The sequence below is a fragment of the Nonomuraea sp. NPDC052265 genome (assembly GCF_044547985.1).
GTDB lineage: Bacteria > Actinomycetota > Actinomycetes > Streptosporangiales > Streptosporangiaceae > Nonomuraea.
In genome coordinates, this window is record NZ_JBIUBJ010000023.1 from 1 (window position 1) to 53,883 (window position 53,883).

The 53,883-nt window shown below is 69.9% G+C and carries 57 protein-coding genes and 5 pseudogenes; 28 read left to right on the forward strand and 34 right to left on the reverse strand.

What is annotated here, in order from left to right:
* Positions 1 to 182: 182 nt before the first annotated feature.
* Positions 183 to 362, reverse strand: a complete 180-nt coding sequence (locus tag ACIHAD_RS40665) for a hypothetical protein (protein ID WP_397360132.1) — start codon at positions 360 to 362, stop codon at positions 183 to 185.
* Between the two features lie 244 nt (positions 363 to 606).
* Here ACIHAD_RS40665 and ACIHAD_RS40670 point away from each other — a divergent pair, with 244 nt between their 5' ends.
* Positions 607 to 798: a hypothetical protein gene (locus ACIHAD_RS40670; RefSeq protein ID WP_397360133.1), complete on the forward strand. Its 192-nt coding sequence runs from the start codon at positions 607 to 609 to the stop codon at positions 796 to 798.
* A gap of 8 nt (positions 799 to 806) precedes the next feature.
* Positions 807 to 2,033, forward strand: a complete 1,227-nt coding sequence (locus ACIHAD_RS40675; RefSeq protein WP_397360134.1) for a M28 family metallopeptidase — start codon at positions 807 to 809, stop codon at positions 2,031 to 2,033.
* 13 nt (positions 2,034 to 2,046) lie between these two features.
* Here ACIHAD_RS40675 and ACIHAD_RS40680 read toward each other — a convergent pair whose 3' ends face one another.
* The 6 genes and pseudogenes from ACIHAD_RS40680 to ACIHAD_RS40705 form a co-directional block, all read right to left on the reverse strand.
* Positions 2,047 to 2,382 carry a sulfocyanin-like copper-binding protein gene (locus tag ACIHAD_RS40680; protein ID WP_397360135.1) on the reverse strand — a complete coding sequence of 112 codons (336 nt, stop codon included), beginning with the start codon at positions 2,380 to 2,382 and terminating at the stop codon, positions 2,047 to 2,049.
* Between the two features lie 476 nt (positions 2,383 to 2,858).
* Positions 2,859 to 2,948, reverse strand: a pseudogene (locus tag ACIHAD_RS40685) (heat-shock protein HtpX); the annotation flags it as partial.
* Positions 2,941 to 3,120 (reverse strand): annotated as a pseudogene (locus ACIHAD_RS40690) (arsenic resistance protein); the annotation flags it as partial. The pseudogenes ACIHAD_RS40685 and ACIHAD_RS40690, both read right to left, overlap by 8 nt.
* Before the next feature lie 68 nt (positions 3,121 to 3,188).
* Positions 3,189 to 3,489, reverse strand: a pseudogene (locus ACIHAD_RS40695) (ArsR/SmtB family transcription factor).
* A gap of 35 nt (positions 3,490 to 3,524) precedes the next feature.
* Positions 3,525 to 4,463, reverse strand: coding sequence for a GNAT family N-acetyltransferase (locus ACIHAD_RS40700; RefSeq protein ID WP_397360136.1), 939 nt, complete (start codon positions 4,461 to 4,463; stop codon positions 3,525 to 3,527).
* Between the two features lie 11 nt (positions 4,464 to 4,474).
* Complete coding sequence (locus tag ACIHAD_RS40705) at positions 4,475 to 4,801, reverse strand: ArsR/SmtB family transcription factor (RefSeq protein ID WP_397360137.1); 327 nt, start codon at positions 4,799 to 4,801, stop codon at positions 4,475 to 4,477.
* A 542-nt stretch (positions 4,802 to 5,343) separates the two neighbouring features.
* Between ACIHAD_RS40705 and ACIHAD_RS40710 the strand changes: the two genes are divergently transcribed.
* The 5 genes from ACIHAD_RS40710 to ACIHAD_RS40730 all read left to right on the forward strand — a co-directional run bounded on the left by ACIHAD_RS40710 (position 5,344) and on the right by ACIHAD_RS40730 (position 9,017).
* Positions 5,344 to 5,571, forward strand: a complete 228-nt coding sequence (locus ACIHAD_RS40710; protein WP_397360138.1) for an RNA polymerase subunit sigma-70 — start codon at positions 5,344 to 5,346, stop codon at positions 5,569 to 5,571.
* Positions 5,568 to 6,050, forward strand: coding sequence for a Clp protease N-terminal domain-containing protein (locus ACIHAD_RS40715; RefSeq protein WP_397360139.1), 483 nt, complete (start codon positions 5,568 to 5,570; stop codon positions 6,048 to 6,050). The genes ACIHAD_RS40710 and ACIHAD_RS40715 overlap by 4 nt, the downstream gene beginning before the upstream one ends.
* Before the next feature lie 122 nt (positions 6,051 to 6,172).
* The gene (locus tag ACIHAD_RS40720) at positions 6,173 to 7,066 is read left to right on the forward strand and encodes an ABC transporter ATP-binding protein (protein WP_397360141.1); all 894 of its coding nucleotides are present in this window, start codon (positions 6,173 to 6,175) and stop codon (positions 7,064 to 7,066) included.
* Complete coding sequence (locus tag ACIHAD_RS40725) at positions 7,063 to 7,896, forward strand: ABC transporter permease (RefSeq protein WP_397360142.1); 834 nt, start codon at positions 7,063 to 7,065, stop codon at positions 7,894 to 7,896. Before ACIHAD_RS40720 ends, ACIHAD_RS40725 begins: the two co-directional genes overlap by 4 nt.
* Positions 7,897 to 7,901: 5 nt before the next feature.
* Positions 7,902 to 9,017 (forward strand): DUF418 domain-containing protein, encoded by a 1,116-nt coding sequence (locus tag ACIHAD_RS40730; protein WP_397360143.1) that lies wholly within the window; start codon positions 7,902 to 7,904, stop codon positions 9,015 to 9,017.
* A gap of 213 nt (positions 9,018 to 9,230) precedes the next feature.
* Here the strand turns inward: ACIHAD_RS40730 and ACIHAD_RS40735 are convergent, their stop codons facing one another.
* Positions 9,231 to 9,689 carry an SRPBCC family protein gene (locus ACIHAD_RS40735; protein WP_397360144.1) on the reverse strand — a complete coding sequence of 153 codons (459 nt, stop codon included), beginning with the start codon at positions 9,687 to 9,689 and terminating at the stop codon, positions 9,231 to 9,233.
* A gap of 95 nt (positions 9,690 to 9,784) precedes the next feature.
* On the opposite strand from ACIHAD_RS40735, the gene ACIHAD_RS40740 reads away from it, so the two are divergent.
* Positions 9,785 to 9,913: a hypothetical protein gene (locus ACIHAD_RS40740; RefSeq protein ID WP_397360146.1), complete on the forward strand. Its 129-nt coding sequence runs from the start codon at positions 9,785 to 9,787 to the stop codon at positions 9,911 to 9,913.
* A 425-nt stretch (positions 9,914 to 10,338) separates the two neighbouring features.
* On the opposite strand, the gene ACIHAD_RS40745 is transcribed toward ACIHAD_RS40740, so the two are convergent.
* On the reverse strand, positions 10,339 to 11,151 hold the full coding sequence (locus tag ACIHAD_RS40745) for an SDR family NAD(P)-dependent oxidoreductase (RefSeq protein ID WP_397360147.1): 813 nt from the start codon (positions 11,149 to 11,151) through the stop codon (positions 10,339 to 10,341).
* A gap of 170 nt (positions 11,152 to 11,321) precedes the next feature.
* Here ACIHAD_RS40745 and ACIHAD_RS40750 point away from each other — a divergent pair, with 170 nt between their 5' ends.
* Positions 11,322 to 11,825: a winged helix-turn-helix transcriptional regulator gene (locus ACIHAD_RS40750; protein WP_397360148.1), complete on the forward strand. Its 504-nt coding sequence runs from the start codon at positions 11,322 to 11,324 to the stop codon at positions 11,823 to 11,825.
* 346 nt (positions 11,826 to 12,171) lie between these two features.
* Here the strand turns inward: ACIHAD_RS40750 and ACIHAD_RS40755 are convergent, their stop codons facing one another.
* From ACIHAD_RS40755 to ACIHAD_RS40780, 6 genes are all read right to left on the reverse strand, one after another.
* Positions 12,172 to 14,157: a right-handed parallel beta-helix repeat-containing protein gene (locus tag ACIHAD_RS40755; RefSeq protein ID WP_397360149.1), complete on the reverse strand. Its 1,986-nt coding sequence runs from the start codon at positions 14,155 to 14,157 to the stop codon at positions 12,172 to 12,174.
* 25 nt (positions 14,158 to 14,182) lie between these two features.
* Entirely contained in the window at positions 14,183 to 15,040 is an 858-nt protein-coding gene (locus tag ACIHAD_RS40760) for a carbohydrate ABC transporter permease (RefSeq protein ID WP_397360150.1), read from the reverse strand.
* Between the two features lie 9 nt (positions 15,041 to 15,049).
* Positions 15,050 to 16,000: a carbohydrate ABC transporter permease gene (locus ACIHAD_RS40765; RefSeq protein ID WP_397360152.1), complete on the reverse strand. Its 951-nt coding sequence runs from the start codon at positions 15,998 to 16,000 to the stop codon at positions 15,050 to 15,052.
* Complete coding sequence (locus ACIHAD_RS40770) at positions 15,982 to 17,229, reverse strand: ABC transporter substrate-binding protein (protein WP_397360153.1); 1,248 nt, start codon at positions 17,227 to 17,229, stop codon at positions 15,982 to 15,984. Before ACIHAD_RS40770 ends, ACIHAD_RS40765 begins: the two co-directional genes overlap by 19 nt.
* A 343-nt stretch (positions 17,230 to 17,572) precedes the next feature.
* Positions 17,573 to 18,145, reverse strand: coding sequence for a hypothetical protein (locus ACIHAD_RS40775; RefSeq protein ID WP_397360154.1), 573 nt, complete (start codon positions 18,143 to 18,145; stop codon positions 17,573 to 17,575).
* Complete coding sequence (locus ACIHAD_RS40780) at positions 18,135 to 19,397, reverse strand: alpha-L-fucosidase (protein WP_397360155.1); 1,263 nt, start codon at positions 19,395 to 19,397, stop codon at positions 18,135 to 18,137. The genes ACIHAD_RS40775 and ACIHAD_RS40780 overlap by 11 nt, the downstream gene beginning before the upstream one ends.
* A 95-nt stretch (positions 19,398 to 19,492) precedes the next feature.
* Between ACIHAD_RS40780 and ACIHAD_RS40785 the strand changes: the two genes are divergently transcribed.
* Positions 19,493 to 20,296 (forward strand): hypothetical protein, encoded by an 804-nt coding sequence (locus tag ACIHAD_RS40785; protein ID WP_397360156.1) that lies wholly within the window; start codon positions 19,493 to 19,495, stop codon positions 20,294 to 20,296.
* A 40-nt stretch (positions 20,297 to 20,336) separates the two neighbouring features.
* Here the strand turns inward: ACIHAD_RS40785 and ACIHAD_RS40790 are convergent, their stop codons facing one another.
* Positions 20,337 to 21,245 carry an aldo/keto reductase gene (locus ACIHAD_RS40790; RefSeq protein ID WP_397360157.1) on the reverse strand — a complete coding sequence of 303 codons (909 nt, stop codon included), beginning with the start codon at positions 21,243 to 21,245 and terminating at the stop codon, positions 20,337 to 20,339.
* Positions 21,242 to 23,143: a hypothetical protein gene (locus tag ACIHAD_RS40795; protein WP_397360158.1), complete on the reverse strand. Its 1,902-nt coding sequence runs from the start codon at positions 23,141 to 23,143 to the stop codon at positions 21,242 to 21,244. The genes ACIHAD_RS40790 and ACIHAD_RS40795 overlap by 4 nt, the downstream gene beginning before the upstream one ends.
* Before the next feature lie 147 nt (positions 23,144 to 23,290).
* Between ACIHAD_RS40795 and ACIHAD_RS40800 the strand changes: the two genes are divergently transcribed.
* The 4 genes from ACIHAD_RS40800 to ACIHAD_RS40815 all read left to right on the forward strand — a co-directional run bounded on the left by ACIHAD_RS40800 (position 23,291) and on the right by ACIHAD_RS40815 (position 27,113).
* Entirely contained in the window at positions 23,291 to 24,148 is an 858-nt protein-coding gene (locus ACIHAD_RS40800; RefSeq protein ID WP_397360159.1) for an amidohydrolase family protein, read from the forward strand.
* A 25-nt stretch (positions 24,149 to 24,173) separates the two neighbouring features.
* A complete protein-coding gene (locus tag ACIHAD_RS40805; protein ID WP_397360160.1) occupies positions 24,174 to 25,175 on the forward strand; it encodes an acetylxylan esterase in 1,002 nt (333 codons plus the stop codon).
* Positions 25,176 to 25,231: 56 nt separating this feature from the next.
* The gene (locus ACIHAD_RS40810; protein ID WP_397360161.1) at positions 25,232 to 25,960 is read left to right on the forward strand and encodes a GntR family transcriptional regulator; all 729 of its coding nucleotides are present in this window, start codon (positions 25,232 to 25,234) and stop codon (positions 25,958 to 25,960) included.
* 595 nt (positions 25,961 to 26,555) lie between these two features.
* Positions 26,556 to 27,113 (forward strand): carbohydrate binding domain-containing protein, encoded by a 558-nt coding sequence (locus ACIHAD_RS40815; RefSeq protein ID WP_397360162.1) that lies wholly within the window; start codon positions 26,556 to 26,558, stop codon positions 27,111 to 27,113.
* Between the two features lie 304 nt (positions 27,114 to 27,417).
* Here the strand turns inward: ACIHAD_RS40815 and ACIHAD_RS40820 are convergent, their stop codons facing one another.
* The 3 genes and pseudogenes from ACIHAD_RS40820 to ACIHAD_RS40830 all read right to left on the reverse strand — a co-directional run bounded on the left by ACIHAD_RS40820 (position 27,418) and on the right by ACIHAD_RS40830 (position 29,189).
* On the reverse strand, positions 27,418 to 27,867 hold the full coding sequence (locus ACIHAD_RS40820) for a pentapeptide repeat-containing protein (RefSeq protein ID WP_397360164.1): 450 nt from the start codon (positions 27,865 to 27,867) through the stop codon (positions 27,418 to 27,420).
* Positions 27,868 to 28,096: 229 nt separating this feature from the next.
* Entirely contained in the window at positions 28,097 to 28,474 is a 378-nt protein-coding gene (locus ACIHAD_RS40825) for a hypothetical protein (RefSeq protein WP_397360165.1), read from the reverse strand.
* A 17-nt stretch (positions 28,475 to 28,491) separates the two neighbouring features.
* Positions 28,492 to 29,189, reverse strand: a pseudogene (locus ACIHAD_RS40830) (transposase family protein).
* 405 nt (positions 29,190 to 29,594) lie between these two features.
* Here ACIHAD_RS40830 and ACIHAD_RS40835 point away from each other — a divergent pair.
* Genes ACIHAD_RS40835 through ACIHAD_RS40845 form a run of 3 tightly spaced genes read left to right on the forward strand, consistent with a single transcriptional unit; the run spans position 29,595 to position 31,392 of the window.
* Positions 29,595 to 30,194 (forward strand): RNA polymerase sigma factor, encoded by a 600-nt coding sequence (locus tag ACIHAD_RS40835; protein ID WP_397360166.1) that lies wholly within the window; start codon positions 29,595 to 29,597, stop codon positions 30,192 to 30,194.
* Positions 30,187 to 31,146 (forward strand): CU044_5270 family protein, encoded by a 960-nt coding sequence (locus tag ACIHAD_RS40840; RefSeq protein WP_397360167.1) that lies wholly within the window; start codon positions 30,187 to 30,189, stop codon positions 31,144 to 31,146. The genes ACIHAD_RS40835 and ACIHAD_RS40840 overlap by 8 nt, the downstream gene beginning before the upstream one ends.
* A 27-nt stretch (positions 31,147 to 31,173) precedes the next feature.
* The gene (locus tag ACIHAD_RS40845; RefSeq protein WP_397360168.1) at positions 31,174 to 31,392 is read left to right on the forward strand and encodes a hypothetical protein; all 219 of its coding nucleotides are present in this window, start codon (positions 31,174 to 31,176) and stop codon (positions 31,390 to 31,392) included.
* Here the strand turns inward: ACIHAD_RS40845 and ACIHAD_RS40850 are convergent.
* A complete protein-coding gene (locus ACIHAD_RS40850; RefSeq protein ID WP_397360169.1) occupies positions 31,379 to 32,275 on the reverse strand; it encodes a LysR family transcriptional regulator in 897 nt (298 codons plus the stop codon). The two genes, ACIHAD_RS40845 and ACIHAD_RS40850, sit on opposite strands and share 14 nt — an antisense overlap.
* 96 nt (positions 32,276 to 32,371) lie before the next feature.
* Between ACIHAD_RS40850 and ACIHAD_RS40855 the strand changes: the two genes are divergently transcribed.
* From ACIHAD_RS40855 to ACIHAD_RS40865, 3 genes are all read left to right on the forward strand, one after another.
* Positions 32,372 to 33,436 carry a nitrilase family protein gene (locus tag ACIHAD_RS40855; RefSeq protein WP_397360170.1) on the forward strand — a complete coding sequence of 355 codons (1,065 nt, stop codon included), beginning with the start codon at positions 32,372 to 32,374 and terminating at the stop codon, positions 33,434 to 33,436.
* Between the two features lie 375 nt (positions 33,437 to 33,811).
* The gene (locus ACIHAD_RS40860) at positions 33,812 to 34,567 is read left to right on the forward strand and encodes an alpha/beta fold hydrolase (protein ID WP_397360250.1); all 756 of its coding nucleotides are present in this window, start codon (positions 33,812 to 33,814) and stop codon (positions 34,565 to 34,567) included.
* Positions 34,568 to 34,581: 14 nt separating this feature from the next.
* Complete coding sequence (locus ACIHAD_RS40865) at positions 34,582 to 34,773, forward strand: hypothetical protein (protein WP_397360171.1); 192 nt, start codon at positions 34,582 to 34,584, stop codon at positions 34,771 to 34,773.
* A gap of 224 nt (positions 34,774 to 34,997) precedes the next feature.
* Here the strand turns inward: ACIHAD_RS40865 and ACIHAD_RS40870 are convergent, their stop codons facing one another.
* Both ACIHAD_RS40870 and ACIHAD_RS40875 read right to left on the reverse strand, forming a co-directional pair.
* Positions 34,998 to 35,699 carry a 2-phosphosulfolactate phosphatase gene (locus ACIHAD_RS40870; protein WP_397360172.1) on the reverse strand — a complete coding sequence of 234 codons (702 nt, stop codon included), beginning with the start codon at positions 35,697 to 35,699 and terminating at the stop codon, positions 34,998 to 35,000.
* Positions 35,700 to 35,765: 66 nt separating this feature from the next.
* The gene (locus ACIHAD_RS40875; RefSeq protein WP_397360173.1) at positions 35,766 to 36,299 is read right to left on the reverse strand and encodes an adenylyl-sulfate kinase; all 534 of its coding nucleotides are present in this window, start codon (positions 36,297 to 36,299) and stop codon (positions 35,766 to 35,768) included.
* Positions 36,300 to 36,396: 97 nt separating this feature from the next.
* Between ACIHAD_RS40875 and ACIHAD_RS40880 the strand changes: the two genes are divergently transcribed.
* From ACIHAD_RS40880 to ACIHAD_RS40890, 3 genes are all read left to right on the forward strand, one after another.
* Entirely contained in the window at positions 36,397 to 36,600 is a 204-nt protein-coding gene (locus tag ACIHAD_RS40880; protein ID WP_397360174.1) for a hypothetical protein, read from the forward strand.
* 504 nt (positions 36,601 to 37,104) lie between these two features.
* The gene (locus ACIHAD_RS40885) at positions 37,105 to 39,075 is read left to right on the forward strand and encodes a hypothetical protein (RefSeq protein WP_397360175.1); all 1,971 of its coding nucleotides are present in this window, start codon (positions 37,105 to 37,107) and stop codon (positions 39,073 to 39,075) included.
* 624 nt (positions 39,076 to 39,699) lie between these two features.
* Entirely contained in the window at positions 39,700 to 40,584 is an 885-nt protein-coding gene (locus ACIHAD_RS40890) for a LysR family transcriptional regulator (RefSeq protein WP_397360176.1), read from the forward strand.
* A 2-nt stretch (positions 40,585 to 40,586) separates the two neighbouring features.
* Here the strand turns inward: ACIHAD_RS40890 and ACIHAD_RS40895 are convergent, their stop codons facing one another.
* From ACIHAD_RS40895 to ACIHAD_RS40910, 4 genes are all read right to left on the reverse strand, one after another.
* Positions 40,587 to 40,910 (reverse strand): hypothetical protein, encoded by a 324-nt coding sequence (locus tag ACIHAD_RS40895; protein WP_397360177.1) that lies wholly within the window; start codon positions 40,908 to 40,910, stop codon positions 40,587 to 40,589.
* Positions 40,911 to 41,192: 282 nt separating this feature from the next.
* A complete protein-coding gene (locus tag ACIHAD_RS40900) occupies positions 41,193 to 42,185 on the reverse strand; it encodes a hypothetical protein (RefSeq protein ID WP_397360178.1) in 993 nt (330 codons plus the stop codon).
* Positions 42,186 to 42,194: 9 nt separating this feature from the next.
* Positions 42,195 to 43,676 carry an alpha/beta fold hydrolase gene (locus tag ACIHAD_RS40905; RefSeq protein ID WP_397360179.1) on the reverse strand — a complete coding sequence of 494 codons (1,482 nt, stop codon included), beginning with the start codon at positions 43,674 to 43,676 and terminating at the stop codon, positions 42,195 to 42,197.
* Between the two features lie 661 nt (positions 43,677 to 44,337).
* The gene (locus ACIHAD_RS40910; RefSeq protein WP_397360251.1) at positions 44,338 to 45,261 is read right to left on the reverse strand and encodes an NADP-dependent oxidoreductase; all 924 of its coding nucleotides are present in this window, start codon (positions 45,259 to 45,261) and stop codon (positions 44,338 to 44,340) included.
* 105 nt (positions 45,262 to 45,366) lie between these two features.
* Here ACIHAD_RS40910 and ACIHAD_RS40915 point away from each other — a divergent pair, with 105 nt between their 5' ends.
* Complete coding sequence (locus ACIHAD_RS40915) at positions 45,367 to 45,942, forward strand: TetR/AcrR family transcriptional regulator (protein WP_397360181.1); 576 nt, start codon at positions 45,367 to 45,369, stop codon at positions 45,940 to 45,942.
* Positions 45,943 to 46,161: 219 nt separating this feature from the next.
* Here the strand turns inward: ACIHAD_RS40915 and ACIHAD_RS40920 are convergent, their stop codons facing one another.
* The 5 genes and pseudogenes from ACIHAD_RS40920 to ACIHAD_RS40940 form a co-directional block, all read right to left on the reverse strand.
* Positions 46,162 to 46,356 (reverse strand): hypothetical protein, encoded by a 195-nt coding sequence (locus tag ACIHAD_RS40920; protein WP_397360183.1) that lies wholly within the window; start codon positions 46,354 to 46,356, stop codon positions 46,162 to 46,164.
* Between the two features lie 98 nt (positions 46,357 to 46,454).
* Positions 46,455 to 46,610: a hypothetical protein gene (locus tag ACIHAD_RS40925; RefSeq protein ID WP_397360252.1), complete on the reverse strand. Its 156-nt coding sequence runs from the start codon at positions 46,608 to 46,610 to the stop codon at positions 46,455 to 46,457.
* Between the two features lie 37 nt (positions 46,611 to 46,647).
* A pseudogene (locus ACIHAD_RS40930) lies at positions 46,648 to 46,794 on the reverse strand (hypothetical protein); the annotation flags it as partial.
* A gap of 37 nt (positions 46,795 to 46,831) precedes the next feature.
* Complete coding sequence (locus ACIHAD_RS40935) at positions 46,832 to 47,284, reverse strand: hypothetical protein (RefSeq protein ID WP_397360184.1); 453 nt, start codon at positions 47,282 to 47,284, stop codon at positions 46,832 to 46,834.
* Complete coding sequence (locus ACIHAD_RS40940; protein WP_397360185.1) at positions 47,271 to 47,681, reverse strand: hypothetical protein; 411 nt, start codon at positions 47,679 to 47,681, stop codon at positions 47,271 to 47,273. Before ACIHAD_RS40940 ends, ACIHAD_RS40935 begins: the two co-directional genes overlap by 14 nt.
* A 248-nt stretch (positions 47,682 to 47,929) precedes the next feature.
* Here ACIHAD_RS40940 and ACIHAD_RS40945 point away from each other — a divergent pair, with 248 nt between their 5' ends.
* Positions 47,930 to 48,523 carry an integrin alpha gene (locus tag ACIHAD_RS40945; RefSeq protein WP_397360186.1) on the forward strand — a complete coding sequence of 198 codons (594 nt, stop codon included), beginning with the start codon at positions 47,930 to 47,932 and terminating at the stop codon, positions 48,521 to 48,523.
* 202 nt (positions 48,524 to 48,725) lie between these two features.
* Here the strand turns inward: ACIHAD_RS40945 and ACIHAD_RS40950 are convergent, their stop codons facing one another.
* Positions 48,726 to 49,949: a helix-turn-helix domain-containing protein gene (locus ACIHAD_RS40950; RefSeq protein WP_397360187.1), complete on the reverse strand. Its 1,224-nt coding sequence runs from the start codon at positions 49,947 to 49,949 to the stop codon at positions 48,726 to 48,728.
* A 181-nt stretch (positions 49,950 to 50,130) separates the two neighbouring features.
* Here ACIHAD_RS40950 and ACIHAD_RS40955 point away from each other — a divergent pair, with 181 nt between their 5' ends.
* The 3 genes from ACIHAD_RS40955 to ACIHAD_RS40965 all read left to right on the forward strand — a co-directional run bounded on the left by ACIHAD_RS40955 (position 50,131) and on the right by ACIHAD_RS40965 (position 52,700).
* A complete protein-coding gene (locus tag ACIHAD_RS40955; protein WP_397360188.1) occupies positions 50,131 to 50,523 on the forward strand; it encodes a DUF4267 domain-containing protein in 393 nt (130 codons plus the stop codon).
* Between the two features lie 255 nt (positions 50,524 to 50,778).
* Positions 50,779 to 51,405, forward strand: coding sequence for a hypothetical protein (locus tag ACIHAD_RS40960; RefSeq protein ID WP_397360189.1), 627 nt, complete (start codon positions 50,779 to 50,781; stop codon positions 51,403 to 51,405).
* A gap of 365 nt (positions 51,406 to 51,770) precedes the next feature.
* Positions 51,771 to 52,700, forward strand: a complete 930-nt coding sequence (locus ACIHAD_RS40965) for a TIGR04222 domain-containing membrane protein (RefSeq protein ID WP_397360190.1) — start codon at positions 51,771 to 51,773, stop codon at positions 52,698 to 52,700.
* Positions 52,701 to 52,959: 259 nt separating this feature from the next.
* Here ACIHAD_RS40965 and ACIHAD_RS40970 read toward each other — a convergent pair whose 3' ends face one another.
* Positions 52,960 to 53,220, reverse strand: a complete 261-nt coding sequence (locus ACIHAD_RS40970) for a MerR family transcriptional regulator (RefSeq protein ID WP_397360253.1) — start codon at positions 53,218 to 53,220, stop codon at positions 52,960 to 52,962.
* Positions 53,221 to 53,883: the final 663 nt, after the last annotated feature.

The window sequence follows — 53,883 nt, forward strand, 5'->3', positions numbered from 1 at the left end:
CGATGCGATAACTCGATGCGCTCCTTCTCCGAGAGCACCACCTCGACAGCACGTGGACCTCGATGCGACATGAAAACAGCTTACGCATTTACAGCTGAATTTTCCGGCGCATCACACTAGTGTCATCCGCCTGAAATTCGCCGGCTTCGCCGTCCTGGCTCTTCACCTGGTGCCCTGCCGCCTCAAGGACGGTGATGGCCTGCTGCCACGTCCGCACCTCTGGCCTCACGGACCGCGGTCAGCCCTTCCGGAGCGCGGACGAGCACCAGCCAATCGTCCTCGGGCAACCCTTCATGCGGCAGATGCTCGACGGCGAATGCGGGAGACATGATGCGGAGATGCTGGGCGGTGGATGCGTTCATGGGCATGTGTCTAGCAGGCACCCATCTGGTCGCACGCTCCGCCCGCCAGCCGACAAAAACCCCAGAACCGGGGAATCTTTCCGGTCACAGCACCAGGCACCCGCACACCGGCATTGCCGCACCCCTTATTTTGACTACCGTCTATCTTGACGAGCGTCTAAGCAGCGTGAGATCGTCGTGCCTGATTCGACGTATGTCTAAGTCTTGATGGTATCGACCTCACATCGGCAGAAGGGAAACCACCATGACGACGAACCAGACCGGTGGCGGCTTCATCGGCGACCTGGCAGAGGCTTTGGCACCGCCTGCCGCCGGTGACTGCTGCGGCAGCACGGCCGCCGCGCAGCAGGATGCCCAGGCCGGCTGCTGCGGTCAGGCTCCGGCGCCGGCCACCACCCCGGCCGCAGAAGCAGCCTCCACCGGCTGCTGCGGATGACCTCCACCATGCCGGACATCCCTCAGGCACCCGGCCTGGCCGCCGTCGTGGAGCGGGTGTCGGCGGCGCGGATGCCGGCCACGGTGCACGAGCTGGCCCGCGACCACTACGCCGGGCGGCGCGTGGGCACACCCGGAGGCCGCGCCGCCGCCGCATGGCTCGCCGAACGGCTGCGCGAGCTGGGCGCCGAGGTCGAACTCGACTCCTTCCCCGTCGCCGACGTGCGGGAGCTGTATGCCACCCCGGCGCTCGAATGGAGCGCAGGCGGCCAGGCGCTGCGCCTTGAGCACCGCCGGGACTTCGTCGAGCACCTCGCCTCCGCCGAGTTGCCGAGCCCGCACACAGCGCCGCTGGCCGCCGCCTCCGAGGCCGACCTGCGGGGCCGATGGGTACTGGCCGAGGCCGGAGACTGGACCCAGGCGGGCGAACGAGCCGAGGCCCACGGCGCGGCCGGAGTGCTGACCGCGCGCGGCACCGACGCCGAGGGGTGGATGCCCAAGATGATCGCCGGACCGGCTCCCCGCGCCGTCCCGATCATCGCCCTGCGCACCGACCGGCACGTCCGCCTGTCCGACGCCCTGGCCGAGGGCCCGGTGCAGGTGACGGGGTCGATGCCGCTCCGGCAGATCGCCACAGACGGCCACAACGTCCACGCCCGCTTCCCCCACCCCGGAGGCGCGGGGGGCGGGCCGCGGGTGCTGCTGACCGCGCACTACGACGGCGTCGGCGACGACCCCGGCCGGCGCATGCCCGCAGCCGCCGACAACGCCTCCGGCGTGGCCGCCGTCCTGGAGGCCGCCCGCGTCCTGACAGCAGACCCGGCAACCCGGGCCGAACTGTCGGTGGCCTTCCTGGACGCCGAGGAGACCGGGGCATGGGGCTCGGCCCACCACGCGCCCGCCCTGCCGTCCGACACGTTGGTGATCAACCTCGACGGCGCCGCGCAGCTGCACCAGGCCGCCTCCGTCGAGGCCGGCGGACCCGCCCACGCCCTGCTGGCCACCCTCGACCAGGCCGCCCGCCTGATCGGCCTGCCGCTGCGGGCCGGCGCGATGGCCTCCGACAACCGCCGCTACGCCGCCGCCGGACTGGCCGCGATCGGCATCGGCATGGGCATGCCCGGCTACCAGACCCCCGCCGAAACCCCCGACCGCGTCCAGCCGGACACCCTCGTGGCAGCGGCGAGGCTGCTGGTCGCCACCGTGGGACTGTTGGCCGCCCAGACCTCAGTCTGATCAGGCCCATGGCCTAACCGGTGACGTCGAGTTCGGCGCACATGCCGGCCGAGTAGTGGCCCGGGAAGTTGCACAGCAGCTCGTATCGGCCCGGTCGCAGTGTCAACGTGGTCCAGCTCGTGGATCCAGGAGCTATGCCGTTCCCGGCGCCCGCCCCACACGTACGAGACGCCTCGCCGAGGCTGCCCGCCTCGCTGACGCGCCCGTCCGAGCCGGTCACCCGCTTCCCCGGCGCCTGCCCCGCCGGGAGCGGCAGCACGACGACCTCGTGGGCGAGAACCCCCTCGTTGTACGCACGCAGCGAAACCTTGCCGGCCGGAACGCTTGAAGGCGTGGCCGTCAGTCTCATCCGCGTGCCATGCGACCCTGAGCCGTACGGGCCTGGAGTGCCGGGCATCATGCCACCCGGACCACGAGTCCCGTTCGACCCGGGATTATGGGGGCCAGGGCCCATCATGCCTGACCCCATCTCCCCGAGGGACACATCCACCACACGCCCTTGAAGCGGTGGCGCAGTGCACGCAGGCTGCTGATGTGGCGTGATCGTCGCACCCATCGCCGCTCCTCCGAAGCCGAGGCCCGCGCACATGAGGGCGCTCATCGCTGTGTAACTCATCTTGTGCAGCCACATGCTCGGCACCTCCGTCGCTCCGCCTCCGCTTGAGGCCGGCTGTCCTGGGCTCTGGGTGAGGACACCTCACCCAGGTCCCCTGCCCGAACGGAGCTACGGCATGCCCACGCCCACATCCATCTCGTGGCCGCCATCGCCCGCCAGAACGGACGAATCTCAGAGATGCGCGGCAACAGCCACCAGATTCGAGACGTTCCCGCAAGGTGGGTGAGCCAGCCGGCGGCCATCTGGGAGCGTCCGGCGTTGTGCACGCACACGAACAGGACGCTCGGCTTGTCAGGCATGTACGGGCTCCTTGGTGAACAGGCGGCGGCCGGCCAGGCTGACGTGGACCAGGGCGACCAGGACGGGAACCTCGATCAGCGGGCCGACCACCCCGGCCAGGGCCTGGCCGGACGTGACGCCGAAGACGCCCACCGCCACGGCGATGGCCAGCTCGAAGTTGTTTGCTGTGGACAGGCCGGTGATGACGCCCTGCGCGGGCGCGACAGCCGACGACGTGGAGGAGCACATCACGCTGATCCTCAGAGGGTGGCGGGCACGTCGAGCAGGGCCGACAGCTCGCCCAGCGTCTCGGGCACCAGCCGGTAGTACACCCAGGACGCGCGCCGCTCCGAGGTCAGCAGCCCGACCTCCTTGAGCACCTTCAGGTGATGGCCGATGGTCGGCTGGGACAGCTCGAACGCGCCGGTGATGTCGCACGCACACCTCGCCACCGGCGCGGCCGGCCACGATCGACAGGATGCGCAGGCGCACCGGGTCGCCCAGCGCCTTGAACACCCGCGCCACCCCGGCCGCCTGCTCGGCGTCCAGCGGCTCGCGCATCACCCATGTTCCCGGCCGCCGTCCCGAGCGGCGACTCAGGTTCCGGTCAGGGTGCTGCGGCGCTCGATCATCAGCACGTCCCGCCAGAGGCCGTGGTGGCAGCCGACGCGCTCGCGGGTGCCGACCACCCGGAAACCGAGCGTCTGGTGCAGGGCCAGGCTGGCGGCATTCTCGGGGAAGATGCCGGACTGGATCGTCCAGACGCCGGCATCCTCGGCGGCGGCGATGAACGCCGCCAGCAGTGCGCGGCCGATGCCGCGAGCCCGGCAACCGGGGTGGACGTAGATACTGTGCTCGACCACCCCTGCATACACGCACCGCGACGACACCGCCGAGGCGGCCACCCAGCCGAGCACCTGCCCGGTGCCGGTGTCGCAGGCCACGTAACGCAAGCCGGGCAGCCGGGCCGCGGTGAAGTCCTCCCAGCTCGGGGCGAGGGTCTCGAAACTGGCCTGGCCGGTGTCCAGCCCAGCCTGGTAGATGGCCAGCACCTGATCGGCGTCGCCGGTGCGCATCGGCCGGATCTCCACCTGCGGCGGGGCGGCAGGCTTGGCGGCCTGGACGATCGCCGAGTGCACGCCGTCGCCGTGCTCGGCGGTCATTGTGACCTCGGCCGACACCGCACCCTTGTCACCGGACAGGTTGATCGCGCAGTTGGAGATCACGACGTCCACCGACCGGACCGGCAGCGGCACCCGCTCGATGCTGCCGTGCAGGAACTCCACGTCGGCCGCGCCGGCCTGCTCGGCGTTGCGCCGGGCCAGCATGTCGACGCCGGCGTCCAACCCGTACACCCCGCCCTGCGCGCCGACCCGGCGGGCTGAGCGCAGCACGTCGGTGCCGCCGCCGTCGTAGCCGGCGGCACCGAAGTAGCCCTGTTCGAACACGTCCTGCCCGCAGCCGGCGGTGATCCGGCCGGCGTCCGCGGCACGGGCCAGCGCGGAGTAGTGGTCGATGATCTCGTCGTGCGCCATGACCGGCTCCTTCACTCGCAGGTCGGCGCGGGGTTGCCCATGACCACGTCGGCGGCGGTCGGGAAACAGCTCACGCAGTTCTCGTTGATCCGGTAGAGGCTGGAGGTACCCTGTCGCCCGACCAGCACGAACCGCACCTCGGCCAGGATCTTCAGGTGGTGCGAGACGGTGGACTGGCCCACCCCGGACGCGGCCACGATCTCGCCCACGCTCATCGGCGCGCGCCGCCGGGCCAGCAGCGACACGATCTGGATCCGGGTCGCGTCCGCGAGGGCCTTGAACCAGCTCGCGTACTCCTCGGCCTCCGCACGCGGCAGCGGTCCCTTGTTCTCATTCATCGTCAATCGACGATATTCGATGAATCAGAAAAGCGGAAGCCCGGGGCCCACCTTCGCGGGAGGCCCCGTACATGAGCGATCACGGTGGCGCGGCGACCGGGAGAACCCTCCGCCGGGGCGGTGCGCGACTCCAGCACGTATCCGACCTGACCAACCCCTGATGCCCCGAACCATGATCGAGGCCGCCGCCCCCCTGTCGCCGGCCGCTGCCGCGTCGGGTTCGGCCACGACTCGATCTTCAGCGCCGACAACTTCCCGGTGTACGCCCCGCACCGAGAACGGCGGGGCGCTGATCCAATACTCGCTGTCGCGGACGACGACCAAGACGCCGAGAACGGCTACATCCCAGCGCCCGAGCCCGCCCAGCGGGCGATCAGTTGCCGGTGCTGCGGCTCATCGAGACCCATCAGTACGCCACCGCGGTGCCGCCCCCTCCAAGCTGCCGCCCGCCGCCATCATTCCCACGACGGCACTCACCCGGATGTCGGGAATTAAGCAACCACAGTTGACTATCTCGGAAATAGTCAACTAAGGTTGCTCGCATGCCGGCAGAAGACGCACCCCGGGACCCCGCCGACGCGCTCGCGGCGGTCGCGGCTTTGCGGCGCCTGGCCGACCAGCTCGAGGACGCCGCCGTGGAGCAGGCCATGCGCGCCGGATGGGGCTGGCCGGAGGTCGCCGAGGCGCTCGGCGTCACCCGCCAGGCGGTCCACAAGAAGCACGCCAAGCGGCTCATCGCCGCCGGCGTGACGCTGAGGAGACGACAGTGAGCACGATCGACCACTACATCAACGACATCCTCGTTCGAGGAGCGGCCGAGGCGCGGCAGGAAGGCTCTGCCGCCACCGAGGCTCACCACCTCCTGCTGGCCATCGCCGCCGTCGAGGGCACCGCCGCGCATCGCGTGCTGACGGCGGCGGGGCTCGGACGGCAGGCGATCATGGACGCACTGCACCGGGAGTTCGAGCACAGCCTCGACGCGGTCGGGGTGTCCCTCGCCTCCCACGACCTCCCGAAGCCCGTCCGCGACCCCGAGGATCATCCCAGGCCCGGCGCCTCCGCCCGGCTCGCGCTCGAACGCGGCTTCGCCGCCGCCGAGGGCAAGAAGGACCTGCGTCCCGCTCATCTGCTGATCGGCGTCCTGAGCGCCGACGTCGGCACCGTGCCGCGCGCGCTCGCCCTGGCCGGAGTCGACCGGGCCGGCCTGATGGATCGCGTCGAGGAGACGCTCGCGCGCGAAAGCTGGTAACCAGCACCCCTGCCCCCACGCTCCGGCCCGGTTCGGGCCGCGCTGCGTCATGCCCTCGCGCCGGACTTCCGCCGGCAGGCGCTCCGGCACGAGCACATCCGATCACGAAGAGAGGTCATCTCATGACGAAGAGCAACGACATCGTGCTCGACGTCGACGGGCTGCGCATGCGCTACGGCTCGCTCGACGTCCTGCACGACGTCACGTTCCAGGCCCGACACGGCGAGGTTCTGGCCTTACTGGGACCGAACGGCGCGGGCAAGACCACCACGATCGAGATCCTGGAGGGCTTCCGCATCCGGTCGCAGGGCCGGGTCTCGGTGCTCGGCGCCGATCCCACACACGGCGACGAGCAGTGGCGGGCCAGCCTCGGGATCGTGCTGCAATCCTGGCGCGACCACGGCAAATGGCGGGTACGCGAGTTCCTCGCCCACCTCGGCACCTACTACGCCCCCTACGCCGTCCCCGGGATCCCGCGGCCCTGGGACCCCGACGAGCTGATCGAGAGGGTCGGCCTGACCGCGCACGCCGACAAGAAGCTCAAGACACTGTCGGGCGGCCAGCGGCGCAGGCTGGACGTGGCGATCGGCCTCGTGGGACGCCCCGAGATGCTGTTCCTCGACGAGCCGACCACCGGCTTCGACCCGCAGGCCAGGTCCGACTTCCACGATCTCGTCCGTGACCTGGCCGACGCCCGCGAGACCACCGTCCTGCTGACCACCCACGACCTGGACGAGGCCGAGAAGCTGGCCGACCGCATCCTCGTGCTGAACGGCGGCCGGATCGTCGCCGACGGCACCTCCGCCGAGCTGGCACGGCGGATCGCCGGCGAGGACGAGGTGCGCTGGGTGCGCGACGGGCGGCGGTACGCCGACAGGACGCCCGACTCGACCACGTTCGCCCGCGAGTTGTTCGCCCGCCACGGCGACGACGTCCAGGAGCTGGAGGTCCACCGGGCCTCGCTGGAGCAGACGTACCTGGCGCTGGTGCGCGAGGCCGAGGGGGCGGCCCGATGAACGCGACCGTACTGCGCGCGGGCTGGTCCCGGGGCCTGATCGAGCTGCGGCAGTCGTTCACCAACGGCGCCGAGCTGTTCTCCCACTTCCTGTGGCCCGCCTTGATGGTGGTCACGCTGTTCTTCATCCGGGACCTGTCGGTCGGCACTCTTATGCTCGGCGCCCTGGCCCTGCCCGGCATCCTCGGCATGAACGCCGCGACCGGCGTGATCGGCATGAGCCAGCAGCTCACCGCCGACCGCGAGGACGGCACGCTGCTGCGCGCCAAGGCGACCCCGCACGGGATGCCCGCCTACCTGATCGGCAAGGTGATCTCGGTGTCCGGCGGCCTGCTGGCCGACCTGGTGATCTTCCTCGTGCCGGCCGCGCTCCTCGTCGAGGGCCTGCGGATCGGCCCGGGTGCGTGGCCCGGCCTGGCCTGGGTGCTGGCGCTCGGCCTGGTCGCGACCCTGCCCATCGGCGCGGTCCTGGGCTCGGTGTTCACCACCGCACGCGCCCAAGGGCTGGTCCAGCTGCCGTTCCTCGCGCTGATCGGCATCTCCGGCGTCTTCTACCCGATCACCGCACTGCCCGAGTGGCTGCAGTGGATCGCCCAGGTGTTCCCGATCTACTGGATGGGGCTCGGCATGCGGTCGGCCCTGCTGCCGGACTCGGCGGTCGTCGTCGAGATCGGCGAGTCGTGGCGACACCTGGAGACCGCCGGAGTGCTGGGCGCCTGGGCGGTGCTCGGCCTGCTCGTGGCGCCGGTCGTGCTGCGGCGGATGGCACGCGGGGAATCCGGCTCGACGGTCGCGGCACGCCGTGAGCGCGCCCTGCAGCGGGTCGGGTGACCGCCGTGACCGTCACGACGGTGACCGGCCGGTCCCTGGCGCCGGACCTGGCCCGGGGCGTGATGTTGCTGGCTATCGCGGTGGCGCACGCGCCGGTGTTCGCCACCGGCACGGCCTTCGGGGTGCTCGACGGCGTGGCCGCGTTCCTCGATCATCTGCTCGCCCACAACCAGGCCCGGCCGATGTTCGTGTTGATGTTCGGCTACGCGCTGGGCCAGTTCGCCTACCGGCATCAGGCGAAGGGCGGGGACTGGGGCTCGCTCAGGAGGCTCTTGCGGCGCCGGAGCCGATGGCTGATCGTCATCGGCTTCGTGCACGGACTGCTCGTGCCGCTGGACATCATCGCGGTGTACGGGCTGACGCTGCTGATGCTCGTCCCGCTCGTACGGGCCCGGGACTCGGTGTTGTGCTGGACGGCCGCCCTGACCGTCCTCCCGGCGGTGCTCGTGACCTCCGGGCCGATCCTGCTGGCCTTCGCCGGCGCCGTGGACGTCGCGGGGGCCGGGATCATGCCGGCCGACCTCGGCTCCCACCTGCTGTCCGGCCTCCAGCTGTGGCCGCTGAAGACGGTCCTGGGCACGATCGACATCGTGCCGGGCATGATGCTGGGCCTCTGGGCGGCTCGCCGCCGCCTCCTGGACGAGCCCGAGCGGCACCGGACCCTGCTGCGCCGCGTCACCGTGATCTGCCTCGGCGTCGCGCTCGCCGGCCGGCTCCCGGGGGCTCTGCTGCTGTCCGGAGCGTGGACGCCGCCCGCGCCTTGGGCAGCCGTCCTCGCGCACACCCTCACCGGCTATGCCGGCGGCATCGGCCTGGCGGCCCTCATGGGGCTCATCGCGACACGATCCCGCCTCGGCCCCCTCACCACCGCACTCGCCGCACTCGGCCAGCGCTCGCTGACCTTCTACCTGTTCCAGTCAATGGTGTTCCTGGCCCTGTTCTACCCGTTCACTCTGGACCTGTCCGACGACGTGGGCTTCGCCGCCGCCGTCGGCATCGCCCTCGCGGTCGGCGCCGTCTCGATCGTCCTCGCAACCTGGCTGCACCGCACAGGCCACCGAGGCCCTATGGAGGTCCTCCTACGGCGCCTGACCTACGGCCGCCGCAGCACAACGGCCTAGTCGAAGAGCTGTTTCTTGGACCTGCCGGCGTCCGGCGAGGTTGGGACGCGCCGACGCGGCCTCCGGCCGGAGCCGGTGCGCCGGTGAGGGTGTTTGGTGGCGGCGGAGACTGGGAGAACGCGTGCGCCGGCGACGGCCACACCGATGTCGTTCAGGGGCCAGGGTTCGTGAGGCGGCGGCAGGGGTGCGACGTACGCGTGTGTTCGACCGGGTTCAGCGGGAATCCTGGCGTTCTGCCGTTTCGCCCAGACGATGGAGCAGGTGCGCCCAGCCATCGCCGGTCTCCTCTTCGAGTACGGCCGGCAGACCACTGTGGCGCAGGGTCAGCTCGGTGCCGTCACCGTCCGGGGTCAGGGTGACTTCGACTCGGGATGCCTCCGGTGCCATGTCGGGCGCTCCCGGTGTGGCCTCCCAGCCGAAGGTGAAGACGAGACGTTCGTACGGCACGAGCTCCACGAACCGTCCGCGCATCACCGGGCGTGGGCCCTCGTGCATCGCGACCTGCAAGGTGCCGCCGGGGCGGGCGTCCAGCTCGGCCGTTACCCACCATCGCGCCAGGCGTGCCGGGTCGGTGAAGAACCGCGATCGGAGAACCAGCGCCTGAATGCGCTGGTCGGCCGTTGGCGTTCGCAGGGACGCGTAGCGACCGCCGCATCCGACCCGGCGATCCACATCGCCGGGTCGGACACCTACGAGCGGCTGGCAGGCGAGGCGTCGACGACGAGGGCGTCTGGACGTTCGCCGGCGAGACGGAGCGGGCGACGCTGGTGATCGCCGAAGACGGCGACTCCATGACGGCCGAATGGGAGCGCACCGACAACGGCTCAGACTGGCGGCACTGGATGGACATGAGCTTCACGAGGGCTTCCGGCCCCAGCGCCATCCCTGGCCGCTGAATCCCTCGCAGATCAGAAGCCTCACCGTCGAGCCGGCCTCGCCGTTCCTGGTGGAGGCACCGCAACACCCTCATGCTCTGCGCGTCTGTCCGTACGCGCCTTTGCACATGGAGGTGTACGCCGACAAGTGTGGTCAGCCGGCTTGTTCGGCTCGGGCTCGGGTCCGGGGAGTGGAAGACGGTTCGAGAGCCCGGGCATGGTGCCCGCGGAACGAGGCGCACCGCATTGCCCACCGATGAGGGCCTGTGCAGTGGCCTGCCGGCCCGAGCCGGTCATCTCGGGTTCCGCGATGGCCACGTCGAGTCCGACGCAGGAGATCGCCGACCGGCACGGCACCGCACGACGTACCAGGCAGGGCCATGACCGAGCCCCCTCCGAGCCCCCTCCGAGCCCGCCGCCCGGCGGACGTCCTGGCGAGCCTGAGCTCAGTCGACGATCGCGCCGCTGGTCAGGTTGGCGATCGTCCCGGTCATGGCCCCCGCTCGATCCGAAGCCAGGAACGCGGCCGTCTCCGCGATCTCGGAGAGCGTCGGCAGCCTCTTGAGCAGCGTCCCCTGCGCCATCGCCCCGCCTTCGAGCATCTCCTGGACCGACTGCCCGGCCGCTGCCGCGGCCTGCTCGAAGAGCTCCTTGGTGTAGGAACCGGCTGCCGGCGCGTCGACGACGGCGTGGGGACGGATGCCGACGACCCGGACATTGCGGGATGCCAGCTCCGCGGCCAGAACCCGGGAGAACGCCTCCTTGCCGGCCGCGCTCACGGCGTGCCCCAGAATGCCGCCCACGGCCAGTTTGGCACCCGGCTCCGACAGCGCCAGGATCACACCGGGACCCTCGCCCCCCATGTGCCGGGCCACCGCCTTGCTGGTGATGAACAGCGTCCGCAAGAAGCCGTCGATCGGCCGCATGAACTCCTCCAGCGACAGATCCGCCAGCGAAGTCCCCTGGTCGTGCTGGACACTCACGGCGTTGACGGCGATGTCGATGCCGCCGGCCGTCGCCGCGACCGCGTCGGCGTGCTTCTCGACCGCCTGTTGATCGAGCACGTCGACCTGCGCGGTCTCGACCGTTCCGCCCGCGGCGGCGATGTCACGCGCCACGGCGTCGAGCTTCGCCTGCGTCCGCCCGGCGATGAAGACCCTCGCGCCTTCCCGGGCGAAGACCCGTGCGATGGCGCCGCCGATGGCACCGCCGCCTCCGTAGATCACGGCGTTCTTGTCCTTGAGCAGCAATGCGCTCATCGGTGACCTCCACATGATTGTTCTTCCGGATGGACAGGCCGGCTCCGTGATCACGCCGTGGTAGCGGCCCTGGAGCCCTCCGGCACACGAGAGCGCGCTTGCGTGATGCAAGTGAGATTAGAGGGGTAGTCTTGCATGACGCAAGTGCTCCTCTGGGAGGTGGGGTCGCCATGCTGGGCAAGACCTACGACACGCAGGTGTGCTCGGCCGCCAGGGCGCTGGAGGTCATCGGCGAGCGATGGAGCCTGCTGATCGTGCGTGACGTGCTGTTCGCCGGGGCGACCCGGTTCGCCGACTTCCAGCGTCTGGGCATCGCGACCAACATCCTGGCCAAACGCCTGGACAGCCTGGTCGGCGCGGGCGTCCTCGAACGGCGATCGAGCAAGGAACAGCCCGATCGGAGCGTCTATGCGGTGACCCGGAAGGGACTCGACCTGGCACCCGTGATCATCGCGCTGACGCAGTGGGGTGATCGATGGGCGGCGCCGCCTGACGGTCCGCCCATTCTGTATCGGCACACCGATTGTGGCGGGGCGATCGCCGAGCTGACCACCTGCGGCACCTGCGGGGAGGTCACCGACCTCGCGCAGATCCACGTCGTCCACGGCCCCGGCTTCCCCGAGGCCCTCATGGCCTCGCGGAAGAATCGCTCGGATGCCGCCGACCTGCGGTAACACCCCGCCCTGGGTGATGAAGGCTCAGCCCGGCAGGCGGGATGCCGCGCACCGCGACGGCCACACTCCGCCGCATCGTCGTCGGATTCGATGATGCGCGGGTGCTGCATGAAGGCGTACTCGGCGATGGTGCCGGCGAGCATCACGGCCCACCGTTCGGATCCGTGCGACAAGCCCCAAGGCATCGCCACGTAACTCGTCCTGGGTGAAACGCGACCCCTCGCGCAACTGGGCGGGGGTTCGCCGCCCACGGCCGGTGCGGGCAGCCATGCCGGGCGGGAACGGAGGCGCCCGTGGTGGAGGCCACGGACGCCGCGCACCGGCCGGTTCTTTGAGCCCGGTCGTCCTACCGGGTCGCTCCGGCTTCCCACTTGGGGGCGCCGTACTGGTAGGCGCCGAGACTCGGGAGCGGGTCCGTCGAGCCGTCGTTGACGCCGGGCAGCGGGATCGCCTGGTTGCGCGCCGGGGACGCCTCCGACAGGCGGTAGTCGTGCCCCGCCGGGTCGACGAACAGCGGGTCGACGTCGGCCGGCAGGTTGCCGGACAGCACCATCCCGCCGTTCGTGGCGCCGTCCAGGCCGCGGATCGGGCCGATGTTGTTGTAGACCTTGGTGCCGGTCGAGTTGCCGGGCTCCTTGACGTAGAACATCGTCATGCCGCCGGTGTTGTTGTAGACGCCGTTGTTGCGCGAGCCGCCGCCGAGGCCGTTGAGCATGACGGTCCCCTCGGGGTTGCCCCAGCCCACGTTGGCGGCGATGGTGATGTTGCTCTGCCCGTTGTCGGCGTAGACGCCGGTGACCCCGAACTTGGTGGCGCCCCACCTCGGCGCCGGATCGTGCAGCACGTTGTGGTCGATCGAGGTCCCCAGCATGTCCGAGCCGCAGCAGGTGTAGATCGCGGCCACGTCCAGGCTCAGCCGGGCGTACTGGGAGATGTCGTTGTAGGCGATGCGGTCCGGCCGCGGCGTGCCGCCGGCGGCGTTGTCCCACTGCAGGTTCACGCCGCTGCGGCCGGCCCGGTAGATGGTGTTGTGCGTGACCGTCTGGCCGTTGCCCTGCACGGCGACGCCGGCCGCGTAGGTGCCCAGGTAGTCCACGTCGTGGATGACGTTGTTCATCGCGGTGTTCCGCATCCCGCGCAGCGCGATGCCGTTGCCTGCGCTCAGTGACAGGTCGCTGTTGACGACCTTGTTGTCCGTGCCGTTCAGCACGATGCCGGTGTCGGCGACGCCCCGGGTCACGGTGGAGCCGCAGTCGGTGGCGCCGCGCGTGATGTCGGTGTAGTGCGACAGGTACGTGCCGGTGATCCCGTCGATCACGACGTGGCTGCTGCCCGGCCCGGTCTCGACGGTGGAGGCGAACAGGCCGACGCCGGTGATCGTCGTGTGGCTCGTGTTCCGCAGGTCGAAGGCCAGCGTGCGGGCCTTGGCCTCGATCACGTGCCGGTTGGGGTCGTCCTCGCTGTACAGGTAGAGCCGTTTGCCGACCGGGTCGTAGAACCAGGTGCCGGGGTGGGCGAGCTCGCCGATCTTGCCGGAGAGCGCGTACCGGGTGTCCTTCGGCACCACCTTGTGGACGCACGGCGGCGCCACGTCGAGCACGACCGAGCCCACGTCGGAGCTCTTGATCGTGGACGTCGCGGTGATGTACCAGTAGTTCGTCGTCACGCGGGCGCCGTTCCAGTAGCCGGCCGGGCGGGTCAGCGCGTCGTCGGCGACGGTGGCCTCCGCGCTGCCCGGGCCGGCGTACCGCACCGCGGGTTCGAGCAGGTCGAGGCCGGGGTAGGGCCACTGGGCCTCGACGTTCATCCGCTTGTCGGTGAAGGTCTGCACGGTCGTGACGTCGGATCCGAGGTCGGCGCGCGCGCTGTAGACGTGACCGTCGCGCACGGCCTGGGCGAAGGGCGAGCCCGGCGCGTACGGGTCCGACTCCGCGATGCGGGCCACGGCCTGGCCGGTGACCGGGGACCAGCCCCTGATCCGCTCGGCGCCGCTCACCGTCACGCGCGCGCCGGGGGCCGCCCGGTAGGTGATGGGCTGTCCGGCGGTGCCCGACCGGGCCGGCACCACGGTCTCCTCGTACGTGCCCGACAGGATCAGGCAGGTGTCGCCGGGCGTCATGACGTCGGCGCACCGCTGGATGCGGCGGTACGCCGCCGCGGCCGACCGGCCGTCGGCCGAGTCCCTGCCCCACGGCGCGACGTAGTAGGTGGTGCCGGCCGCGCTCCTGCCCTGCTGGGCCGCCGCCGGGACGGCCGGGACGGCCGTGACGGCCGCCGACACCACCGCGAGCACCACGGCCGCGAGCGGTCGCCGGTTGCGTAACAACGTCATGGTCCTTCTTTCCGTGACGGGCCGTTCAGCCCTTGACCGCGCCGACCGTGAGGCCGCCGATGATGTGGCGCTGCATGTAGACGAAGAAGATGACGACCGGTGCCACCGCCAGCAGCAGGTTGGGGAACACTCTCGTCAGGTCGGTCGAGTACTGGCTGATCCCGGCGTAGATGGCGGTCGTCACCGTGTACCGGCCGGAGCCGGGGCTGAGCAGGATCTGCGGGCTGACGAAGTCGTTCCAGATCCCGATCGAGTTGAGGATCAGCACGGTGACCACCGCGGGCCGCATCAGCGGGAAGATGATCGTCCAGAACGTCCGCAGCCGGCCCGCGCCGTCGATCATCGCCGCCTGGTCGATGGAGGCCGGGATGGTACGGATGAAGCCGACGAACAGGAAGATGCTCACCGGAAGGGTCGAGGCCACGTCGTGGGCCACGAGGCCCACCACGGTGTTGGCCAGGCCGACCGAGCGCAGCACGTAGATCACCGGGATCACCAGCGCCGCGCCCGGGATGAACGTCCCCGCGAGGAAGTACAGCAGCAGCAGCTGGGAGCGGCGGCTGAGGCTGCGCGCGATCGCGTACGCCGCCGGGCCGGCCAGCAGGATGCACAGGATGTCCACGACGACGACGAGGAACAGCGTGAAGCCGTAGCTGCGGATCACGTTGTACTGGGGGCTGTCGACGGCGTTGGCGAGGTACTCGAAGGTGAGGTCGCCCAGCGGGAGGGAGAAGGGGTTGCCGAGGATGTCGTCCTGCGACTTGAAGCTGTTGACCACGAGCAGGTAGACCGGGATGGTCATGGCCACCAGGAGCAGCGCCAGCATGACCGGGCGCACGAAGGAGCGGCGCCCGCCGTGGCCGGCTTCCGTTTGTTCGATCATCACCGTCCCCTAACTCGTCGTGGCCCGGCCTTGCCGGTTGCGCGCGGCCGTCACCAGCAGGGCCAGGCCGGCGCACACGACCATGAGGAACACGGCCTGCGCGTTGGCGTAACCGACCTTGGTCCCCTCGAAGGACCTGGCCAGGATGAGGAACGAGTACGTCTGCGTGGCGCCCGCGGGCCCGCCGTTCGTGAGGCTCACGACCAGGTCGTAGGTCTTGATCAGGCCGATGAGGTTCAGCACGGTGGCCACGGTCACCACCGGGGAGATCATCGGGATCACCACGCGCAGGTTGGCCTGGCGCCGGGTCGCGCCGTCGATCGCCGCGGCCTCCAGCAGTTCGGCGGGAACCGTCTGGAGCGCGGCGACGAACAGCACGACGTTGAACCCGAAGCCGGCCCACACGATCACCCCGATGAGCGAGACCAGGGCGAGGTTCTCCTCGAACAGGAAGCCGACGGGCCCGATGCCGAAGTGTTGCAGCGTGCTGTTGACGGCGCCGTTCGTGCCGAGGATCGCGGCCCAGAGGAAGCCGAGGATCAGCGCGCTGATCACGTGCGGGTAGTAGGCGAGCGTGCGGAAGAACGAGTTCGTCCGCGAGCGTTCCTTCAGCAGCAGCGCGTACGCCAGGCCGCCGCCGATCATGAGCAGGGTGCCGGTGACGGCGACGAGGGCGGTCACGTACCAGGCGCTGGTCGAGCTCGGGTCGTCGAACAGGTGCAGGTAGTTCTCGAAGCCGATGAACACCGCGTCGGAGAAGCCGTTCCAGTCCGTCAGGCTGAGGTAGACCGCCACTCCCACCGGGACGACGGTCATCACCGTGTAGACCAGCACGGACGGCGCGACGAGCCCGAAGGTCACCGCCTTGGCCCGGTACCTCGCCGGCAGCCACTCGCGGCGCGGGCGCCGCTGCTCGGACGCCTGCCGCTCCGGCCGCCGGGTCAGCTCTGCGAGTTCCACCACTTGTCCAAACCGGCGGCGACCTGCTCGGCCGTGGCGCCCGTGTACAGCTTCTGCACCTGCGTGTTGAGCTCGGCCGCATATCCCTCGACCGGCTGGCGCTCGCCCGACTTGACCAGGACGGACGGCGCCTCCTCAAGGATCTTCTGGACCTGCGTGCCGAGGCTGGACATCTTGTAGGTGAAGCCCTTGCGCAGGTTGCCGTCGGCGGCGAGCTGGCTCTCGATCGCGGCCGGGTCGGTGACCAGCCACTTCACGAAGTCGATCGCGGCCGCCTTGTTCTTGGAGGCGTTGACGACCACGTACGGGCTGGCGATGTTGCCGTACTGGCCGGTGGGGTGGGAGCCGTCGGTCGGCATGGAGAAGACGCCGATCTCGTCGCTCTTCTTCGCCGCGTCGGCGGCGGGGACGAAGAAGGAACCCATGACGTACATCGCGGACTTGCCGTCGAGGAAGGCCGTCTGCCCGTCGGCGTACGTCAGGCCGAGCGCGCTCTTGTCGAGGTAGCCCTGGTCGATCCAGCTCCGGAAGCGCTGGAGGTACTTCAGGTAGTCGCCGGTGGCGAAGGAGACCTGGTTCTGCTTGCGCTTGACCGTCCAGTCGGGGTCGGCGGTGAGGACGCCGGAGTCGGCGATCAGGGAGAACTGCGCTCCCGGCACCCACTGGCCCGCGCTCTGCAGCGGCGTGTGGCCGGCGCTCTTCAGCTTGGCCATGGCGTCCTGGAACTGGTCGAGCGTCTTGATGGCGGTGGCGTCGAGACCGGCCTTGGCGAAGGCGGCCTTGTTGTAGAAGACGAGCGACTGGATCTGCTGGCCGACGCCGACCAGGTAGCGCTTCCCGCCAACGGCGTACTGGTCGGCCAGCGGGGTCTGGCCGGTCCACGCCTCACCGGAGAGGTCGGCGAACAGGCCGGCGTTCTCCTTCGTCGGGGTGATCTGCTGGGCGATGTCCGGTGGGTCGCCGGCGGCGAGGTCCTGGGTGAGCTTGGCGGTCGCCGAGACGGTCCCGGTGAGCTCCAGGTTGACCTTCACCCCCGGGTGGCTCTGCTCGTACTTCGCGAACAGTCCCTTCCAGTACTGCTCGGTCAGGTTCGGGCTGATGTTGACGATGATGCGCAGAGTCGTGGTGCCGGCCTGCGCCGGGTCCTCGCCACCGCAGGCGGTGGCCGCGGCCACCACGGTTGTGGCGGCGACCGCGGCCGCGCACGCCCGGCGCAACTGTGTTCCCATATCCGCTACACGCTCCAATTGCATAGTCATGACCGGTGGAAGGTCGGGGTGGACTGGCCGTCTTCGGGAGCCGCCCGCCCGGGGGCCACCTGAGTGAGGGGTCGGGCTGCGCGGGCCGGCGTGGCGGACGGCGTGGCGGTTCGACACGATCGACGCGGCGACATCGACACCATCAACGTCCATCGCCTATCGATAGGTGATGTTATGTGGCATACCTAACTTGTTCAAGAGTCATTTCGTGAGTGCCTGCGAAAGCTCACGGCGAACCGGCCCCTGCTCCCCGGGCCGGTGACGGCCGGCGTCAGCCGGGACGGCCGGGAGCCCCGGCTGCGCGCGACGGCGCTCAGGTCGGCCCGCAGGACGGCGTGGCTCTCGTCGAACCGGACGACGACGTCCCGCGCGCCGTGCTCCGCCCCCGGGAGCTGCCCGTGCCCCGGTTAGGGCACGTTGTGCCAGGCGCTCTGGAACGGCCACTCGTCGTAGCGGCGCGGGCCGAAGGTCGCGGCGGTGTAGGTCGGCCGGCCTTGTTCGCCCGGCCGTCGCGTCCGATCCAGTGCCAGTCGCGCACTCGCTCGAACGGGGTGAGCACCCGCTGGTCGGCCTCGCGGCGCAATCTGCGGCGCAGCCCCGGCGCCCTGATGTCCAGATGCGGGCCCAGCGCGTGGTCGGTCCAGGCGAACAGCGCCGCGATCTCGGCCGCGCCCAGGTCGAGGAAGGGGTCGTCACGCTCGCGCAGCCGCCGCGCCTTGTCCTCGTGGACGGTACGCGCCCCGTCCGCGGAACGTCCGACCCCAGTCGCCCAGGGACAGGTGCGGGCCGGCCGGGCCAGCTCCTCCGCGGCGGCGGTCAGGACGGTGTCGCGGGCCTCGGCGGGCACCGCGTCCCACACCGGCCGTGCGGTGACGTCAGGAACCATCGTCGTCGCGCAGCACGAGCTCGACGACCGGGAGCGGCACGTCCGGCGCGGCGATGGGCAGGGTCAGCGTGAGCGTGCCCGGCGGCTGGCCCGGCAGGGCGAGGTTGTTGTGCTCGTGCAGGTCTCCGTCCGCCTGGTGGAAGCGCACCTCGGAGCCGTCGTGGAGGAACTGGGCGTAGCGCACGCGTCCCGCGAGGCCGGCCAGGTGGACGTGCTTGAGCGGCCAGGACAGCAGGTGGAGGTAGAGGCGGTCGCCCCGCTGGGTGTAGAGGGCGTTGGGCGGCGGGCTGAACGTGCTCGGCCCCGCGCCGTGCACGGCCCTGGCGTGCAGGGACATCCACTCCCCGATCGCGGCCAGCGTGTGCCGGGCCCGTGGATCCAGCGCGCCCCGGCCGGTGGGCCCGACGTTGAGCAGCAGGTTGCCGGCGCACGCGACGGACTGGACGAGCATCCGGATCAGCAGCGCCGGGTCCTTGTAGTCGTGGTTGTCGCGGTCGTAGCCCCAGGAGCCGTTGAGCGTGTGGCACGCCTCCCACATGACCTGGACGCCGTCGCGGGTGAGCGGCCGGTCGGGCTGGTACTGCTCGGGCGTCACGTAGTCGCCGGGGATGCCGAGGCGGTCGTTCACGACGATCTGCGGGCTCAGGGCGCGCACGGTCGCCATCAGCTCCTCCGAACCCCAGTCGGCGGGCCCCTTCGCCGGGTAGGTGAAGTCGAAGAAGAGCAGGTCGATCGGGCCGTACCCGGTCAGCAGCTCGCGTACCTGCCCGGTCATGTACGCCCGGTAGCGGGCCATGTCGCGCGTGGCGTTCGCATCCGGGGGCGCGCTGTCGCGCAGCGGGTGGTACTGGTCGATGGTGAAGTCGGGGTGACGCCAGTCGAGCAGCGAGTAGTAAAGCCCCACGCGCAGGCCCTCGGCCCGCATGGCCTCGGCGAACTCGGCGACCAGGTCCCGGCCGGCCGCGCGGGCGCTGGTGTAGCCGGTGAGCTTGGAGTCGAAGAGGCAGAACCCGTCGTGGTGCTTGGCGGTCAGCACCGCGTAGCGCATCCCGGCGGCACGGGCGTTCCTGGCGAGCTCGGCCGCGTCGAACAGGTCGGGATCGAACTGTTCCAGGTAGCGGTCGTAGTCCTCGTCCGGCATCTTCTCCCGGCTGCGCACCCACTCGTGCCGGGCGGCGAGGCTGTAGAGCCCGAAGTGAACGAACATCCCGAACCGCGCTTCCTCGAACCACTCCGTCGGCCCCGCTGGCACCCCGGTCTCCTCTCACGGTTGACAGCTCTCATCGGTCGGCAGTTACATCTACCATCGATAGGCGATAATTGTCGATGTGTTGGGATGAGGCAGAAATGAGTACGAACGGGCATGTCGGGGCACCGGAGACGGGCATCTACGAGACGATGCTGGGACCGGCGCACTCCTCGCCCTTCGTCCGGCCCAGCGCGGGCCTGGTGGACGCCCTCGCGGACGTAAGCGCCGCCACCGCCTGCGCCAAGCTCCACCAGATGGGCATAACCCGGACCTTCATCGACGGCCCCGTCCCCCTGCACAGGGAGCCGGGCGTACGCATCACCGGCGGCGCCGTGACCCTGCAGTTCCTGCCCCAGCGCGAGGACGTCTTCTCCGGCACGGGACAGGAGGACGCCGAACGCAAGACCGCGCTGTGGGCGGTGCTGGAATCCATCCGGCCCGGCGACGTGCTGGTCATCTCCGCGCAGGCCAGCCACTTCACCGGCTGCCTCGGCGACATGCTCGTCCGCTACTTCAAGCTGCGCGGCGGAGCCGGCATCGTCGTGGACGGGCGGGTGCGCGACGCCGCACGGGTGCGCGCCCTCGGCGTGCCGATCTGGTGCACGGGGGTGACGCCGCACTACGCCTCGCAGGCGGAGCTGTTCCCCTCGGCCTTCAACGTCCCGGTCGGCGTGGGCGGCACGCTGGTGACGCCCGGCGACCTCATCGTCGCCGACGAGGACGGAGCGGTCGTCGTCCCGCAGCGCAGCGCCATGGCGGTGGCTGAGGACTCCCTCCTGCACCAGGACCGCGAGCAGTTCGCCCGCCGCCGCCTGGACGAGGGCGGGCGGCTGTCGGACTACTACCCGCTGACCGGAGCCGGCCTCGCCGAGTACCTGGCCGCTCGCGAGAGCGACCGCTGAAGGGGGCGGGGCGGGAGAACCCGCCCCGCCAGGGCCCGCCCTATCCGTCCAGCAGCTCGGGAGGGACGAAGCCCTCCTCGGCGAGCCTGCGCCACAGCTCCGGCGGTACGTCCGTCCGCGACGCGGCCGCGTTCCCCTGCACCTCGGCCGCCGACCGGCAGCCCACCACGACCGACCGCACGGCGGGATGGAGGAAGGGGAACTGGACGGCCGCCGCGGCGAGCGGCACCCCGAACTCCGCGCAGACGGCACGGCAACGCTCGGCCCGGGCGAGCACGCCGCCGGGCACCGGCCGGTAGTCGTACATGGCGCCCGGACGCGGGTCGGCGAGCAGCCCGGTGTTGAAGACGCCGCCCACGACCACCGCCGTACCGGTCTTCAGGCACAGCGGCAGCAGGGTCGTCAGCGCCTCGTGGTCGAGCAGCGAGAAACGTCCGGCGATGAGGACGACGTCCACGTCGAACTCGGCCACGTACGCGGCCAGCGGTTCGCTGTGGTTCATGCCGAAGCCGACGGCGCCGACCAGCCCCTCGTCCCGCAACCCGCGCACGGCCGGGTAGGCGGTACGCCGCACCTCCTCCGGGAAGTCGTCGGGGTCGTGCAGGTACAGGATGTCGACCGAGGGACGCCCGAGCCGTTCCAGGCTGGACTCCAGCGACCGGCGGATGCCACGCTCCGTCCAGTCGGTGACCACCGTCTGCCCCGGCCGCAGCAGCCAGCCCGCCTTGGTGGAGATCACCGGCTCGGCGGGCCCGCCCCGAGCCGCGAGCGCGCGGCCGAGCCGTTCCTCGGCGACCCCGTGGCCGTAGCGGGGGGCGGTGTCGAAGTAGGTGACGCCCTCCTGGACGGCGGCGGCCACCGTGGCGGCCGCGTCCTGCTCGGAGACGTCCTGGAACAGGTTGCCGATGGGGGCGGTGCCGAGGCCCAGCCGCGGCAGCTCGGCCTTCATCGCCCCACCTCCATCGGCGGAGCCTCGTACGTGGGTCTCCCGCCGCGCAGCGTCATCGTGAGGGTCAGCCGTACGTGCGTCGAGCCCGGCAGCCGCACGTGGACATGCGGCCCCTCGACCGTCCTGGGCGGCTCGTCGTCGGCGCGGACCTCGTGGATGACGTGCTCGGCGAACGTGCCCGCCTGCACGACGAGCGAGCGCGGCGCCTCGCCGAGGTTGGCCAGCTCGACCACGGTGTGGCCGGCGTCGATGCTGGTGACCAGCGCGGCGACGTCGGCGGGCAGGCCCGGACGGCGCTCCCCGGCGTCGAAGTAGCGCAGGTGCATCTGCGCCAGCGCGCCGTTGTAGAGCACCTGCGGGGATCCGGTGGTCAGCTGCAGCAGCGCCTCCGTGACGACCGGGTTGCGGTCCTGCCAGTCGTGGATGCCGAACGCGTCGGGGCCGACGGCGGGGTCCACCGGGTCGCCGGCGATGGACTCCAGCCGCTGAGCGCAGGTGTCGATGGCGCTGCGCAGCATCCGCTCGGGGAAGCCGGGGTTGCGGCCGGCGAGGTACTCGTACCAGGGCTCCTCGTGCCCGGACTCCTCCTTGGTGCGCTGGGTGTGCACCGCCGTCCAGTCCCAGCTCGCCCCCTCGCGGAGCCGGTCGACGCGCTCCCGGTCGGCGGCGGCCCGGCTGAACTGCCACAGGGCCACGGGCAGCTGGGTCGGCATGATGTTGTGGTCGAACCATCCGGAATCGTCGCGGCGCATGGGTGCCACGAGGGTCGGCTCGTGCTCCAGCCCGCGCAGGTGGGGCCGCCAGCGTCTGGTGATGGTGGAGACGTCGGCGGGGCGGCGTCGTTCGGCCCGGCCGAGCACGACGTCCAGCGGGTTCCGGGCCAGGTCCAGGTAGGACGGGTCGCCCGTCAGCAACATCGCGTTGGACGCACCGACGATCGCCGCCGTCCCGACAGGTGGCAGGCCGTGGGGCCAGGACCAGCCGTAGTGCCCGCCGTACCAGCGGCCGTCCAGGTGCTCGCCGACCACGCCGTGCAGGCCCGCGTTGTCGGGGACGACGTCGCGGCCGTCCAGCCGCTGCCGCCAGGCGTCGACGTACTCGACCACCCAGTCGGCGTGCCGGGACTCACCGCCGAGCAGATAGGCGTTGGTGACGAGGCTGGTCGCGCAGAGGTTGACGATCGTGTCGCCGCGCCCCATGCGCTCCCACATCACGCGACCGTACGCACGGGCCCGCGCCGGATCGGCGGCCAGGTCGTCGAAGGAGGCGGCCTCGTCGATCCAGTCGAGGGGCAGCCCGTAGGGGCGCAGGGCCAGGCTCCACGGGAAGTACACGTCGTGGTCGCTGAAGCCCCAGCGGGGACCGGCGGCGCCGTTGTGCGGCGCGCGGATGATCCGGTGCTCGGGGTCGTAGTTGGGGCCGCCGGGAAGGTAGAGGTCGGCGAAGCGCCCGGCCAGCTCCCTCAACTCGCCGTCGTCGGGCGCCGCGAGGCAGAGCCCGTAGAACAGCAGCATGCCCTCGCCCTGGTGGAACCAGTCGTAGCCGCGCTCGAACTCGTCGGCCAGCATGCCCATCCCGGTCAGCTGGGCGGTGACGCCCCGCCAGTGCCGTCGCGCCGCCGCCAGGACGTCAGCGCTGCCGCCGAGCAGGTACAGCGTCGGCCAGTTGAAGAACGCCTCGTAGAAGTCGTCGACCCCGTCGCGGCCGTCGAGCCCCTCCCCCAGCCTGTCGCGGAAGACCAGCCGGCCGTCGTCCTCGGTGTAGCGGTCGGAGAAGATCCGCCACGCCTTGTCCTGGACGGCGAACAGCTCCCGCTGCAATACGGCCCACCGCGGCGGAGTCGCCGATCCGCGGGAGGCCCGCACCTCCGGTACGCGTGAGGCGTCGAAGGCCGTCACGGTCTCGCACCCCCCTCTGCCGCGCCGCCGGGACGTCTTGCTGCCATGCGCATGAGAACACCTGTAATCGCTGATCGATAGCCGATGAGTAGAATCTTCATGAGCTCGGATCAACGTGTCAATACTGGCCGAACATACGGAGCACAGGTGATCGACTGCCACGCCCACCTCTGGGACCTCGACGGCGGCTATCCGTGGATCACGCCGGAGTCACCCCACCACCGGCCGTTCACGGCCGGCGACCTGGCCGAGGCGGGCGACGGCCTCGGCCTGACCGGGACGATCCTGGTCGAGGCGTCCAGGGGCGACCGCGGCGAGACCTGGCGGCTGCGCGACCTGCGCCTGCGTCACCCCGACCTGATCGCCGGGCACGTCGGCAACCTCAACGTCCACGCCGGGGTCGAGCCGTCCCGGTTCCGGAACCTCATGGACGGGGCCCGCCCCAACGGGATGCGGCTCGGCGGCCCCTCATGGGAGGCCACGCCCGCCTCGGCCCGCGCGCTCGTCCCGGTGCTGGCCGAGCTCGGGGTGGCGCTCGAACTCAACCTGCACGCCGCCGCCGTCGGCGTCGCGGCCGAGGTCGCCGCGCGGCACCCCGCGCTGACCGTGATCGTCGACCACCTCGGCAACCCCCCGAACCTGCTGGCGGCCGATCCGGGCGAGTGGCGCGAGCACGTACGGCGGGCGGCCCGCACCCCGAACGTGATCATGAAGATCTCCGGCCTGCTCACCCAGCAGCACGGCGCGCCACCGGGACGGGTGGCCGGACTGGTCACCCACGTGATCGAGGCGTTCGGTCCCGACCGGTGCGTCGTCGGGTCCGACTGGCCGATCTGCCTGCCCCGCGGGTCCCGCGCCGAGTCGTTGCGGCTCGCGACGCTCGGGCTCGCCGGGCTGACGGCCGGGGAGCGCGTACGGGTGCTGCGCACCACCGCCGAACGCGCGTACCGCCTGGCACCCCCGGTTGACAACGATCCGGCGCCCCTGCTTCGATGCGACAGTTGATCGATAAGCGATGATTGGTTAATCGATGGCCCATTTCGACCTCCCCCAGGACCAGCTCGAACGGTACCTGCCGACCCTGCCGGAACCGGCGGACTTCGACGCGTTCTGGGCGAAGACGCTCGCCGGGAACAGCGGCATCGACCTCGCCATGACGGCCGAGCCGGTGCCGAACGGGCTGGCGACGATCGACACCTTCGACGTCACGTTCGCGGGCTACGGCGGCCACCCCGTCAAGGGATGGTTGCACCTGCCGGTGACCAGGACCGGCCCCCTTCCCGCCGTCGTGGAGTACCTCGGCTACGGCAGCGGCCGCGGCGTGGCCCACGAGAAGCGGCTCTGGGCGTGCGCCGGCTACGCGCACTTCGTCATGGACACCCGCGGCCAGGGCGCGGAGACGCCCGACCCCGATCCCGCGACCGGCGACGTCGCGGCCCCCGGTTTCCTGACCCGCGGCGTGCTCGACCCCGAGCGGTACTACTACCGCCGCCTGTACACCGACGCCGTTCGGGCCGTCGCGGCGGTGCGCACACATCCGGAGGTGGACGCGTCCAGGATCGCGGTGACCGGGACCAGCCAGGGCGGCGGGATCGCCCTGGCCGTGGCCGGGCTCGTCCCGGACCTGGTGGCCGTCATGCCGGACGTGCCTTTCCTGTGCCACTTCGGGCGGGCGACGACGTTCACCGACCAGCCGCCGTACGTGGAGTTCACCCGGTTCGTGAAGCTGCACCGGGAACACGCCGAGACGGCGATGCGCACCCTGTCGTACTTCGACGGCGCGACGCTCGCCCGCCGGGCCGACGCGCCGACGCTCTTCTCCGTCGGCCTCATGGACCGCATCTGCCCGCCCTCGACGGTGTACGCGGCCTTCAACCACTACGGCGCGCTCCACGACCTGCCCCCGGCGCGCAAGCGGATCAGCGTCTACCCGTTCAACGACCACGAGGGCGGCGGCCCGGCGCATGAGGCCGTCAAGCTCGCCTGGCTGGCGGACCGGCTGGCAGAGCAATCGATACCTGCTAAGCGATGATCGCGTATCATGACAGCGGGGACCGGGGACGCGCGAGATCGCATGATGGGGACTTCATGGCATCGACACGGCAAGCCAACAGTGACTTCGCCTCCAGACTGGCCACGAGCAAAGACTCGGTCCGTCCCACCTTGATCTCCGATCGGGTGTACGAGCTGCTCCGTCAGGCCATCGTCGAGGGTGACCTCGCGCCGAACGAGCGCGTGGTGGAGTCGGAGATCGCACGCCGTCTGGGCGTGAGTCAAGCGCCAGTTCGCGAAGCCGTCAAGCAGCTGGCCCGCGAGGGGCTGCTCGTGCACGTGCCACGCCGCGGCAACTTCGTGGTCGAGATCTCCACCGAGCACGCCGAGTACGCCCGCCAGGTGCGCGAGCCGCTCGAACGCCTCGCCGCCCAGCTCGCCGCCGGGCACGTCACCGACGACCAGCTCCGCGAGCTGGAGGACCTCGTCGAGCAGATGCACCAGGCCGTGGCGATGAACGACGTCGGCAAGTTTCGCGACATCGACATCGCCTTCCACACCCAGGTCAGCCAGATCGCGGGAAACCCGTTCCTGACCCGGATGTGGGAGGTCCTCGAACCGAGCCTGCGCGCGCTGCGCGCCATCGCCGACCCGCTCTTCGACGGCGACTGGCACGCGATGGCCGACGAGCACGGCCGCCTGGTCTCGCTGCTGCGCGACGGCGATCCCGCCAAGGCGGCCGAGGCGTTCGCCGACCATTCCGCGGGCCGCTCCCCCGTCCCCGACCGCCGCACCCGCAAGAAGGGCAAGCCCTCCCCTCGCTGAGCCCGGCGCGCCGACGGCGGGCTCCCGCAGGTGCGGGACCGGAACGGCAAGGCCGCCCGCCTGACCCGCGTCACCGGCACGTCGAGCAGGTCCTGTCCCCCTCCGTCGCCGGCCGCCTGATGGCCAGGTACGCAGATTCTCCCGGAGCGATCCCGCGAAGAAGTGCGCAGGTGACGGTGACCGCAGCCGACGCCACGCGATCTGTAGCCGCTCGCCCCTCGGGGGCCCACTTGGTGCCTCCAAGAGGAAAACACACCTCAGCGCCTCAAGAGGTCACCAGCCTCGCCCTGCGAAGAGCCGGCGTACGGCCGGCCGTAGCCTGCGTCCGCACGCCCACGGCCGACCCCGTCATCCTGGGACGTGTCCTCACACGATCACGGTCGTGCCGGAAGGCGCAAGGTGAAGGTGGTGCGGACGCCCGGGGTGCTGGTGGCCGTGGCGGTGCCGCCGTGCGCCTCGGCCAGGTCGCGGCACGGCGCACCCGGAGTGGTCCCCGTACCTGGGAGAGAAGATCGAGAAGTCGATCGTCCACGAGTCGAACAACTCCTGGCACGACAACACCTACACGGGACCGTGGCAGTTCAGGATCTACGACATGGGCAGACGCGTCACGGCCGCAGAGTGGGTCGGCCCCCAGTACGGCCAGGACGCCGGCAGCACGTTCGACGGCAAGACGCCCGAGACGCCGCCGATCACCGAGCAGAACTTCGAGGACATCTCGACGGCGCCCTACTCCGCGTGGTACGGATCCAGCGTGGCGCACCAGACCGGCGACGCGCACGACGGCACGGGCTCGCTGCAGCTGACCAGCACCGAGGGGTCCGGCAGCGCGGTGGCGCTCGACAAGTACCCCGGATACAGCGGTGTGATCGCCGGTAAGAGCTACCGCGTGTCACTGTGGTACCGGGAGGCCGTGGCCACCATGCCTAGTGTCACCTGGAACGTGCGCTGGCGCGACGAGGACGGCGCGGTGCTGCGTACCGACCCCGTCTCCCTGGCCCAGAAGACGGCCTGGACCGAGGCGGCCGGCACGTTCACCGCGCCGACGGGCGCGACCCGCGTTGACTGGACCTTCGTCTGGAGCGCCCCCACCGGGTCCGCGTTCCGGATCGATGACGTGGCGATGCGTGCCGCGGAAACGCGGAAGGCCTGAAGGACACGGAGACCCCTCTGATGGCGGCCCCGTGCCGGAAGGGTGCGTGAAGCACCCGGTCTGAGGCCCCCACAAGTGGTCATAGCAGGTCAAGGGCCCGGTTCTCGACTTCGCTTCGGGAGCCGGGCCCTTGACGTTCGGGAAGAGGGCATCGGCCGCCACCCGGGCGCCGTCCGGCACCCGGGTGGCCAGGGCCGCGATGGCGGTGCAGGGTCCCGGCGGCGGCGCTGGCGTGGCCCCCGTACGCTTTCGGGCGTTGCGGGCCCCTGCTTGCGGCCGTGATTCTTGGTCATCGCGCTGCCGCTCAGTGCGCTACGACCCCGGAAAAGGGCTTGCCCACCTGGATTCGTGGGCCTCTGAATGACAAGCAGAGGCCCTCATCGAGATCAATACTCTTCACTCCAGAGCCATCAAGCCGGGCAGCACCTGCGAAGATTGCGTAGCAAAAACGGGGACCACCATGGAACGTCGCCTCAGCAAAAGTAGCAATGCCAGCAAAACCAGCCTCATAGAGCAGAGCATCACCACCGAGAGTCGCCCCAGCGAACAGTGCCCTTTCCGTGAATACGGCCTCGCGAAATTGGACGTCACCGGCAAAGGTAGCCCGGTCGAACCGCGGAAGATCCGGGAAGGTCGCGTCGCCGAACGTGGCGTCCTCGCCCAAAACCACTCCGCCAAACGATACAGAATCCCTGAAGATCGCCCCTTTGAGAACCGCCCGGCTCATCCGAAATGAGCCGAAGTCGAAATCCATGAGAACAGCACCTGTCAAGTCCAATCGAATGTCTGGCCAGAATACCTCAGACGACGAATGGCGCCACAGCAACCAGAAACGACGCCGCCCAGACGACCTAAATCTTAGATGTGTGGCCAAAATGCGCTGGGCGGTAAGCCTGCCCTGCAACTCTTCTTTCGACCTACTGTCCTCGATACTGAGGCTCTCCCTCCTGATGGTGCAGGTGATCAGGCGCGCGCCGGGGTGGTCAAACCCATCGCTGCAGCTCCCCGATCGCGGCTACCGTGTGCCCGCCACCACCTTTGCATCTCCATAGCGCCGCCCCACCCGTCTGTTCCGGATACAGCCCGAAGGAGTGTGCCGGGCAGGTCGGCCAGGCCTTCCAATCCTGCTCGGCGATCACTGCCTGGGCGAGATCAGCGATCAGCGCGAGGGTGGCAACCGGTTCATGCTCTTCGCCGGCATGCAGTCCGTGGCTGGAGTATCGCCCCTTGTACTCGACGCGCAGGTATCCGTGGTCGTCCCACTCCGGGGTGTCGAAGCCGAGCCGTCCGGCGATACCGGTCGCGTCCATGTCGCGCTGTACGGCGAGCACCGCGTCGTCCAGCACCTTGTTGGTGGTCATGTCTTTATTCTGGCGCTTCATCGCACTTCGCGGACCTGAAGCACAAGGATCGCTTTGACAAGCTGACCTACCAGAAGAGGGCAGCAGCGGAGTTTGCGCAGAATACGCCAGGTCTCCAATTGCGCATTGGCCCGTTCGCCTGGTCCGCGGAGCTTGGCGTGGGCGGCGTTGGCGGCCTTCTGTGAGGCGAACTGTTGCGGCCCTTGTACGACACGCGCACGTGCTCACCAGCTCCGACATACCCCCTATCGGCCAGAGTGAACAGGTCGGCGGCCTTCAGACGGCGCAGGATGCCGCAGATCCGGGCGGCTTTGAGGTCGTGGACGGAGCCGGGCAGGAATACCGGAAGTCCACAAGGGTGCGCCGTCGGGTGTGGCCAGGGCCTGGATGTTCATGCCGTGCCTCTTGTGCCTGCCGGAGTAGTGGGGCCGGTCGGCGACCACCCGGTCGATCGCGACGAGGGTGCCGTCCAGCACCAGATGGGGTTTGGCCTCGCGGATGTAGCGCCAGGCAGTCGCGATGCCGACACCGAAGCCCGCCGCGGCCTCCGCCGGCGTCTCGCCTTGAGCAGGTGGACGAGGACGAGCAGAGCCTGCCGGCCGGTGTTGAGGCGGCGCCATGGCGAGCCGATCACCTTACGATGCCGGCGCAGGGTGCCGGACGGGCAGGGCAGTGTCCGAGGTGACGACGGCAGCGCGGCACGGTAGAAGAGCAACTCCGAGCCCCTGGATAGAGGTCGATCTTGGTCGACAACCCCTGTATCAGGGGCTCCTCTACCTGTCGATCAGGTTCTCCTGCACGGCATACCCTCGACCTGCGGTTTCAGGTTGGAACACCCAGCCTTCTCCCGAAGGTAAATCGTGGTCCGTGATTCACGGGCCAGGCATGCCGCCACTACGCCACTCTCGTCTGCACAGGTCAGCAATGGTTCGTCACCATACGCAGCCAAGATCTATTGGCGTACGTCTCCGGTCCATCGCCAGAACCGAACTCGTCCTTGGCGCCTTGCTTTCCCGCTTTCGGCATCTCGCGATCTTCCTGTCGTTCTCATGCAGGCGAGAACTCAGACGGGAGCTTCGGGTGAAAGAGGGGTGACAACATCGAGGAACGGAGCACAGGCTTGACAGCTGATGTGAGCCTGGAGGACGCGGAGCTCATCCAGCGGTCCAGGCGCGATCCCGCCGCCTTCGCGGCCTTGTTCGACCGGCACGCACCCGCCTTGCACCGCTATGTGACGCGGCGGCTGGGCGACTCGCTGGCCGACGACGTCGTGGCGGAGACCTTCCTGACCGCCTTCAGACGCCGCGCCCGTTACGACCTCAGTTACCTCGACGCCCGTCCGTGGCTGTACGGCATCGCGGCCAACCTGATCGGCAAGCACCGTCGTACAGAACAGCGGTTCTACTTCGCCTTGGCAAGGACCGGCGTCGACGAGGTGGCGGAGAGCTATGCCGATCGGGTCGAGGCCCGGGTGTCGGCCTCGGCGGCGCAGGGCGATCTCGCGGGGGCGCTCGCGGTGCTGTCGCCGGAAGACCGCGAGGTCCTTTTGATGATCGCCTGGGCGGATCTGAGCTATGAGGAAGTGGCGCGCGCCCTTGGCGTCCCCATCGGCACGATCCGCTCGCGGCTGCATCGCGCCAGGAAGAAGACGCGCGCGGCACTGGGCGGCGTTGATCCGTCCGCCATCGTTGTGGATGAGGAGGAGGCAAGCCGTGGATGACCTGAAGATCCTCGCCGAGATGCGGGCGAACGCACCGTTGCCGGACGCCGATCGGCTACGCAGGCTCCGCCGCAGGGCCACACGGCGCGGCCGGAGGTTCGCGATCATGCCATCCCTGCTGGTCGCAGGCGTGGCGGCGGTCATGATCGTGGTGGTCGCCGTCTCGGTGCTTCAGCGGCCGCCGGAGGTGCGACCCCTACCCAACGTAGGGGCGATCCTGCTCAACTCGGAGACGGTGCTGGAGCGGGCGGCCAAGACGGTTGAGGAGCGGGCGACCGCGCCGGAACCCCGGCCCGATCAGTGGCAGTACACCAAGATCCTCAATGTCCAGCCTGCGGACGGCCGGACCCAGACGCTGGAGAGCTGGCTGCGCTACGACGGCAAGCAGAGCGCCGGACGGGATCCAGAGGGGAACTTCCGGGCGCAGGATAATCCACCCGATCCGGGGGATGACGACCTGTCGCCCCAGCAATACCGGGAAAAGCTACTCAAGCTCCCCACCGATCCAGACAAGCTGCTCGCCCATGTCGCAGGCGACCGGCACTGGATCGACTATCCCAAGGAGGAGGGGGTGTCCAAGAAGGTCGAGGATCCGGACTCGCGCGCCTACCGCATCCTCTCGCTGTATCTGACGCAGGAGGCGGTCATGCCGCCCAAGCTCGAGGCGGCCATCTTCCGCGCGCTGGCGAAGATTCCGAGGGTGAAGATCGAACAGAACGTCAGGGACGCGACCGGGCGAGCGGGGCTGGGCCTGTTCCGGTCCACCATCGGCGAGGAAGACAGCCGCCGCTACCTCATCCTCGATCCGCGCACCTATCAGGTCATGGCCGATCAGTCGGTCTGGCTGCGCGATGAGATGATCAACGGAGAGGTGGCATACCGGAAGGGTGCGGTCTTCGCCGATGTGTGGCTCGCGGCCGGCATCGTCGACAAGCCCGGAGAGGTCCCCTGACGTCTCGTGCTCCTGCCAACCACTTCTGTGCAGGACGCGACGCACGGCTTGTCGGGACGGGCCCGGTTCGCCTTCATCGAACGACCGAACGTGCTGGTGCTGTGCCATCGCCTCGGTAGCGCAGGCTGGGGACTGCAGCCGTGGCAGGCCATTCCTCAAGACGACGTCGACGCCTATCCGCCCGGCCTGCCCGCCGACGGGCGCAGCGCTGCTCCTGTCCCGGGCGACCGGCTCAGGAGCCGCTGACTTCCGGATGACCGTGTTCTCGTACGAGGTCGAGGAAACCGGTCGTCAACGGGCGAAGCCGCTCGTCCTTCCACACCACGGCAATCTGCCATTCGGCCGCCGGATGGCGAATCGGCGTGATCGTGACCGAGGACGGCGCGATGCGGTGGGCGCTGGCCGGCACGAATGCGACTCCTACGCCGGCCGCCACCAGCGCGAGGACGGTCTGCAGGTCCTGCGCCTCCTGGACAATGGCAGGCCGGACCGTGACGGCGGCGCACAGGCGGTTGATCTGCCGTGCCAGTCCAGGCCCTCTCTCCTGCACCAACTGGAGGAAGTCGTGGCGGGCCACCCATCTGGCGAGATCTCCGACGTCGTGCGGAGGTTGGTCGTCATGGTCGGCACAGGCGAGGGCGAGGCGGTCGCCGGCCAGCGGCAGTCGTCCCCATCCGCCGTCGAGGGGCAGGCGGACGAAACCGACGTCGAGGTCGCCCGCGTTGATCCGGTCAAGCTGGGCCTGTGACGACATGTCATCCAAAGTGACGTGCGCGTCGGGATGGCGCCGCCGGAAAGCGGCGACGATCCGAGGGGCCAGGTCGATGCTCGACAGCCCGAAGCCGACCGCCAGCTTCCCGATCTCGCCGGCGGCCGTTCTCGCCATCCGCCGGGTGAGCGCGTCCGCCTGCCGCAGGAGAGCCTGCGCGTCCGGGAGCAGGACAGTGCCCAGATCGGTCAGTACGGCGCCGTGACGGCCGCGATCGAACAGCCGGCCTCCCACCTGCGCTTCCAACGACTGGATCTGTTTCGTGAGCGTCGGCTGGGTGACACTGAGCGTTCGCGCGGCGCGGCCGTAGTGACCGTGCTCGGCGACCGTGAGGAAGGCGCGAAGCAGAACCAGATCCATTCCGGAACTCTATCGAACAGCGAAAAAGATTCATTGGACGAATGAGATGCGCATGCGGTCTCCTGGTGAACCACCCCAAGGATCCGGAGGTTCGCGATGGCACGGAACGATGAAGCGGCCGAGACCCCCACGCCGACATTGCGGTGCGCGACCGTGCAGTTCGAGCATCGGCCCGATGACAAGACGTACAACCTGGCCCAAATCGAGCACTACGTGCGCGTGGCGAGCGCGGATGGCGTGCAGGTCATCGCCTTCCCGGAAATGTGCCTGCTGGGGTACTGGCATCTGCGCCGCCATGCCCCTGAGCGGCTGCGAGAACTCGCGGAGCCGGTGGCCGGTCCGTCCGTCACCGCCGTCCGCGCACTGGCGGCCGAGCACGGCATCGCGGTGGGAGTCGGCTTCCTGGAGATCGACACGGAAGGGCGGCTGTTCAACAGCTATGCCCTCTGCCTCCCGGACGGACGCGTCCATCGTCATCGCAAGCTGCACGCCTTCGAGCACCCGGCGATCAGCAGCGGCGACGCCTACACCGTCTTCGACACCCCCTGGGGCGTCCGCATGGGCATCCTCATCTGCTGGGACAACAACCTGGTCGAGAACGTCCGCGCCACCGCGCTGATGGGCGCCTCGATACTGGTGGCGCCCCACCAGACCGGCGGCACCGCCTCGCGAAGCCCTCACGGGATGCGCCCGATCCCCGTGGAGCTCTGGCGGAACCGGCACGGCGACCCGAAGGCGATCGAAGCCGAGCTGCGCGGCCCCAGCGGACGCCAGTGGCTGATGCGCTGGTTGCCCGCCCGGGCTCATGACAACGGGCTGTTCGTCCTGTTCAGCAACGGCATCGGCGAAGACGACGGCGAGATCCGCACCGGCAACGCGATGATCATCGACCCCTACGGCCGCATCCTCGGCGAAACCTGGGCGGCCGATGACGACATGGTGACCGCCGACCTCGACCTCACCTTGCTGCCACTCTCGACCGGCCGCCGATGGCTCCAGGGACGACGCCCGGAACTCTACGGCATCCTCACCCACCGGTTCGGAGACGAACGTGAGCCTCGCGCTGCCCGGTTCGCCACTGACCCCGTGCCACTCCTGCGCACCCCCGGCAGCGGGGCCGGTAGTTGTGGCGTGGGCGCCGAAGCGCCGGCAGGGGGCTGAGCCTTCTGCTGTGCTCTTCGGGGGCGAGCAGCGCTTCCGCGGCCGGAGACCATGGCGCGTGCACGACGAAACGGGACGGGGCGAGCGTGGGAGCGCTTCGTAGACCAGCCGGCTCTTGCCCACGCCCCGCCGGCGGGCCGATGATCGCCGGCGCGCCAGCCGCGGGATCGCCCCGGGCGGCGATCGAGAACTCATACGACACGGTCGGCCCGTCATCCGGCCCTCGACGGGCGCGCAGCTTACCTGAGACGTAATTGTCGCTCTTACCTCTGACTGAAAACTCAGAACATCGCACGACATGAGGAGTCATGAGATGTTCTTCGAGACCACGGACGGCCCCGCCTCGCCTACGAGGACTACGGCCAGGGCAAGCCCATCGTTTTCGTCGCCAGCGTGATGCTCTCCGCGGACATGTGGGAGTACCAGATCCCGTACTTCGTGGAGCGCGGCTACCGTTGCGTCGCCCTCGACCGGCGGGCCCACGGCCGTTCGGACCGTCCCTCGACGGGCTACGACCTGGACACCGGCGCCGACGACCTGGCCGAGCTGATCGAGCTGCTCGACCTGCGTGACATCACCCTGGTCGGTCACTCGATGGGCGGCGCCGAGGTCGCCCGGTACCTGGCCCGCCACGGCGACGAGCGCATCGCGCGGGTCGCGTTCGTCTCGGCGATGCTGCCGTTCCTGCTGCAGACCGACGACAACCCCGAGGGCGTGCCGGGCGCCATCCTGGAGGCCTCGATGGCCGCCCTGGACGCCGACCATCCCAAGTGGCTGGCCCAGCGGGCGCAGGCGTTCTTCGCCACTCACCTGGGCAACGAGATCTCCCCCGCACAGGTCGACTTCACGCTGCGGCAGTGCCTTGAGGTCTCGCCGTGGGCGATCCGCCGGTACCAGCGGGTCGCGATGACCTTCGACCACCGGGCCTCGCTGGCCGAGATCGCCGTGCCCGCGCTGGTCGTGCACGGGGCCGCCGACGCCTCCGTGCCGGTGGCCGTGACCGGGCGGCGTACCGCCAAGCTGGTTCCCGGGGCGACCTACCTGGAGTACCCGACCGGCGGGCACGGCCTGTTCGTCACCCACCGTGACCGGTTCAACGACGACCTGCACACCTTCATCAAGTCCACCTGACGACGATCCTGGTCATGACCACCACGGATCACTTCGCGAGCGATCCGCGCACCAACCGCGAGCGGAGGCTGGTCGACGTGGTCATGGGTTGGAGCCTCCATCCACGCGTGGTCTCCGTGGTCGGCGTTGGGGTTCGGCCGACGTCGGGCCTCGGGGATGGTGCTCAACGCGATCTCGGTGTGCACCCGCAGGCGAGCTTTTCGTAGCCGTTGCCGGGCAGCCCCACCGGGGCTTCTTCTCTACGCTCTACATCGGAGGGTCGCCCAGGTCGTCGCCACTGACCAGTTCGCATGTGACGCCATAGGCGGTGGCGCGTGTGCCCCCCGAGTCGCAGCCTGCCTGGCGCTCCCCTACGCCGAGCCCGTCACCCGCATCGCCGCGAACGGCGGAGGGTCCTGGACCTGCTTCCTCCAGCGACCACACCCAGTGATCAGACTGCGTCCTCGTCAATCAGCGAAGGCATCGCGCGTGGACGCAGGACCATGAGCGAGCCTTCCAAGGTCGCCACCATGGCAAAGGGGAACCGGTCGACCTCAAGACAGAGCGCGACGTCATCGGGATGGACTCCTTGACGTACCCCCTGCTCCAGTTCGGCGGCGGCGCGCGACGCGGCAGCGCGGCGGAGGAACTCAGCCGCATCCGTCCCGGTCTCGGTGGCCCTCCGGGCGATGTATTGAGCACACGCCAGATCTTCATCGGCCTGCCCGTCTTCGCCGGTGACCACGAACGTGACACCGTCACTCTCGCGTGTCCGCAAGAGCTGAGCCGTTGCCTCCGCCACCACGAAACTGGCGCACAGCACCAGCGGCGCCTCCTTGACCGCAAGGGCGCCGACCGTCCCTGCCGTGGTCTTCTGCACAACGGTCCGTCCGCCCAGGTCGAGAGAGCGCAGCAGGCCCGGTGAGTTGACGGTGTCGAACCCGGGCGCGGGCGGACCGTCTTTGAGCGCCACCCAATCCGCGTGACGAGCCTTGAGCGCGAGGGCTTCGTCCAGCGACTCAGCAAGAACGATCTCTTCCGCCCCCCGGGCGAAGGCCCAAGCGGCCACGGTGAAAGCACGCATGACGTCGACCACGACCGCCACGGGCGGGACTTCGACCAGATCAGCAATACCAAGGAATCGAGCGTCCATTTCGGACATGATCACATATACCCGACTGCCAGTCTCACCCCCGTACCAGTCAGCACTCCCCTACCCTCACCTCCAGCCGACGGCCTTCAGCACGGCCTCGGCCACCTCGGGCACAGAACCCTCGGCGGCTTCGACGACGACGTCTTCGAGCTGAGCCTCTTGCAGAATCCGGTCAAGCTCGCCGGACCTGTTCAGATGCCACCGGAGAGTTTCCTCCTCATCCCGGTGACGCCGAGCCAGTCGCTGACGGACGACAGGGAGTTCCACCCGAAGCCGACACACTGTCAGCTCGATCCCGACCGCCTCCGCGTACCGCCGGCGCTCCTCTCGGGTCTCGGCGACGCCGGCCATGACGAGTCGGACGGCCCCGGCCTCCAGATAGTTTCCAGCGACGCTGCGCAGATTTCGCAGAGCCATCTCGAAGTTGAAACGGTCACCGGGCGCGGGTGGCCAGGATCGGCGAAGGGCGTCCAGGTCGATGACGGCGTGGGCGACCCCGGCATCGGCGAGCAGGTCGCCCACCATGTCCGCGACCGAGGTCTTGCCCGCTCCCACCGTGCCGATGATCAAAAGGGCGCGAGACGGTTCACCAGTAGACATGCGGATCATCCTGGCAAAACCTCCACACGCCCTCCGCACTGGGCCGTGCGATGAGCTTGTCTCGCCCACCCGACCTGCTGCCTCCACGGTCGATGTGGTGGCGGGCTCTGCCTGCGGCGCTGCTGGTCGGCGCAGCAGTCTGGGGCGTCAGCGCCTGGCCACCGCGCACACCACACACGACGCTGCCGAACGCCGGGTCACCGAGCTCTACGCCAAGGCCGCCGAGCAGTTCCGCAACGCCCGCGCGCTGGAACGCCTCGCCCGGGACACCCGGCGCTGCGGCGGACGACCGCGGACGTGATCTGCTCCTACCTTCACAGACCGTGCGCGACACGAAGTCGCACCAGTCGAGCGAGTTGCACGGTTGGAGGTTCGGCTATGCCGGATTCGGGCGGCCGGCCCCGAAGGGGTGCTGACCTGGGCAGGTGAGCCTTTGAAGGTCAAGGTCAGGCAGACCGCTCGAACCGAGGGACAAGTTGCACACCCAGCAGGTGAACGGTCCTGAGGACGTACCGGAAGGGGACGCCATCGACCGGCGGACTCACGAAGGGACCGTACGGCGGCTGCGACGGAGGATCTTCAAGGCGACGCTTGGGCGCGGTCGGAGCTCTTCACGAGCGCCCCCGCACCCGGCTGCCCCAGGGCGCCGGGATGGTGCTGTCGCCCGAATTGGTCACCCTCTACCCTCAGCGTGGGGTGCACGCGGTGAGTCCCGTGTCGGACGCCCGCCCTTGACGTGTCCTCGCGCGTTTGATTACGGTCTGGACCATAACTACGCAGCATTGAACATTCTGGAGGTGCGGCCGTGCCGCGAACCTGTCTCGCGCTGCTCATGGTCCTGGCCGCTTTATCGATACCGACCGCCGCGCAGGCGACGGCCGCACCGCGCTGCGGCACCCCGGCCGTGACCACGTACGGCCCGGCCTCCGTCACCGGCGCGATCGTCGGCGCCGCCGTCCACGAGGGCCACGCCTATGTGGTCTCCCGCGGGCCGAAGCCTCCGGTCGTGGCCGAGATCGACCTGGCCACCCGAAAGGTGACGCGTACCGCGACGCTGCCGGACGGCCCCGAGGCGGGCGAGCCTGAAGGCGGCTGGGCCACCGCCGTCGCCGGCGGCAAGCTGTACATCGGCACCTACCCCGTACCCGACCTGTACAGCTACGACCTGGCCACGGGCCAGGTGGCGCACCTGTACTCCTTCGGCGCGAACGGCGGCTTCGTCTGGAGCATGGCCGCCGCGCCGGACGGCGCCCTCTACCTCGGCACCTCCTCCGACGGCCGGCTCTGGGAGTACGTCCCCTCGACCGGCGCGGTCCGCAGGTACGGCGTGCTGGTCCAGGGCGAGCACTACGTCAGGGCGGTCGCCGTCGACGAGACCACGGCCTACGCCGGCCTGCTGGAGAAGGCCAAGCTGATGGCCGTCGACCGGGTCAGTGGCGCGGTCAGGGAGCTGGCCCAGGGTCCCGCGGCCGTCGGCACGGTCTCGCTCTACGGCGACCGGGTGCTGGCGGCCAGCGGGAGCACGCTGATCGACGTGCGCAAGGACGGCACGGACCGGCGGCAGTTCGAGGCCGGGGTCGGCATCATCGACGCGTTCGAGGTGGCCCCCGACGGGACGGTCTACCTCACCTCGCGCCCCGACGGCGCCGTCTACAGCTACCGCACCGGGCAGGACGCGGTGACCAAGGTCGCCGACCCGCCTTCGCCCGGCGAGGAGACCCGGGCGCTGAAGGTGGACGGGCAGCGGCTCATCGGCTTCGCCGGCAGCGGCGGCATGTGGTGGCTGGACCTGCCGAGCGGCACCTCCGAGTTCGTCGACCTCATCGACGCGGGATTCCCGGCGGGCGCCGAGCGGACCCAGAGCATGCTGCTGGTGCCGAACCGGGCCCTGTACATCGGCGGCCACTTCGCCGTGGAGGTGCGTGACCTGCGGACCGGGAAGGAACGCAGGATCCGCGTGGTGGGTGAGCCGAAGGCCATGGTGCGGCGGGGCGGCGAGATCTACGCCGCGCTGTATCCGAGCGGCCAGATCATCTCCATCGACGTGCGCACCGACGAGGTCCGCAGCCTCGGCTACATCGGGCACGACCAGTCGCGGCCGTGGGACATCGAGCACGACCCCGTCACCGACACCATCCTGGTGGCCTCCGCGCCCACCGGCGCGAAGTTGCAGGGCGCCCTGACGGTGCTCGACCCCGGCACGGGGAAGATGGACGTCTACCCGAACGTCATCCCCGACCAGAGCCTGATGAGCCTGAGCGTCGATGCCAGGCGCGGCATCGTCTACCTCGGCGGCGATGTGCTCGGCGGCGGCGGCAAGCCGCCGACCAGGACGACGGCCTCGATCGCCGCCTTCGACCTGAAGCAGCGCAAGGTGGTGTGGCAGCTCGACCCGCTGCCGAACCACCGCACCTTCCAGGACCTCAAGGTCCACGACGGGCTGCTGTACGCGGTCTACAAGCGGGTGCTGGGCGCCTGGATCGCCCTGGACCCCGCCACCGGCGTCATCAAGCACCAGGGCCTGCTGTCGGGACACGGCGAGTTGCAGGTCCACAAGGGCCGGGTGTTCACCTCCACCTACTTCGGCGGCGGCAACGCCTATGAGTTGGGATCGGAGGCCAAGCTGCTCGCGACCGGGCTGGGCGACGAATGGCACACCAATCCGCAGTTGCAGTTCGAGCCCGGCTCGTACGACGCCTGGACGATCGTCGGCCGGGATCTGGCGAAGGTGCGGCTCGACCCGCGCTGCCCGCCCGTGACGATTCCGGAGCCATAATTACGGTCTGTACTGAAATCGATCGACACACTTCGCCCGACCCCGGCGCCGCAGTCGCCCGGTGGGAGATCGCGCTGCCGGCCCGCGACCTCCCGGTCCGGCCATACCGGCCCGCTCCCGCCTGGCTCGACCCGACGGTCGCCCTCCCTTTGATGCTCCACGTGCATGGGGGGAGCTTCGCGGGGACGGCGGTGCGGTGCGACCGGGCGCACGCTTGGTGATCGATAAGCGCAGCTTGAGGGTCGTAAGCCCTGATCGGTGCCCTTGAAGGGTGCCTGGCATGAGTGATCGCTCATGGCGGGGGCGTGGTTCGACATTGGCGCTCATGACTGGGCCGTCGCATAGTGAGGGCCATGGACCGATCCCTGCGCGTCGCGGTCATCGGCGACCGCGACCCGGCGTTTCCTCCGCACCTGGCCACCGACGACGCGCTGCGCCACGCCGCCGCGCACCTCGGCATCGGGGTGGACGTCCGCTGGCTCGCCACCGAACCGCTCGAGTCCGACCTGGCGTGCTGGAGATCCCCGGGCATCCGTACTACGTGGCCACGCTGTTCGTGCCGCAGGCCCGCTCGCGTCCCGAGGCGCCACACCCCTTGGTGGTCGGCCTGCTGCGTGCGGCGCCATGACGTTCACCCAGCTCAGGATCCTGCAGGTGGTCGCGCGGACCGGCAACATGACCAGGGCCGCGGAGGAACTGGCCACCACCCAGTCCGCCGTCAGTCACGCGTTGCGCGCGCTGGAGAGCGAACTCGGGGTGGCGCTGCTGGTACGAGGCAGCCAGGGGGTGCGCCTGACAGCGGCGGGGAGGGCCGTGTGCCGCCGCGCGACGCTCATCCTCACCCAGGCGGAGGCGCTGGAACAGGAGGTGGCCGCGATCCGCGGGCAGGAGCGTGGCAGCCTGCGCGTCGGCGTCATCCCCAGCGCCAACGCCCGGCTGCTGCCGTCCATCCTGCGCCGGTTCGCCGATGCGCATCCGCGGGTGCGGCTCACGGTGTTGGCGGGCTCGGACAACGAGGTCCTGGAGTGGCTGGAGACCGGGGCAGCGGACATCGCCACCGTGTCGGCCGCGGTCGACGGGGTCTCGCTTCCCGCCGGGTCGGTGGCGCGGCCACTCGCCGCCGACCGCATGTTGGCCGTCCTGCCCAGCGGCCACGAGCTGAGCGTCCGCCATTCGTTGCCGGTGGCCGAGTTGGCGCGGCGCCCCTTCATCATGTCCACGGGCGGGTGCGAGCCGCTGATCACGGCGATCGCGCGGGCGGCGGGTGCGAGCCTGAAGTGTCACTACCGGGTGCGTGAAATCGGCAGCATCCTCGCCATGGTCGCCGAAGGGCTCGGGCTGAGCATCGTCCCCGAACTGTCGTTGCCCGCCCACCACACCGGCGTGCACGCGATCCCGCTGGAGCCCGCCACCGAGCGGACCATCTTCCTCGCCTTGCCCGCGGACCCGCTCCCCGCAGCCACCGCCTTCGCCGAACTGGCCACCGCGCACCACGCGGCGTCCCCGTGAACTCAGCTCCACAGCGCCGCCACCAGCGGTCTGCGCAGGTCGGCGCGGCGTACACACGGCCCGACGGCGAGCGGCACAGGGGCGGGATCGGCCGGGCCCCGGCGAGCGCTCTGGGACGCGGTCGCGCGCCTCGGCGGAGAACATCGCAAAGCCTCGCAACATCGGACCGTGCGGCGCGCCTCGGCGGCCACCCAGTAGGAGACCTCCCCGCTCTGGCCGTCATGCAGCAGCGTGATGTTGCCCAGCCGCTGCCCGGTGACGGAGTCGCAGATGAGGAAGCCCTCCTGGTCGCCGGACTCTCGCAACCGGGCGATCGCTGCCGGCACCTGCGAGGCGTCCAGCGTCGGCGAGTCTGTCGTGAACCGCTGGATCAGTGGGTCGCGCGTGCTCTCGGCGTACGAACCCTGCCAGACCGGCTCCCTCTGCGTCCGGCGCAGCAGGGCAACGGCGCCTGATGGGGAAGTACTGGCGGAGCAGGACGTTGAGCGGTCACCAGGCGACGACCGGCGGCGGTCCCACGTCCGTGAGCCCGCCCGTGTCGAGCGGCACGGACGTGGCCGAGCCGTCGGCCAGGTCGATCCTTTAGGCCCGCCGATCGTGGGTGTAGATCAGGTAGCGGTCGGTCCCGTCGAGGCTGAACCGCAGGTCGAGCGGGGCGTAGGGGGCAGCGTGGGCCGCGCGAGCACCTGCGGCTTGCCGCCGTCCACGGGGACGCGCTCGACGTCGTTGCCCTTGGAGTACAGCAGCGAGCGGCCGTTGGGCGTGAAAGCCGCCGTCGCCGCAATCGCCACACCGGAGAGCGGCCTGACCACCCGCGAGGCGCTGATCAGGTCGGACGGGGCCGCCTCCAGGTCCAGCAGGGCGATCCCGCGCCCCATCGCCGCCAGGGCGAGCCGCCGCCCGTCGGGCGCCCAGGCCGGCCCCGTGACCATGAAGGGCGTACGGGTGAGCCAGTCGCGGCGCCGGCCGGTGGCGAAGTCGAGGACGGCGACCTTGGTGCCGCCGCCCACCGGCATGCAGACGTAGGCGAGCTTGGTGCCGTCCTGGCTCAGCGCGATCGCCGACACATGGTCAGGCTCGGGCTCGGTGTCGGGCAGGAGCTCCGGCGTGCCCGGCTTGCCGTTCTCCTCCAGCCGGACGCGGTAGAACCGGAACGGCGGGCCCGCCCCGGTCCAGCCGGCCAACGCGAACGTGCGGTTGTCCGGCGCGGCGGCCACGAGCTGCCAGGACGACGGCACACCCGGCGGCAACGGCACCTCGGCCACGACCGCGCCGGTCGCGGCGTCGTCCACGGTGGCCCGTACGGGCGTGAAGGTCAAGCTCTTGGTCCCCGGCACCTCCTCGGCGACGGGCGCGCGGGCGGCCACGAAGAACCGCGGCGCGCCCGTGGCGGTCAGGGGCGCGCCGGTCGCCACGGGCTCGGCCAGCGACGTCGCGAGCACCGGCGGCGGCAACGCCGCCGGTGCCGAGGACCCCGGCAGCGGCGCCGGAGGGGTGACACCCGATACCAGCGGGGCCGGCGCCTCGTGCTCCAGGGACACCCGCTCCGTGGCCGGACCGGAGCAGGCGCCCGCCAGCGCGAGCACGGCCAGGCCCACCAAGAGCGTTGATCATTCGGTGCGGCAGACTGTGTGCGGTTCCGGGAGGGTCAGGTCGGTCAGGTACCTGGTGGCGTGCCGGATCGGGCACTTCTTGCCTGACAGGTACATGACGTGACCGGGCCCGTCGTAGGCGACGGTCACCGAGCCCGGGATCATGCTGGTGAAGCTTTTGGTCGACGTGTAATCGAACCACGTGGTGCCGACCCCCAGGAAGGGAGGCAGACCGCGCGTGGGCAGCATGCGGGACGGATTGGCCACCGGCAGCGGCCAGCCTGCGCAGCCGAGCGCGTCGATGGCCGCTCCCGCGTACTCAGGTGCGATCTTCCGAGCTCTCCGGCGGAAGTCCTCAAGCTGGGCATAGCTGGTGTATCCGCGGTCATCCCCGCAGCTCATCACCTGTGCCCCGGGCGTTGCCGCGTACCGCGCGTTGAAGAGCGCCTGATCGGCGAACCCCGACCCGTCCCCCCTCCGCGCTTTGTCCACCGCGTCCGCGAAAGCGAGCCAGTTGGCGTTCCGCGGCCCCGGATCGAGGGGCAGAGTGGACGTCAACAGCCATCCGGTCAGCTTCCCCTTGCCATACTGCGACGAGGTAACCGGAATCGGATGGCGATCGGCGTCGCGGAGGAGCCTGCGCCACACCACCTCGGTGTCCTCGCTGTGCAGCGCGCAGGCGGAAGTCCCCGCGCACCACTCGGCGAATCTGGTGAGCATCCGCCGCAGGACGGGCAGAACCAGCAGCCGCTGTGCGGGCCAGCCCTCAGTCTGGTTGTTCACTCCATCGAGGTACATGGCCCGGATGCGCTGCGGGAACAGCCGGGCGTACGCGGCGGCAGCCACCCCGCCGACGCCGCTGGCCATGAAGCTCGCCCGCTCTTCGCCCAGAGCCTTGCGGATCGCCTCGGTGTCCCTGGCGACCGACAGGGCGTCCAGGTGCGCGAACAGCCCCGTCGTGTCCGCCTCCTGACACTCCTTGAACGCGTCGTTCATCGCCGCGGCCAGCGCCGCGAACTCCTTCGCGTTGCGCGGATCGTGCAGGGACACCCCCGGCTGCGTGCATGCCTGGGGCATGTGTGCGATCCACGTGGTGGTACGCGTGTTGTAGCCGACCAGATCGAACCTGCGCCGCAGCTCGGTGAGATCCGCCGCGGAACGGGTCAGGTCCTGGATCCCGTAACCGCTGGAGATGCCCAGGACGCTGCCGAGCCGGCGTGGCGGCTCAGTGGCCGGCAGCCGGGCCAGCTCCAGCGTGATCTTCCGTTCCTGCGGCTTCGCCCAGTCCGCGGGGACATCGATCGCAGCGCACTGCATGCCCGCGGGCACGCCCTCGCTCTCGCAGTCCCGCCATATCAGCGGTCCGTCAACCCGGGCAGCCGACGCCGCCGGGGCCACCCCGATCAGCATCACCGCGGCTACGGCGATGACCAGCCACCTGCTCCTACTGCGTTCGCCGCCGTGGCGCTCGCCAGGGTTCCGTGCGCGTATCGTGATCATGGTCCCAGCGTGCCGTCGCGGGCGTCCGGTTTCTTCCTGCCTTGAGACGGTTCCCGCAGAGGTGATCTAGGACCCCGGTCCTACCCTTCAGGGTGGACCATCGTTATCTTGGGGTTCTTGGCCTCTTCTCGCAGGTGAGAAATTCTCTTCGCCCAGGCGGATGTCGTGGCCGACGCCGGCCAGTGCCGGCACCACAGCGTAGAACAGGCCATCCTCAGGGAACATCGGTGCAGCTGTTGGCGCCCAGATCATGATCCGATGGGAGTGAGGGCGCTGACGCGGCTCTCGTACTCGCGACGGGCCCTTCGCCTGGCCGGACCCCCGGGCCACCCGGCCACCGTCGAGCGCGGCCGCTCGGCGGGTTCCAGTTCGGCAGGTTCCAGTTCGGCGGTGCGGAGGAAGTCGGCGACCTTGCCCGGCGATGTCGAGGGTGACCGGCAGCTCCGGGGACGGGCTGTCGTCGTCGGCCGCGCCTCGCTCCAGCACCTCCCCTTCGGCGTCACTCAGCTGCGACGGATATGCCGGTTCCCGGTCACGACGTCCGCATCCCGGTGAGGCGCAACGGCGGGCGTTCACGACCGCGGGTGTGCAGACGGACGACCACGGGCTCCTGGCCGCTGAGCCGCTTCGGATACTGATCGTCGCGGGAACCATGAAGGTGTCAGTCAGGAACGAGCACGAGCTTGCCGCGGACGTGGCCGGCTTCGCTGGCGCGGTGGGCGGCCGCGGAGTCGGCGAGGCGGTAGGAAGTGAGCGGGACCGTGATCGCGCCGGCGGCTGCAAGCCCCGCGACCTCGGCGAGGATCTCCGGCATGTCGCCGGGCTCCTCCGCGATGAACCGAGCGCCGAGCTGCCCGGCCGAGAAGTCGGCGAGCGTTACGACGCGATCGGGGTCGCCGGTCAGGCTGATCAGTTCGGGCAGCGAGCCGTGGCCGGCGGTGTCCAGGGCGGCATCGACGCCTCCGGGAGCCATCGCGGCGATGCGCTCGCCGAGGTCGGTGCCGTAGCGGACCGGTATGGCTCCGAGCGACCGCAGGTAGGTGTGGTTGGTTTCACTGGCCGTCCCGATCACGGTGGCGCCCCGCCGCCTGGCCAGTTGCACCGCGAGCGTTCCGACCCCGCCTGACGCGCCGTCGATGACCAGCGTCTCACCGGGGGTGAGGTTGAGCAGGTCGAGCGCGTGGTGAGCGGTTGTCGCGGCGACGGGTAGTGCGGCCGCAAGCTCCCAGGCGAGCCCCGTCGGCTTGGCGGCGATCCGGTCCACCTGGGCAAGCGCTTTCTCGCCGTAGCTTCCCGCGAGCGCTTTGCCCAGCACCTCGTCGCCGACGGCGAATCCCTGTGCGTCCTCGCCGACGGCCTCGATGACGCCGGCCACGTCGATGCCGGGCACGTGTGGCAGTTCGACGGGCATCACGTCGGCCAGCGCGCCGGAGCGGATCTTCCAATCGATCGGGTTCACGGCGGCGGCGCGGACGCCGATGCGTACTTGCCCGCATCCTGGCTCCGGCACGGCGAGATCGAGGAGGTCGAGGACTTCCGCATCCCCATATCGGGAGAACACAACTGCTTGATAGCTATCTGGCATCGGAGTCTTTCGGGATCGAGGCTTGCTTCGAACTAACGAACCGACGGTTTGTTTCGACTTCAGTAGCATACGAACCGCCGGTTCGATTTTCAAACGGAGACGATCATGCTGCCGACCAAGAAGGCTCGCGCGGACGCGACGAGAAACCGCGCGGCGATCCTCGCCGCGGCCACGTCCCTGTTCGCGCGGGAAGACATCTCGACCGTCTCGGTGCAGGACATCGCGCAGGCCGCCGGTGTCAGCAAGGCGGCGATCTTCCGGCACTTCCGCGACCGCTCGGGCCTCATCCAGGAGATCCTCGAGCCCCGCGCCGCGCAACTACGCGAAGCGGTTGAGAGCGGTCCCCCACCTCTCGGGCCAGGGGCGCCGCCGGCCGAAGCGCTGGAATCCTACGTCGAGGCGCTGCTCGACTTCGTATGGCGGAACCGTGCCCTCATCCGGGCCTTCGAGTACCTCGGACCAGACGCCTACTACGCCAACGACGCCAGCCGCTTCTGGCTCGCGGAGCTGACCCGCCGACTCGCCGCGACCGCCCCCGACATCGACGCCGAGTACCTGGCCTACGCCGTGTTCACGGCACTACGCGCCGACGTCATCGACCATCTCCTGACCGTTCCGGGGATGACCCGCGAGCGCATCAGGGCAGGCATCCACAACCTGGCGACGAGCCACCCGGCATGACTGTCTGCCACGCACCGAGCGTGTGCGCGAATCTCTCCCGAAGGGGTGGGGACGCATCGGAACGTAACGTCAGCCGAGGCGACCGCCTCACGTGTCTTGTTCCGACGCTGGTCGACGTAGGACGTGGTGTCAGTGGAGACGACCAGCCGGTGGTGTTCGCGTCGGCCGTCGTTCCATGGTGGGTCCAACGCCGCGAACCCCTGGGCTTGGAAGCGTGGATCATCTCCGCACGTAGTTCCCGGTCGCGGCGAACATCATCGCGATCTCGCTCACGGGCCGGCCTCGCACCGGGGCGGGCACGATCCCGGTTCGGCGCAGCCGGACCCGGTCTCGGGTCGACCTGGTGATCTTCACCAGGCGTTGTGCTCGCCCGGGCTCCAACTCGTGGACGAACACGTCGGGCTGACGGACCACCGGCACCACCTCCACCCGGCAGCCTGCCAGGCAAGGTCAGCGCGTCAGCCCATGGGACTACCTCGCCAACGTTCTGAGGCGGCCCCGGCTTCGCGCGCCTACTTGGCCAAGATCGCCGTGAACGCATCGAGCAGAACCTGCACCGGATCGCTGGGCGCGTTCACCGCACGCCACGCGATGACGCCGTCGGGCCGGATCAGGCTCGCGCCCCGAAGCGCCGGTCCCGTAGCGGGTGCCGCACGCTCCCTGGGGATCGATCAGGTCCTTGCCGAGCACGGTGGTTCGCACGGTCGCGCCGAGGCGGGCGGTAACGGCATCGGCGGCGGCTCGCCACACCTCACCGTCCGGCCCGGCCAGGAGCACGAAATCCTGACCGGAAAGGTCCACTGTGGAAAGCATTTCGCCGCCGCGCCGCAACCACACGTGGGGAACGCGGAATCCCGGTCGGCCGGTCGGCCGGTAGGGATCCTCAGTGTCAGCAGGATCTGTCGGAGCCGGTTGTGGCGCTCAGTGCGCGCAGGGCGTCATCGTATTGGTCGCGGTCGAACTGGAACGGACCGAATGCCGTGTAGTCGCGGGTCGTGCGATGGGGTTGCTCGAAGGAGTCCCAGATCACGAGGTCGGCTGTCGCGGCGATGCGGGCCATGAGCGGCCAGCATCCCCACTCGCCGCATTCACAACCGAGAATGGGCGTCTTCGGCCCCATCGCGTTGGTGGACCGTCCGAGGAAGTGGTCCTGCATCAGGCCGAACCGGAAGTACCGCGGGATCAGACCGCCGTAGGCGTCGCCTGCGGGCTGCATCCCGGCGGTGATCTCGAACCTGTCGATCAGCTCGGTGAGTGGTGTCCCGTCGATGCGGGGCACGATCACGAGCGCGCCGCCGTCGCCATGGTGCCGGCAGTCGAACCGGATCTCATTGCTGATCACCCATTGATTGTCTCAGCGAAGCCGTTCCCTCCTCCTCCCGGATGGGTTGAGCTGGGGTCATGCGTGGCATGCCGAGGTTGATCGCCGTGCCGCCGGGAGTTCGTCGGTCCATTTGAGCGAGCTCCTCTTCGGCACCAGCCAGGCTGACCTGGAGTCCTTCGACCTCGCCGAGCCGGCCTTCACGCTCGGCCTCGGCGATGCGGGCGATGAGATTGTCGCGGATCTCCTCCAACCGGCCGCACTGGGCCGGGTCCGGCCGGAGGAGCGAGCAACGAACGTCCCGTTGACCGAACCAACTTGTCGTCGGTGTGCGTGGCGGAGCGGTCAGGCCGAGGCGCAAGTGGCTGCGTTCCGTGGCTTTGGAGGTTTGATCGTCACTGCGGGTGATCGGCTGCATCTGTTGTGATCGCGTGTCGTTGAGGTCGCGTCCCGCACGATCCTGGGGGTGACGGCGTGGCATTCCAGCCGTGACAGCGACCGCTCCGCGAAGCCATCCGCCGGCCTGCGACGAAGCCATCGGGGACGAAGCGCACGAAGAAGCACGTGCGTGCGACCAGGCCCGGCGGCCCGGCGCGTCCGATGCCCTCGGCGGTCGTCGCCGTCGGCCTCAACCCGGCCACAAGTCGTAAGCGGAATCCTCGCCCCATGCGCGAGAACGAGATCGCCTGGTCGGCCGCGATGCTCGCAGTGACCGTAGGGCTCAGCACACCCGCCGCACCCGCCGCGGCGGCCCCCGCCATCACCGTCAAGAGCGACTTCAACGGGGACGGTTACCGCGACATCGCCGTCGGCATGCCCACGTACCCGGGCTACCTCGGCACGAACAACAGCGGCATGATCGCCGTCCTGTACGGCGGCCCGAACGGTCTCAGCGGCGCCAAACGGCTCATCCGCCCCACGTCCGGCTGCTCGGGTGAATCGCCCGACGTCTGCCAGGGCTGGGGCAAAGGACTGACCTCCGGCGACGGCGACGACATCATGGAAGCGATGGTCCTGCTCGCCCCCACCTACGGCTCGACCAGCCATGAGCTGTGGTACATCGACAGTCTGCGAGACCCGGCCCACACCCCCATGCTCATGGGCAACACGGCGGCCTGCGACACCCCCGACGCGACCAAACCCGCCTGCACCACGAAGGACTCCCAGCTCGGCCTCGGCGACGTGAACGGCGACGGCTACCGCGACGTCGTCATGGATGCCCTGTTGGAGGGCGAGTTCGCCTGCCTCCACGTGCGCTGACCTCGGACGGGTGGACGGGCGATGACTCCGCAGGTCAAACGCGTCCTCGGCCTGGCCGCAGCCGTCGGTGACCGCCGTGACTGACACCACCAATTACGGCAAGGCCGAGGCCAGCCGTACATCCCGGGCGTCACCGTGACGGCCTGCCGCGCCCGTGTATCTCGTCTCGTGAGCGGCTTCGCAAACCGCAGAGGTCAAAAGATCAAGCTGGGGCGCGATCGTGGGACTGGGTCAGGGATTCGGCGGTGAGGCGCCAGATCTCGGCGGCGAGGTCGATGTTCGCCTCCTCCTGCGCCTGCTGGGCCAGGGCTCTCATCCCGGCCAGCCCCTCCTCCTCACGCCCCTCGGCGATGAGCAACTGGTGGCGCAGGATCTCCAGCCGGACCTGTTCCCGGTGGCTCATCCGCAGCTCGGCCGAATCGAGGCGGTCGAGCAGTTGCCTGGCCTGGCCCAGCTCTCCTCGCTGGAAGGCGATCTGTGCGCGCAGGGACATCACTGCCTGCTCCAGTGCCGGTGTGCCGGCGAAGGGGAGGGCAGGTTCGATGGCCTGTACGCAGGCCAGGGCGCGGTCGAGGTCGGGCGGGGACTTGCGCAGGTGCAGGGCGGCCGCGGCGGTGCGCAGCCGCAGCCACAGGTCGAGGTTCTCCCGCCCGTCGAAGCGCTCCAGTGCCTCGTCGAGCAGGGCGCCGGCGCGCTCGCTGTCGCCTTGGCGGAACAGGACTGCCGCGCCGGTCCACATGGTCTCGGCCCACAGCGTGTCGGTACGGCCGGCGACCAGCGCGGTCAGTTCGTCGGCGTGCGCCCTGGCGTCGGGCAGCCGGCCTGCCTCACTTTCGGCTGAGACCAGCGCCAGCAGGGCGTTCGCCCTGGCGTGTGTGGACAGTCCTGCCTGTACGGCTTGCTGGTGGGCGGCGGCGGCCGCCTCCAAGGCGGCGGAGATCTCGCCCAGCGCGCGCAGGCATCGGGCCAGCTGGGCCAACGCTCGCACGCTCAGCTCGGGTATGCGGATCTGCTCGCTGACGTCGACCAGTTCACGAAGGTGGGTGTGTTCCTCGGCGTATTGCAGGTGGCGGCGGCGCCATTCGGCGATGCGCCACAGTGCCTGCCAGCGCAGGAGTGGATCTTGCTCGTGGGTGACTTTGACGGCCTCGGCCAGCAGTTCGCCGGTGGCGTCCACGTCGAGGCCGGCGGCAAGGGTGAGGCTCTGGGCCAGTGAGGCGGTGGCGGGTTCGGCGAACTCGGCCGGGCTGATGCCGAGCCGGTCGGCCAGGTAGGTCACGGCCCGTTCGGTGGGTTGCCGCGCGCCGGATTCCAGGCGCGACAGGTAGCCCGTCGACATGCCGTCACCGGCGAGGGCCGTCTGCGACAGGCCACGGTCGGTCCGCAGCTGCCTGAGCCGTAGGCCGAAGGAGGGCTGTTCGAGCACGTGTTCACTCCTGGATGGGCGGTGGAGCTCGAGTCTACGCCGCTTGGCAATCAATTGCCAAGCCGAATCAAGGGCATGGCTGAGATCTGTCCGGCTTGGCAACTCGGTTTGGCAATAACTTGCCAAACCGAGTTGATGTCTCTAGATTTCTTGGCAACACGAACCCCACCCGGAGGTCATCATGAAGCACGTCGCCACCGCTCTTGCTCTGCTCGGCGCCTTGTTCATCGGCTACGTCGGTCTCAACTACCTGCTTGGACCGGAGGCTGCGGCTGCCGGATTCGGCCTGCCCCAGCCGCCGTCAGGCGACGCCGGCGGCTACTTTGCTGTCAAGGGAGTGCGTGACATTGGGCAAGGCCTTGTCATCGTCGCGTTGCTGCTGGCCGGTCAGCGTCGGGCCTTGGGCTGGGCGATGTTGGCGATGTCGTTCGTGCCGCTGGGCGACATGACGATCGTGCTCTCCCACGGCGGCCCGGCAGCAGCGGCCGTCGGCATCCACGGCGCCACCGCCCTCCTCGTGATCCTCACCAGCGCCCTCCTCCTGCGCACGTCCCGACCGTCAGCAGCCGCCTGACACCACCTCTTCCAACGGCCCTCACATGTCCATTCGTCAGTGATCGTCCGCTCGGCCGAGGCTGAGGTGATCAGCTGAGCCTCAGCGCCATCCGTCTCCTGGCCGGCTCCAGCGCGACCGGCGGCGTCCTGTCCACCCAGCGCGTCACGCTGCCACCGGAGCCCACGGCGCCCGCCCCCACGACACCCGCTCGGCCGTCCGAGCTACTTCTTCGGCCTGGCCGCCAACGAACTGCCGTTCGCGGCTTTCCTCTACATGCTGCTCCTGCCGACGGCCCTGGCGTTCGCCGAGGGTGACATCGACTCGGCGGGCGGCTGGGCGGTCGTCGCCCTGGCCGCCGTGACCACGATCGGGCTCGCAGTCATCGCCTACCGCGCGCTGGGCGAGCGCGCCAGGATCGAGCGCGCCATGGAACTCGGGCTGGGCGCAGGGTGGCGGGCCGCCATCGACGCCGACCTCGCCGCCGGACTGCGGCGCCGGCCTCCGTGGGCCCGCATCCTGTTCCTGCCCGTCTTCCGGCGCCGCTGGGACGTGCGGCGCGTGGCCAACCTCGCCTACGGCGACGCCGGCCGCCGCAACATGCTCGACCTCTACCACCACCGCTCGCGCCCGCAAGGCGCGCCCGTGCTGATCCATCTGCACGGAGGTGGCTACACCGGCGGCCACAAGAACAGCCAGTCGCTGCACTTCGCCGACCGGCTACGCCAGACCTCGGCCAATCCCGTCGTCTACGCCGAGCTGCGCGGCGGCAACCACGCCTTCGACCTGTACCACTCGCTCCGCTTCGAGGCAGTCGTCGACGCCGTCGAGGGCTTCACCTCCTGGGTGAGATCCCGGGAGAGAAGAGCCGCAGTCGGCGGGCCGGGACGTCCGCTCAAGTGACCGCGCGGTCCACGGTCAGCCCCGCGGTAGTCCTCGCGCATCGCGTGCACGGTCCGGGGGTCGTGGACGGCCCGCCGGAAGTCCTCGTACGCCTCCGCGCCCATCTGCTCAGGGGTGGCTGCCCACCAGGCTTCGGGGTCGGCGTGGTGGCGGGCCAGGAACGGGGCGACGCGGTGCCAGGTAGCGCGCGTACGGGGGTAAGGTCCCCGGCCCGATCCGGGCCGCGATCCCCCGGGCCCGAGAAGATCGCCCCGGCGGAGGTACGCCCGGCCGCGGCTCTCGTGCCCAGGGGGCCGAATGGGGTGCTCTTCGGAACCTTCGTGTCCACCTCACGCGTTCGTTGATCAACAACACGGGAGGTGGGCATGGATGTGATCCTCGCATGGTCGGCGGTGCTGCTCGGGGCGGTCACCGTCGGCACGGTCCTCGCCGCCGAGGTGGCGCACGTCCGCGCCCGCCTGAGGCTCGGCGGGCTGCGCGACGTCGACCTCGGCCACTACGAGCTCGCCTATCTCGCGGGCGGACCCGTACGGGTGGCGGACACCGCGATCGGATTGCTGGCCAGGGAAGGGGAGATCCGCGTCTCCCGAGGCGGGAAGATCCATCGCGTCTCCACGGCCGTGACGGCGGGATACCTCGTGGAGGAGCGGCTTGTCGCGATCCTCGCCGAGCGCAGGAGCCCGCCGGTCGTCCAGGTCAAGCGCCGCCTGGCGGAGAGCGCGGAGGTCGCCGGGATCAGGGATCGGCTCGCCGACCTGGGCCTCCTCGTCGACTCTCGGAGCGTGCCCGGCTTCCGCGTCTGCCGCGACGTCCTGAAGCTGATCCCCACGGTCGCGGTCGTCGCCGCCGGTGCGGACGTGATCTACATGATCGTCGCGCAGTCGCCGCCGCTGAGCGTGGCTGCGCTGTTCGGGTTCGGCGGCAGCTGGCTGACGGCCAGGAAGATCCGGTCCCTGTACGTCAGGAACCGGCCGGTCCGGCTCGGCCGCGCGGGCCGCCACCAGTTGGAGAAGGCACGCCGGGCACACCCGTACGGGGCCGGGACCGACGCCGTGGCCGTCCCGCTCGCGCTGTACGGACTGAGCCACCTCGGCGACCCGCACCTGTCGGCCGAGCTCAGCAAGCGTTCGATCCCGGACGGTCACCTCTACCCGGCCGGCCCCAACAGCCCGGCCAACCAGTGCGGCTCCGTCGGCTGGACCTCGGACGACAGCGGAAGAGGCACCTGGGACGGAGGGGGTGGCGGCTGGGACGGCGGCGGCGGCTCGGGTGACGGCGGAGGCGGCGGGTCCTGACGAGCGGCACGGCACTCCTGCGACCACTCCGGACCCCTCCGATCACGACCCGCCCGCACGAAGCGAGCCGCGGCCCGCCCCGATCGGTCCCTGGGACGCCCCCGGGCCACAACGGGACCGTCGAGGAACTCGCCGCCCTGGGCGGAATGTCCCGGGCCACCTTCGCCAAGCGGTTCGCCACCCTTGCGGGCCGCCCACCGATGCGATGTGGCCTGGTCAGCGCAGTCGGAGACCAGGCCGCCGGGTGCGGCGCCGACCGTTAGGTTCCGGCGGTGCGCTCGCGTTCGGCGTTGATCCGCAGCGCCTCGGCGAGCTGGTCCTCCAGGATGATGATCCGGCAGGCTGCTTCCACGGGAGTGCCCTGATCGACGAGCTCTCGGGCACGCGTGGCCAGGCGCAGTTGGTAACGGGAGTAGCGGCGGTGGCCGCCGCTGGAGCGTTTCGGCTCGATCAGGTGGGCGGCGCCCAGGGCCCGCAGGAACGTGGGGGTGACGCCGAGCATCTCGGCGGCCGCGCCCATGCTGTACGCGGGGTAGTCCTCATCGTCGAACCGGTCTCCGGCCGTGCGTTCGGCCGTCGTTTCCGTAATCCTGCCGCGAGCCAGTGTGTCACCCTCGGCAACCGAGCGAAGTTGATCCATACATTCCCTTCTCATCACGAGCACAGGGGCCCCGGCGCCTGTTGCGCCGGGGCCCCGAAAGAGTTCAACACCATCTACCGGCCATCCGGCCGGCTTACTGTTGTGCGCATCCGCCGCAGAGAGCGGCAGTGATGCGCGGATCGCGGATGCGTGACCGTAGACCACCTTCCAATCCCGTGGAACTGCGGTACCCGAGCGGCGGAACTTCAGCCGGCAACGGGCGATCCCGATGGCGTCAACACTCCCTTCCTCTTCCGGACCACTTGCCAACTTCACCTTCGGCAGCGCGTCCACGATCAGGGCCCCTATCCACTGCACTGGCCCGTCACGTCCGACCTTCTGCCGTCAACCTCTTCTGACTTCGTCTTGCTGCGGGCAGTTCGTCGTGATGCCAAGGAACTACTTCGCTGCCCGGTGGATCCGTTTCTTGCGATATCAGAAACCATAACGCCCACACTCACGAATGTCTACCACCGCCACGATAGATTTTCGGCTCCGGGCGTAGCAGCCTGGCCTGTCAGAGGACCGGCGCCGCGACATCGT

Excerpts from the sequence above, each read along its gene's own strand:
- ACIHAD_RS40665 (WP_397360132.1), bottom strand. The coding sequence starts at position 362 with ATGAACGCATCCACCGCCCAGCATCTCCGCATCATGTCTCCCGCATTC.
- ACIHAD_RS40670 (WP_397360133.1), top strand. The coding sequence starts at position 607 with ATGACGACGAACCAGACCGGTGGCGGCTTCATCGGCGACCTGGCAGAG.
- ACIHAD_RS40675 (WP_397360134.1), top strand. The coding sequence starts at position 807 with ATGCCGGACATCCCTCAGGCACCCGGCCTGGCCGCCGTCGTGGAGCGG.
- ACIHAD_RS40680 (WP_397360135.1), bottom strand. The coding sequence starts at position 2,382 with ATGAGACTGACGGCCACGCCTTCAAGCGTTCCGGCCGGCAAGGTTTCG.
- ACIHAD_RS40700 (WP_397360136.1), bottom strand. The coding sequence starts at position 4,463 with ATGGCGCACGACGAGATCATCGACCACTACTCCGCGCTGGCCCGTGCC.
- ACIHAD_RS40705 (WP_397360137.1), bottom strand. The coding sequence starts at position 4,801 with ATGAATGAGAACAAGGGACCGCTGCCGCGTGCGGAGGCCGAGGAGTAC.
- ACIHAD_RS40710 (WP_397360138.1), top strand. The coding sequence starts at position 5,344 with ATGCCGGCAGAAGACGCACCCCGGGACCCCGCCGACGCGCTCGCGGCG.
- ACIHAD_RS40720 (WP_397360141.1), top strand. The coding sequence starts at position 6,173 with ATGACGAAGAGCAACGACATCGTGCTCGACGTCGACGGGCTGCGCATG.
- ACIHAD_RS40725 (WP_397360142.1), top strand. The coding sequence starts at position 7,063 with ATGAACGCGACCGTACTGCGCGCGGGCTGGTCCCGGGGCCTGATCGAG.
- ACIHAD_RS40745 (WP_397360147.1), bottom strand. The coding sequence starts at position 11,151 with ATGAGCGCATTGCTGCTCAAGGACAAGAACGCCGTGATCTACGGAGGC.
- ACIHAD_RS40750 (WP_397360148.1), top strand. The coding sequence starts at position 11,322 with ATGCTGGGCAAGACCTACGACACGCAGGTGTGCTCGGCCGCCAGGGCG.
- ACIHAD_RS40755 (WP_397360149.1), bottom strand. The coding sequence starts at position 14,157 with ATGACGTTGTTACGCAACCGGCGACCGCTCGCGGCCGTGGTGCTCGCG.
- ACIHAD_RS40760 (WP_397360150.1), bottom strand. The coding sequence starts at position 15,040 with ATGATCGAACAAACGGAAGCCGGCCACGGCGGGCGCCGCTCCTTCGTG.
- ACIHAD_RS40770 (WP_397360153.1), bottom strand. The coding sequence starts at position 17,229 with ATGGGAACACAGTTGCGCCGGGCGTGCGCGGCCGCGGTCGCCGCCACA.
- ACIHAD_RS40775 (WP_397360154.1), bottom strand. The coding sequence starts at position 18,145 with ATGGTTCCTGACGTCACCGCACGGCCGGTGTGGGACGCGGTGCCCGCC.
- ACIHAD_RS40785 (WP_397360156.1), top strand. The coding sequence starts at position 19,493 with ATGAGTACGAACGGGCATGTCGGGGCACCGGAGACGGGCATCTACGAG.
- ACIHAD_RS40790 (WP_397360157.1), bottom strand. The coding sequence starts at position 21,245 with ATGAAGGCCGAGCTGCCGCGGCTGGGCCTCGGCACCGCCCCCATCGGC.
- ACIHAD_RS40805 (WP_397360160.1), top strand. The coding sequence starts at position 24,174 with ATGGCCCATTTCGACCTCCCCCAGGACCAGCTCGAACGGTACCTGCCG.
- ACIHAD_RS40810 (WP_397360161.1), top strand. The coding sequence starts at position 25,232 with ATGGCATCGACACGGCAAGCCAACAGTGACTTCGCCTCCAGACTGGCC.
- ACIHAD_RS40815 (WP_397360162.1), top strand. The coding sequence starts at position 26,556 with ATGGGCAGACGCGTCACGGCCGCAGAGTGGGTCGGCCCCCAGTACGGC.
- ACIHAD_RS40820 (WP_397360164.1), bottom strand. The coding sequence starts at position 27,867 with ATGGATTTCGACTTCGGCTCATTTCGGATGAGCCGGGCGGTTCTCAAA.
- ACIHAD_RS40825 (WP_397360165.1), bottom strand. The coding sequence starts at position 28,474 with ATGACCACCAACAAGGTGCTGGACGACGCGGTGCTCGCCGTACAGCGC.
- ACIHAD_RS40850 (WP_397360169.1), bottom strand. The coding sequence starts at position 32,275 with ATGGATCTGGTTCTGCTTCGCGCCTTCCTCACGGTCGCCGAGCACGGT.
- ACIHAD_RS40855 (WP_397360170.1), top strand. The coding sequence starts at position 32,372 with ATGGCACGGAACGATGAAGCGGCCGAGACCCCCACGCCGACATTGCGG.
- ACIHAD_RS40865 (WP_397360171.1), top strand. The coding sequence starts at position 34,582 with ATGACCACCACGGATCACTTCGCGAGCGATCCGCGCACCAACCGCGAG.
- ACIHAD_RS40870 (WP_397360172.1), bottom strand. The coding sequence starts at position 35,699 with ATGGACGCTCGATTCCTTGGTATTGCTGATCTGGTCGAAGTCCCGCCC.
- ACIHAD_RS40875 (WP_397360173.1), bottom strand. The coding sequence starts at position 36,299 with ATGTCTACTGGTGAACCGTCTCGCGCCCTTTTGATCATCGGCACGGTG.
- ACIHAD_RS40890 (WP_397360176.1), top strand. The coding sequence starts at position 39,700 with ATGACGTTCACCCAGCTCAGGATCCTGCAGGTGGTCGCGCGGACCGGC.
- ACIHAD_RS40905 (WP_397360179.1), bottom strand. The coding sequence starts at position 43,676 with ATGATCACGATACGCGCACGGAACCCTGGCGAGCGCCACGGCGGCGAA.
- ACIHAD_RS40910 (WP_397360251.1), bottom strand. The coding sequence starts at position 45,261 with ATGCCAGATAGCTATCAAGCAGTTGTGTTCTCCCGATATGGGGATGCG.
- ACIHAD_RS40915 (WP_397360181.1), top strand. The coding sequence starts at position 45,367 with ATGCTGCCGACCAAGAAGGCTCGCGCGGACGCGACGAGAAACCGCGCG.
- ACIHAD_RS40940 (WP_397360185.1), bottom strand. The coding sequence starts at position 47,681 with ATGCAGCCGATCACCCGCAGTGACGATCAAACCTCCAAAGCCACGGAA.
- ACIHAD_RS40945 (WP_397360186.1), top strand. The coding sequence starts at position 47,930 with ATGCGCGAGAACGAGATCGCCTGGTCGGCCGCGATGCTCGCAGTGACC.
- ACIHAD_RS40955 (WP_397360188.1), top strand. The coding sequence starts at position 50,131 with ATGAAGCACGTCGCCACCGCTCTTGCTCTGCTCGGCGCCTTGTTCATC.
- ACIHAD_RS40960 (WP_397360189.1), top strand. The coding sequence starts at position 50,779 with ATGCTGCTCCTGCCGACGGCCCTGGCGTTCGCCGAGGGTGACATCGAC.
- ACIHAD_RS40965 (WP_397360190.1), top strand. The coding sequence starts at position 51,771 with ATGGATGTGATCCTCGCATGGTCGGCGGTGCTGCTCGGGGCGGTCACC.
- ACIHAD_RS40970 (WP_397360253.1), bottom strand. The coding sequence starts at position 53,220 with ATGGGCGCGGCCGCCGAGATGCTCGGCGTCACCCCCACGTTCCTGCGG.